Origin of the sequence: Klebsiella ornithinolytica (assembly GCF_030505655.1) — a bacterium.
GTDB classification, from domain to species: Bacteria; Pseudomonadota; Gammaproteobacteria; order Enterobacterales; family Enterobacteriaceae; genus Klebsiella; species Klebsiella ornithinolytica.
Window position 1 is genome coordinate 681,903 of the sequence record NZ_CP130153.1, and the last position, 56,436, is coordinate 738,338.

The 56,436-nt window shown below is 56.7% G+C and carries 54 protein-coding genes, 2 pseudogenes and 1 riboswitch (2 of these 57 running past the window's edge); of the genes and pseudogenes, 32 read left to right on the forward strand and 24 right to left on the reverse strand.

Features of this window, described 5'->3' with window-relative positions:
- Both Q1L34_RS03285 and plsY read right to left on the reverse strand, forming a co-directional pair.
- Positions 1–437: the start of an MFS transporter gene (locus Q1L34_RS03285; protein ID WP_015585698.1), read on the reverse strand. It extends 1,030 nt beyond the left edge of the window; 437 of the gene's 1,467 nt are visible here — the first part of the coding sequence; its start codon is at positions 435–437; the stop codon falls past the left edge of the window.
- Between the two features lie 213 nt (positions 438–650).
- A complete protein-coding gene (gene plsY, locus Q1L34_RS03290) occupies positions 651–1,271 on the reverse strand; it encodes a glycerol-3-phosphate 1-O-acyltransferase PlsY (RefSeq protein ID WP_004867810.1) in 621 nt (206 codons plus the stop codon).
- Positions 1,272–1,501: 230 nt separating this feature from the next.
- On the opposite strand from plsY, the pseudogene folB reads away from it, so the two are divergent.
- Positions 1,502–1,895: pseudogene (gene folB / locus Q1L34_RS03295) on the forward strand (bifunctional dihydroneopterin aldolase/7,8-dihydroneopterin epimerase).
- Positions 1,896–2,103: 208 nt separating this feature from the next.
- Entirely contained in the window at positions 2,104–2,925 is an 822-nt protein-coding gene (gene bacA, locus Q1L34_RS03300; RefSeq protein WP_004867807.1) for an undecaprenyl-diphosphate phosphatase, read from the forward strand.
- 27 nt (positions 2,926–2,952) lie between these two features.
- Here the strand turns inward: bacA and Q1L34_RS03305 are convergent, their stop codons facing one another.
- Together Q1L34_RS03305 and Q1L34_RS03310 are read right to left on the reverse strand one after the other, a co-directional pair.
- On the reverse strand, positions 2,953–4,194 hold the full coding sequence (locus tag Q1L34_RS03305) for a multifunctional CCA addition/repair protein (protein WP_004867806.1): 1,242 nt from the start codon (positions 4,192–4,194) through the stop codon (positions 2,953–2,955).
- A gap of 61 nt (positions 4,195–4,255) precedes the next feature.
- Entirely contained in the window at positions 4,256–4,876 is a 621-nt protein-coding gene (locus Q1L34_RS03310) for a TIGR04211 family SH3 domain-containing protein (RefSeq protein ID WP_004867804.1), read from the reverse strand.
- A 214-nt stretch (positions 4,877–5,090) separates the two neighbouring features.
- Between Q1L34_RS03310 and Q1L34_RS03315 the strand changes: the two genes are divergently transcribed.
- From Q1L34_RS03315 to glgS, 4 genes are all read left to right on the forward strand, one after another.
- Positions 5,091–6,389 carry a CYTH domain-containing protein gene (locus tag Q1L34_RS03315; RefSeq protein WP_136342677.1) on the forward strand — a complete coding sequence of 433 codons (1,299 nt, stop codon included), beginning with the start codon at positions 5,091–5,093 and terminating at the stop codon, positions 6,387–6,389.
- Between the two features lie 21 nt (positions 6,390–6,410).
- Complete coding sequence (gene glnE / locus Q1L34_RS03320; RefSeq protein ID WP_160873386.1) at positions 6,411–9,248, forward strand: bifunctional [glutamate--ammonia ligase]-adenylyl-L-tyrosine phosphorylase/[glutamate--ammonia-ligase] adenylyltransferase; 2,838 nt, start codon at positions 6,411–6,413, stop codon at positions 9,246–9,248.
- 58 nt (positions 9,249–9,306) lie between these two features.
- Positions 9,307–10,740 carry a bifunctional D-glycero-beta-D-manno-heptose-7-phosphate kinase/D-glycero-beta-D-manno-heptose 1-phosphate adenylyltransferase HldE gene (gene hldE, locus Q1L34_RS03325; RefSeq protein WP_015585701.1) on the forward strand — a complete coding sequence of 478 codons (1,434 nt, stop codon included), beginning with the start codon at positions 9,307–9,309 and terminating at the stop codon, positions 10,738–10,740.
- Between the two features lie 262 nt (positions 10,741–11,002).
- The gene (glgS, locus tag Q1L34_RS03330) at positions 11,003–11,212 is read left to right on the forward strand and encodes a cell surface composition regulator GlgS (RefSeq protein ID WP_004867793.1); all 210 of its coding nucleotides are present in this window, start codon (positions 11,003–11,005) and stop codon (positions 11,210–11,212) included.
- Between the two features lie 31 nt (positions 11,213–11,243).
- Here the strand turns inward: glgS and ubiK are convergent, their stop codons facing one another.
- Positions 11,244–11,513, reverse strand: coding sequence for a ubiquinone biosynthesis accessory factor UbiK (gene ubiK / locus Q1L34_RS03335; protein WP_004867791.1), 270 nt, complete (start codon positions 11,511–11,513; stop codon positions 11,244–11,246).
- A gap of 120 nt (positions 11,514–11,633) precedes the next feature.
- Positions 11,634–11,785: riboswitch (FMN riboswitch) on the forward strand.
- A 105-nt stretch (positions 11,786–11,890) separates the two neighbouring features.
- Here ubiK and ribB point away from each other — a divergent pair.
- A complete protein-coding gene (gene ribB / locus Q1L34_RS03340; RefSeq protein ID WP_004867787.1) occupies positions 11,891–12,544 on the forward strand; it encodes a 3,4-dihydroxy-2-butanone-4-phosphate synthase in 654 nt (217 codons plus the stop codon).
- A gap of 57 nt (positions 12,545–12,601) precedes the next feature.
- Here ribB and zupT read toward each other — a convergent pair whose 3' ends face one another.
- Positions 12,602–13,372 (reverse strand): zinc transporter ZupT, encoded by a 771-nt coding sequence (gene zupT, locus Q1L34_RS03345; RefSeq protein WP_032718261.1) that lies wholly within the window; start codon positions 13,370–13,372, stop codon positions 12,602–12,604.
- Between the two features lie 194 nt (positions 13,373–13,566).
- Here zupT and ygiD point away from each other — a divergent pair, with 194 nt between their 5' ends.
- Positions 13,567–14,358: a 4,5-DOPA-extradiol-dioxygenase gene (gene ygiD / locus Q1L34_RS03350; RefSeq protein WP_004867783.1), complete on the forward strand. Its 792-nt coding sequence runs from the start codon at positions 13,567–13,569 to the stop codon at positions 14,356–14,358.
- A gap of 48 nt (positions 14,359–14,406) precedes the next feature.
- On the opposite strand, the gene Q1L34_RS03355 is transcribed toward ygiD, so the two are convergent.
- The 3 genes from Q1L34_RS03355 to tolC all read right to left on the reverse strand — a co-directional run bounded on the left by Q1L34_RS03355 (position 14,407) and on the right by tolC (position 17,888).
- Positions 14,407–15,567, reverse strand: a complete 1,161-nt coding sequence (locus Q1L34_RS03355; RefSeq protein ID WP_004867780.1) for a glutathionylspermidine synthase family protein — start codon at positions 15,565–15,567, stop codon at positions 14,407–14,409.
- A gap of 5 nt (positions 15,568–15,572) precedes the next feature.
- Positions 15,573–16,244: a DUF1190 family protein gene (locus tag Q1L34_RS03360; RefSeq protein ID WP_004867777.1), complete on the reverse strand. Its 672-nt coding sequence runs from the start codon at positions 16,242–16,244 to the stop codon at positions 15,573–15,575.
- A 171-nt stretch (positions 16,245–16,415) separates the two neighbouring features.
- Positions 16,416–17,888 carry an outer membrane channel protein TolC gene (gene tolC, locus Q1L34_RS03365; RefSeq protein WP_004867776.1) on the reverse strand — a complete coding sequence of 491 codons (1,473 nt, stop codon included), beginning with the start codon at positions 17,886–17,888 and terminating at the stop codon, positions 16,416–16,418.
- A 195-nt stretch (positions 17,889–18,083) separates the two neighbouring features.
- Here tolC and nudF point away from each other — a divergent pair, with 195 nt between their 5' ends.
- Genes nudF through parE form a run of 5 tightly spaced genes read left to right on the forward strand, consistent with a single transcriptional unit; the run spans position 18,084 to position 22,488 of the window.
- Positions 18,084–18,716: an ADP-ribose diphosphatase gene (nudF, locus tag Q1L34_RS03370; protein WP_004867773.1), complete on the forward strand. Its 633-nt coding sequence runs from the start codon at positions 18,084–18,086 to the stop codon at positions 18,714–18,716.
- Entirely contained in the window at positions 18,713–19,135 is a 423-nt protein-coding gene (locus Q1L34_RS03375; RefSeq protein WP_004867771.1) for a DUF1249 family protein, read from the forward strand. Before nudF ends, Q1L34_RS03375 begins: the two co-directional genes overlap by 4 nt.
- A 24-nt stretch (positions 19,136–19,159) precedes the next feature.
- Positions 19,160–19,987, forward strand: coding sequence for a 3',5'-cyclic-AMP phosphodiesterase (gene cpdA, locus Q1L34_RS03380; protein ID WP_004867768.1), 828 nt, complete (start codon positions 19,160–19,162; stop codon positions 19,985–19,987).
- The gene (yqiA, locus tag Q1L34_RS03385) at positions 19,987–20,562 is read left to right on the forward strand and encodes an esterase YqiA (protein WP_004867764.1); all 576 of its coding nucleotides are present in this window, start codon (positions 19,987–19,989) and stop codon (positions 20,560–20,562) included. Before cpdA ends, yqiA begins: the two co-directional genes overlap by 1 nt.
- Before the next feature lie 30 nt (positions 20,563–20,592).
- Positions 20,593–22,488: a DNA topoisomerase IV subunit B gene (gene parE / locus Q1L34_RS03390; RefSeq protein ID WP_004867763.1), complete on the forward strand. Its 1,896-nt coding sequence runs from the start codon at positions 20,593–20,595 to the stop codon at positions 22,486–22,488.
- Between the two features lie 79 nt (positions 22,489–22,567).
- Here the strand turns inward: parE and Q1L34_RS03395 are convergent, their stop codons facing one another.
- The 4 genes from Q1L34_RS03395 to qseB all read right to left on the reverse strand — a co-directional run bounded on the left by Q1L34_RS03395 (position 22,568) and on the right by qseB (position 25,600).
- A complete protein-coding gene (locus tag Q1L34_RS03395) occupies positions 22,568–22,882 on the reverse strand; it encodes a putative quinol monooxygenase (protein WP_004867760.1) in 315 nt (104 codons plus the stop codon).
- A 35-nt stretch (positions 22,883–22,917) separates the two neighbouring features.
- Positions 22,918–23,499 (reverse strand): NAD(P)H-dependent oxidoreductase, encoded by a 582-nt coding sequence (locus tag Q1L34_RS03400; RefSeq protein ID WP_004867755.1) that lies wholly within the window; start codon positions 23,497–23,499, stop codon positions 22,918–22,920.
- Between the two features lie 104 nt (positions 23,500–23,603).
- Positions 23,604–24,944: a quorum sensing histidine kinase QseC gene (qseC, locus tag Q1L34_RS03405; RefSeq protein WP_004867753.1), complete on the reverse strand. Its 1,341-nt coding sequence runs from the start codon at positions 24,942–24,944 to the stop codon at positions 23,604–23,606.
- Positions 24,941–25,600, reverse strand: coding sequence for a quorum sensing response regulator transcription factor QseB (gene qseB, locus Q1L34_RS03410; RefSeq protein WP_044347910.1), 660 nt, complete (start codon positions 25,598–25,600; stop codon positions 24,941–24,943). Before qseB ends, qseC begins: the two co-directional genes overlap by 4 nt.
- A gap of 150 nt (positions 25,601–25,750) precedes the next feature.
- On the opposite strand from qseB, the gene Q1L34_RS03415 reads away from it, so the two are divergent.
- The 6 genes and pseudogenes from Q1L34_RS03415 to Q1L34_RS03440 form a co-directional block, all read left to right on the forward strand.
- A complete protein-coding gene (locus Q1L34_RS03415) occupies positions 25,751–26,158 on the forward strand; it encodes a YgiW/YdeI family stress tolerance OB fold protein (RefSeq protein WP_004867749.1) in 408 nt (135 codons plus the stop codon).
- A 72-nt stretch (positions 26,159–26,230) separates the two neighbouring features.
- Positions 26,231–27,100, forward strand: a complete 870-nt coding sequence (locus Q1L34_RS03420) for an AraC family transcriptional regulator (RefSeq protein ID WP_004867747.1) — start codon at positions 26,231–26,233, stop codon at positions 27,098–27,100.
- 121 nt (positions 27,101–27,221) lie between these two features.
- Positions 27,222–29,483 carry a DNA topoisomerase IV subunit A gene (gene parC, locus Q1L34_RS03425; RefSeq protein WP_327204356.1) on the forward strand — a complete coding sequence of 754 codons (2,262 nt, stop codon included), beginning with the start codon at positions 27,222–27,224 and terminating at the stop codon, positions 29,481–29,483.
- A gap of 321 nt (positions 29,484–29,804) precedes the next feature.
- Positions 29,805–30,542: a 1-acylglycerol-3-phosphate O-acyltransferase gene (gene plsC, locus Q1L34_RS03430; RefSeq protein ID WP_004867743.1), complete on the forward strand. Its 738-nt coding sequence runs from the start codon at positions 29,805–29,807 to the stop codon at positions 30,540–30,542.
- A gap of 85 nt (positions 30,543–30,627) precedes the next feature.
- Complete coding sequence (gene ftsP / locus Q1L34_RS03435; protein ID WP_015585703.1) at positions 30,628–32,040, forward strand: cell division protein FtsP; 1,413 nt, start codon at positions 30,628–30,630, stop codon at positions 32,038–32,040.
- A 33-nt stretch (positions 32,041–32,073) separates the two neighbouring features.
- Positions 32,074–34,313, forward strand: a pseudogene (locus Q1L34_RS03440) (YgiQ family radical SAM protein); the annotation flags it as partial.
- Positions 34,314–34,442: 129 nt separating this feature from the next.
- On the opposite strand, the gene dkgA reads toward Q1L34_RS03440, so the two are convergent.
- On the reverse strand, positions 34,443–35,270 hold the full coding sequence (gene dkgA / locus Q1L34_RS03445; protein ID WP_004867733.1) for a 2,5-didehydrogluconate reductase DkgA: 828 nt from the start codon (positions 35,268–35,270) through the stop codon (positions 34,443–34,445).
- 145 nt (positions 35,271–35,415) lie between these two features.
- Positions 35,416–36,579: an alcohol dehydrogenase gene (gene yqhD, locus Q1L34_RS03450; RefSeq protein WP_004867729.1), complete on the reverse strand. Its 1,164-nt coding sequence runs from the start codon at positions 36,577–36,579 to the stop codon at positions 35,416–35,418.
- A 196-nt stretch (positions 36,580–36,775) separates the two neighbouring features.
- Between yqhD and Q1L34_RS03455 the strand changes: the two genes are divergently transcribed.
- From Q1L34_RS03455 to Q1L34_RS03470, 4 genes are all read left to right on the forward strand, one after another.
- Positions 36,776–37,675, forward strand: coding sequence for an AraC family transcriptional regulator (locus Q1L34_RS03455; RefSeq protein ID WP_004867724.1), 900 nt, complete (start codon positions 36,776–36,778; stop codon positions 37,673–37,675).
- A 307-nt stretch (positions 37,676–37,982) separates the two neighbouring features.
- Positions 37,983–38,729 (forward strand): molybdate ABC transporter substrate-binding protein, encoded by a 747-nt coding sequence (modA, locus tag Q1L34_RS03460; protein WP_015585704.1) that lies wholly within the window; start codon positions 37,983–37,985, stop codon positions 38,727–38,729.
- Between the two features lie 6 nt (positions 38,730–38,735).
- Positions 38,736–39,548, forward strand: coding sequence for an ABC transporter permease (locus tag Q1L34_RS03465; protein ID WP_015585705.1), 813 nt, complete (start codon positions 38,736–38,738; stop codon positions 39,546–39,548).
- Positions 39,535–40,158 carry an ABC transporter ATP-binding protein gene (locus tag Q1L34_RS03470; protein ID WP_015585706.1) on the forward strand — a complete coding sequence of 208 codons (624 nt, stop codon included), beginning with the start codon at positions 39,535–39,537 and terminating at the stop codon, positions 40,156–40,158. The genes Q1L34_RS03465 and Q1L34_RS03470 overlap by 14 nt, the downstream gene beginning before the upstream one ends.
- A gap of 29 nt (positions 40,159–40,187) precedes the next feature.
- On the opposite strand, the gene yghB is transcribed toward Q1L34_RS03470, so the two are convergent.
- Positions 40,188–40,847, reverse strand: a complete 660-nt coding sequence (gene yghB / locus Q1L34_RS03475) for a DedA family general envelope maintenance protein YghB (RefSeq protein WP_004867712.1) — start codon at positions 40,845–40,847, stop codon at positions 40,188–40,190.
- 130 nt (positions 40,848–40,977) lie between these two features.
- Entirely contained in the window at positions 40,978–42,165 is a 1,188-nt protein-coding gene (metC, locus tag Q1L34_RS03480) for a cystathionine beta-lyase (RefSeq protein ID WP_327204357.1), read from the reverse strand.
- 250 nt (positions 42,166–42,415) lie between these two features.
- On the opposite strand from metC, the gene exbB reads away from it, so the two are divergent.
- The 3 genes from exbB (at position 42,416) to Q1L34_RS03495 (ending at position 44,210) form a co-directional block, all read left to right on the forward strand.
- Entirely contained in the window at positions 42,416–43,147 is a 732-nt protein-coding gene (gene exbB, locus Q1L34_RS03485) for a tol-pal system-associated acyl-CoA thioesterase (protein WP_004867704.1), read from the forward strand.
- Between the two features lie 6 nt (positions 43,148–43,153).
- Complete coding sequence (exbD, locus tag Q1L34_RS03490) at positions 43,154–43,579, forward strand: TonB system transport protein ExbD (protein WP_004867700.1); 426 nt, start codon at positions 43,154–43,156, stop codon at positions 43,577–43,579.
- A 136-nt stretch (positions 43,580–43,715) separates the two neighbouring features.
- Positions 43,716–44,210: a TIGR00645 family protein gene (locus Q1L34_RS03495; protein WP_004867699.1), complete on the forward strand. Its 495-nt coding sequence runs from the start codon at positions 43,716–43,718 to the stop codon at positions 44,208–44,210.
- A 39-nt stretch (positions 44,211–44,249) separates the two neighbouring features.
- Here the strand turns inward: Q1L34_RS03495 and mgrA are convergent, their stop codons facing one another.
- Complete coding sequence (gene mgrA / locus Q1L34_RS03500) at positions 44,250–45,290, reverse strand: L-glyceraldehyde 3-phosphate reductase (protein ID WP_327204358.1); 1,041 nt, start codon at positions 45,288–45,290, stop codon at positions 44,250–44,252.
- Positions 45,291–45,437: 147 nt separating this feature from the next.
- On the opposite strand from mgrA, the gene yghX reads away from it, so the two are divergent.
- Both yghX and Q1L34_RS03510 read left to right on the forward strand, forming a co-directional pair.
- Positions 45,438–46,325: a YghX family hydrolase gene (gene yghX, locus Q1L34_RS03505; protein WP_032718300.1), complete on the forward strand. Its 888-nt coding sequence runs from the start codon at positions 45,438–45,440 to the stop codon at positions 46,323–46,325.
- Positions 46,326–46,403: 78 nt separating this feature from the next.
- A complete protein-coding gene (locus Q1L34_RS03510) occupies positions 46,404–46,691 on the forward strand; it encodes a DUF2623 family protein (protein WP_004867692.1) in 288 nt (95 codons plus the stop codon).
- Positions 46,692–46,725: 34 nt separating this feature from the next.
- Here Q1L34_RS03510 and yghU read toward each other — a convergent pair whose 3' ends face one another.
- Both yghU and Q1L34_RS03520 read right to left on the reverse strand, forming a co-directional pair.
- Positions 46,726–47,592, reverse strand: coding sequence for a glutathione-dependent disulfide-bond oxidoreductase (yghU, locus tag Q1L34_RS03515; RefSeq protein ID WP_004867689.1), 867 nt, complete (start codon positions 47,590–47,592; stop codon positions 46,726–46,728).
- Positions 47,593–47,708: 116 nt separating this feature from the next.
- Positions 47,709–48,269, reverse strand: a complete 561-nt coding sequence (locus Q1L34_RS03520) for a DsbA family protein (protein WP_004867687.1) — start codon at positions 48,267–48,269, stop codon at positions 47,709–47,711.
- Positions 48,270–48,364: 95 nt separating this feature from the next.
- Between Q1L34_RS03520 and Q1L34_RS28365 the strand changes: the two genes are divergently transcribed.
- The 3 genes from Q1L34_RS28365 (at position 48,365) to Q1L34_RS03530 (ending at position 51,701) form a co-directional block, all read left to right on the forward strand.
- Positions 48,365–48,472 (forward strand): hypothetical protein, encoded by a 108-nt coding sequence (locus tag Q1L34_RS28365; RefSeq protein WP_308411950.1) that lies wholly within the window; start codon positions 48,365–48,367, stop codon positions 48,470–48,472.
- 75 nt (positions 48,473–48,547) lie between these two features.
- Entirely contained in the window at positions 48,548–50,419 is a 1,872-nt protein-coding gene (gene gss / locus Q1L34_RS03525; protein WP_004867682.1) for a bifunctional glutathionylspermidine amidase/synthase, read from the forward strand.
- Positions 50,420–50,519: 100 nt separating this feature from the next.
- Entirely contained in the window at positions 50,520–51,701 is a 1,182-nt protein-coding gene (locus Q1L34_RS03530; RefSeq protein WP_015585711.1) for an aminotransferase-like domain-containing protein, read from the forward strand.
- A gap of 163 nt (positions 51,702–51,864) precedes the next feature.
- Here the strand turns inward: Q1L34_RS03530 and Q1L34_RS03535 are convergent, their stop codons facing one another.
- From Q1L34_RS03535 to Q1L34_RS03550, 4 genes are all read right to left on the reverse strand, one after another.
- Positions 51,865–52,053 (reverse strand): hypothetical protein, encoded by a 189-nt coding sequence (locus tag Q1L34_RS03535; protein WP_004867674.1) that lies wholly within the window; start codon positions 52,051–52,053, stop codon positions 51,865–51,867.
- Between the two features lie 182 nt (positions 52,054–52,235).
- A complete protein-coding gene (locus tag Q1L34_RS03540; protein ID WP_004867671.1) occupies positions 52,236–52,568 on the reverse strand; it encodes a hypothetical protein in 333 nt (110 codons plus the stop codon).
- 134 nt (positions 52,569–52,702) lie between these two features.
- Positions 52,703–54,085 carry an aspartate aminotransferase family protein gene (locus Q1L34_RS03545; protein ID WP_118842347.1) on the reverse strand — a complete coding sequence of 461 codons (1,383 nt, stop codon included), beginning with the start codon at positions 54,083–54,085 and terminating at the stop codon, positions 52,703–52,705.
- 48 nt (positions 54,086–54,133) lie between these two features.
- Positions 54,134–55,624, reverse strand: coding sequence for an aldehyde dehydrogenase (locus tag Q1L34_RS03550; RefSeq protein WP_015585712.1), 1,491 nt, complete (start codon positions 55,622–55,624; stop codon positions 54,134–54,136).
- 538 nt (positions 55,625–56,162) lie between these two features.
- Here Q1L34_RS03550 and Q1L34_RS03555 point away from each other — a divergent pair.
- Positions 56,163–56,436, forward strand: partial view of a LysR family transcriptional regulator gene (locus Q1L34_RS03555; protein WP_032718254.1) — the start only. The gene runs 656 nt beyond the window's last position; only the first 274 of its 930 coding nucleotides appear in the window; its start codon is at positions 56,163–56,165; the stop codon falls past the right edge of the window.

Sequence of the window (56,436 nt, forward strand, 5' to 3'; positions counted from 1 at the left end):
CCGAGGCCCATGACAAAACGGGCGCCGGTCAGCACGTATTCGTTGGGGGCCAGCGCGCAGGCGATCGCAGCCACCACAAAAAACAGCATATCGGCCATGAAGACGCGGTAGCGGCCGATTTTATCCGTCAGGTAGCCGCCCAGCAGCGCGCCGACGATGGCGCCGAAGGTGATGGCTGAGGCCACCATGCCGGTGCCGGCGGGCGTCAGGTTGAATTCACGGGTAATGTCTTTCAGGCCAAAGGCCAGGGAGCCAAGATCGTAGGCATCGAGAAAGATACCGCCGAGGGCGATACCCATAACAATCCGCGCATTGGTACGCCCGCTGCTGCCCTCATTGATTAAACGCGATACGTCAGCGGCGCCGCGTATCCACTGTACTTCCCCGCCAGGCGACCCCGCCGCTGCGACCGGAGCCGCGTTGATTACGTCTGTCATGATGTTGTTCTGTGCTGTCTTATAAAGGATTCAGAGTAAACATCGCGGCAGGCAGGGATAAATTATTTTTGGTTATAAGACATAGCTAAGTGATTGTTGTGAAATGATTATCTTTTTCTGGCCGGTGAGTTCAGGAGGATTGGCTGCCAAAAAGGGTAATTCAGAGAGAATGTCGGGATAAAGGGGGCCCGGCGCGCGCCACCGGGCGCCAGATTATTTCTGCTCAGGCGTTTTTTTGTTCTTTTTCAGCCGGGCCCAGATTTTGGTTTCCTGGCGCCGCCACAGACGCTGAATATTGTCGTGATGGCGCAGCAGAATCAGGCAGGAGAGCATAGAAACCGGGAAGGTATACTGCGGTTTGAACCACCAGACGTAGAAAGGGGCAATCAGCGCGCTGACAATAGCCCCGAGCGAGGAATAGCCGCTGAGCAGGATGGTCAGCAGCCAGGTACCCGCCATGACGCCGGTCAAATCCCAGCCGATGGGCGCGATTGCGCCGAAAGCAGTCGCCACGCCCTTACCACCGCGGAAGTTAAAGAATACCGGCCAGATATGGCCTACGCAGGCCGCAATGGCGACCAGACCCAGCCAGAAAGGCGTCAGGCCGAGCGCCCAGGCACCCCAGACGGGCAGCATGCCTTTGAGCACATCAAAAATAAGAACCGTTACGGCTGCTCCCTTGCCGCCAATTCGTAGTACGTTTGTCGCCCCAGGATTGCCGGAACCGCTATCGCGAGGATCGGGCAGGCCAGCGAGACGACACACCAGAATGGCGCTGGAAATTGAGCCGCAGAGGTAGGCAAGGATAACCAGTCCAGGCGCGATTGCACTCATCAGCTGTTCCATTTTGAAAATGTCGTTTTGTCCCCGCTATCCTTCGCGTCGCTGATGCGCTGGCGCACTTCTTTCGTGCCGTCATCGGAGCGTGCATGGAGCCAGAACGCTTGCTGCGCCGCTGCTTTCCTGCAATGCGAATTATTTAGGGGATGTCTTTGCATCTGTGGATAATACGCATAATTCGCCGGAAGTGGTATCCGGTTTAGCCAAAAAGCAGGCAGGTCGTGATGGATATTGTATTTATAGAGCAACTTTCGGTAATCACCACTATCGGTGTTTACGACTGGGAACAAACCATTGAACAGAAGCTGGTGTTCGATATCGAAATGGCGTGGGACAACCGCAAAGCGGCGAGCAGCGATGATGTCAATGATTGCCTCAGCTATGCTGATATCAGCGAGCTGGTGATTGGTCACGTTGAAGGCGGACGTTTTGCGCTGGTGGAACGTGTCGCGGAAGAGATTGCCGATCTGCTGCTGGAAAAATTCCCCTCGCCGTGGGTGCGGATTAAAGTCAGCAAACCGGGCGCCGTTGCCCGGGCGGCAAACGTGGGCGTGATTATCGAGCGCAGTCGGACGTAGCCTTAATCTGAAACAAAACTTTTCAGGTCATACTCGTTAAACAAATTGCGTTTATACCGGTCACAGGATCCGGCTATCGGGATATTTAATTGCCGCTCAGGGTCAGGACAGCACTCGAAATTTACGCGTACTCCGTGTACGCTCCGATTTCCTGCGCCGTCCGTCTCCAGACTGGCCGCATCAATATCACCTGATGGAATGGTTCAGCGTATCTGGTTTTTTCATTTTACTTTTAAAGGGTTTATTGGATGAGCGATATACACTCGCTGCTGGTGGCGGCAATATTGGGTGTGGTTGAAGGGTTAACGGAATTTTTACCTGTTTCCAGTACTGGCCATATGATTATTGTCGGCCATCTGCTGGGCTTTGAAGGCGAGACGGCAAATACTTTTGAGGTGGTCATTCAGTTAGGTTCTATTCTTGCCGTTGTCGTCATGTTCTGGCGTCGTCTGTTTGGTCTGATCGGTATTCATTTCGGTAAACCACCGGAACATGAAGGTCAGGGAAGCGGCCGTTTATCGCTGATTCATATTTTATTAGGGATGGTTCCGGCGGTGGTGCTGGGTCTGTTGTTCCACGATACCATCAAATCGTTGTTCAACCCGGTCAACGTCATGTATGCGCTGATCGTGGGTGGCCTGCTGCTGATCGCGGCGGAAGTGCTGAAGCCAAAACAGCCGCGTGCCGTCGGTATTGATGATATGACCTATCGCCAGGCATTTATCATCGGCTGCTTCCAGTGCCTGGCGCTGTGGCCCGGTTTCTCTCGCTCCGGTGCGACCATTTCCGGTGGGATGCTGATGGGCGTAAGCCGCTATGCGGCGTCAGAGTTCTCCTTCCTGCTGGCGGTGCCGATGATGATGGGGGCGACCGTGCTGGATGTGTATAAGAGCATCGGTTTCCTCAACGCCAGCGATATTCCGATGTTTGCCGTCGGCTTTATTATGGCGTTCATCGTGGCGCTGATCGCGATTAAAACCTTCCTGCAGCTGATTAAACGTATTTCGTTTATCCCGTTTGCTATCTACCGTTTTGTCGTCGCGGCAGTGGTTTACGTTATCTTCTTCTGAGTTTTCAGCGCCGGTAAAACCGGGCCCTCAGTCGCAAGGCTGAGGGCAGCGCTCTTCCTTCCACTTCGCGACCGCCAGTATGCGGCGCCGCGTCAGCTCCTCACGAATCTCCGGCCCTTTAAAGCCCTGAGCAACCACCTCTTTCGTAGAGACCGATTGGGCGACCTCCCAGGCTTCAAGCAGCAGGCGTCCCTGCGGATAATCGCGGGCTTCGAATCCGGTACGTCCGCGCACATCGGCTTCGCTGGTTAAGGCGATTTGCATGACCCGCTGCGGCTTACGCCAGGCGTCGATATTATCAAACAGTTTGACCAGCGTTTTGGGCTGCAGTATTGGCAGGGTATGAATCAGGTCGTGGAATTCGGCGACCAGCTTCGCCAGATCGCGAATGTCGTTCGGTACGCGCAGACGGGCGCAGAGCTGCTCGACCAGCCTGACGCCTGCCGGACCGTGGCCGTGATGGCGCGGCCAGAGCGCTTTTGGCGTCAGCCCTTTGCCGAGATCGTGACATAGCGTTGCAAAGCGAACGTCAATCTCCGGCGACAGCATTGCCGCCATCGTCAGAGTCATCAGCGTATGTACACCGGTGTCGATTTCCGGGTGCCATTTAGCCGGTGCCGGAACGCCGTACAGCGCGTCAATTTCCGGGAACAGCACGCCGAGCGCGTGGCAGTCGCGTAAGGTCTGGAAAAAGACCTGGGGATTACGGGTGCCAAGGGCGTTTTCCGTCTCCTTCCAGACCCGTTCTGGCGTCAGATGCGCCAGTTCGCCGGCGTCGGCCATGGCGCGCATCAGCGCCATTGTTTCGTCGGCAATACGGAAGCCCAGGTGGGCATAGCGGGCGGCGAAGCGCGCCACGCGCAGAACGCGCAGCGGGTCTTCGCTGAAGGCGGGTGAGACGTGGCGCAGCAGGCGCAGACGCAAATCGGCCTGGCCGCCGTAGGGATCGATAATCAGGCCATCGGCATCCTGAGCCAGCGCATTAACCGTCAGATCGCGGCGCAGCAGATCCTGTTCCAGCGTGACGTCCGGGGCGGCATAGCAGGTAAAACCGGTGTAGCCGGAGCCTGATTTACGCTCGGTACGTGCCAGAGCATACTCTTCCCGGCTTTTCGGGTGCAGAAATACGGGGAAATCGCGGCCTACCTGCTGGTAGCCCGCCTCAAGCAACTGCTCAGGCGTGGCGCCAACCACGACCCAATCTCTGTCTTTGACCGGTAGCCCTAATAACGCATCCCGAACTGCACCACCGACCAGATAAATCTTCACGCCTGACTCTCCCGTATCCACTTTGCTCAAGATGATACGTAAGTCTGGCAGAGAAGACGAATTAGTTCATCCACCGGTCTTTACGTTTACGGCTCGGGACCAGATGCGGCAGCACCAGACCGAGCAGCAGTCCGACGCCAAGCACGCCGCCGCCGTACATAAACCACTGCATGATAATAGTGCGCTGCTTATCATCCAGCTGCAGATTCGCGGCATTCACCTTCTTCTGGGCGACAACCAGCTCATTTTTCAGCTTTTGGTTTTCATCTTTCAGCGCGTTGATGACGGTATCGCTGCCGGCGACCTTTTTCTGCATGTCGGCGGTGCGCTGATTCCAGGTGGTGTCGATGTTATTGAGTTTGTCGGTCAGGGTTTTCACCTGATTTTCCAGATCCGGCACGCGGGTGCGCAGGCTGGGCTCGGTGCTCAGCTCTTTCAGCGGAATCCACGCGGTACGGCCGTTGCCGTCGCGGATCTGGGCATAACCGGTGCTGTCATTGGTCTGCAGCAGAGAAACTTCTTCCCCGGCGTTAATGGTGCCCTGAAGACGATAATTATCGCCCGGCCCCGTGCGAACCCAGGTGTTCAGTTCATCAGAAACATAGCGTTTTTCTTCTGCATGAACCGCCGTGGCGGCGCTGAGCGCCAGCAAAGTAAAAGTGATAAGGCGTAATTTTGGCATCAGGTCATCGTTTGATCATAAAAAGTTGAACGATAGTAGTGGCATCGCCATAGCGACGCAAAGTTTTCTGCCACAATCGGAAACATCCGGGAGGTGGCCCGGCAAAATGCGCATTGCATGGAGAATCGCCGCAAAATACTATCTACTGACAAAAAATATCGGCGATAGTTCGCCGTATTTTCCCGGCAGCGCAAAGAAGCGGAAGAATTCAGTCATGGCTCAAGAAATCGAATTAAAATTTATCGTCTCCGACAGCGGCGTGGAAACACTGCGCCAGCACCTTAACGCGCTTAATGCCCAGCACACGCCTGCGGGTCAATTGCTCAATATTTACTATGAAACGGCGGATAACTGGCTGCGCCGTCACGATATGGGACTGCGCATCCGTGGCGATCGCGGTCAGTATGAAATGACCCTGAAAATCGCCGGGCGCGTGGTGGGTGGGTTGCATCAGCGTCCGGAATTCAACATCCCGCTGGCAAGCCCGGAACTGGCGCTGGAACGCCTGCCTGCCGAAGTCTGGCCGCAGGGCGAACTGCCCGCGGATCTGGCGCAAAACGTACAGCCGCTGTTCAGTACCGATTTTGAACGTGAAAAATGGGTGGTCAGCGAAGGGGAGAGCCAGATTGAAATTGCGCTCGATCGCGGGGAGGTGAAAACCCCCGAGCATCAGGAGGCGATTTGCGAGCTGGAGCTGGAACTGCTCTCTGGTAAGACGGAGGATGTGCTGGCGCTCGCCCGTCGTCTGCTGGAAACCGGCGTGCTGCGCCAGGGAAGTCTCAGCAAAGCGGCGCGCGGCTACCATCTTGCCCATGGGAACGATGCGCGCCCGGTGCAGCCATTCGGCGTTCTGCAGGTGGCGCCAAAAGCCAGCGTAGAGCAGGGTCTGGAGGCGTCGCTGGAAAACGCGCTGGCGCACTGGCTCTATCATGACGAGGTCTGGAGCCGCGGTAATCCGATGGCAAAAGGGGAAATCCTTCGCGCCATCGCCCGGATACGTCATGCGCTGGTGCTGTTTGGCGGTATCGTGCCGCGTAAGGCCACCGCGCAGCTGCGCGAACAGCTTGGGGAAGCGGAAGCTGCCCTGACGGAGGCTGGAAAGGATCCGGCGGCGCTGTTCAGCATTGCCGCAGTCAGCGCGAAGCTCGCGTTGACCGAATGGCTGGTGAGCCGTAGCTGGCGCGCCTTTTTAAATGAGAACGCGCAGAAGAAGATCGCCGGCTCTTTTAAACGTTTCGCCGATATCCAGCTTTCGCGGGCGGCGGCGGAGTTAAAAAATGCGTTCCAGCAGACGCTGGGGGACGATTACGACGGCCAGCTGCCGCGTCTGGCCCGCGACATAGACTGCATTCAGCTGCTCGCCGGCGCCTATGCCGATGCTGCGGCCTCCTGGCTGGAGAACTGGCTGGAAGTCCGTCGCGCTATTGAGCACAAAGATCGCAGCGTCATTGAATATTTCCGCCGCCAGGCGCTGGCCGCGGAGCCATTCTGGCTGCATAGTGGAAAACGATAATTTCAGGCCAGGGAGACCCCTATAATGCCGCTTTCTTCACAGTTACAGCAGCACTGGCAGACGGTTGTAGACCGACTGCCGGCGGATTTTCCATTATCCACGTTAAGTCCGCAGGCGCAGTCGGTGATGGCGTTCAGCGATTTCGTCCAGCAGAGTCTGGTGGCGCAGCCGCAGTGGCTGACCGAGCTTGAAAACTCGCCCCCCGAGGCGCAGGAGTGGCGTCACTATGCCGACTGGCTACAGGCCGCCCTGGCCGGTGTCAACGACGAAGCGACGCTGATGCGTGAGCTGCGCCTGTTTCGCCGCCGGATCATGGTGCGCATCGCCTGGGCACAAGCGCTGTCGCTGGTCAGTGAAGAGAGCAGTTTGCAGCAGCTAAGCGCGCTGGCGGAGACGCTGATTGTCGCCGCCCGCGACTGGCTTTACACCGCCTGCTGTAACGAATGGGGAACCCCTACCAGTGCCGAAGGTAAAGCGCAGCCGCTGCTGATCCTCGGGATGGGGAAACTGGGCGGAGGCGAACTCAATTTCTCGTCGGACATCGATCTGATTTTTGCCTGGCCTGAACATGGCGCAACCCGCGGCGGACGCCGCGAGCTGGATAACGGGCAGTTCTTTACCCGCCTCGGGCAGCGGCTGATTAAAGTCCTCGACCAGCCGACGCAGGATGGCTTTGTTTATCGCGTTGATATGCGCCTGCGCCCCTTCGGCGACAGCGGGCCGCTGGTGCTGAGCTTTGCCGCGCTGGAAGATTACTATCAGGAACAAGGGCGCGACTGGGAGCGCTACGCGATGGTCAAAGCGCGGATCATGGGCGATAACGAAGGCACCTATGCCAACGAACTGCGCGCCATGCTGCGGCCCTTCGTCTTCCGTCGCTACATCGACTTCAGCGTGATCCAGTCGCTGCGTAATATGAAGGGGATGATTGCCCGTGAAGTTCGTCGTCGCGGGCTGAAGGACAATATCAAGCTCGGTGCGGGCGGTATCCGCGAAATCGAATTTATCGTACAGGTCTTCCAGCTGATCCGCGGAGGACGCGAACCGGCGCTCCAGCTGCGGGCGCTGCTTCCGACGCTGGCGGCGATCGATGAGCTGCACCTGCTGCCGGAAGGCGATGCTGCCCGGTTGCGTGATGCCTACCTGTTCTTACGTCGCCTGGAAAACCTGCTGCAAAGCATCAATGACGAGCAGACGCAAACTTTACCGCAGGATGCGCTTAATCGCGCTCGCCTGGCGTGGGGGATGCATGTTGATGACTGGGAAACGCTGACCGCGCAGCTGGAAGAGAAAATGGCCAGCGTACGGCGAGTGTTCAACGACCTGATTGGCGATGATGAAGCGCAATCACCGGATGAGCAGCTGGAGGAGTACTGGCGTGAGTTGTGGCAGGATGCGCTGGAAGAGGATGACGCCAGCCCGGCGCTGGCCCATCTTGCGGATGACGACCGTCGCAGTGTGCTGGCGCTGATTGCCGATTTTCGTAAAGAGCTGGATAAACGCACTATCGGCCCGCGCGGGCGCCAGGTGCTGGATCAGCTGATGCCGCATCTGCTCAGCGAAGTGTGTTCGCGTGCCGATGCGCCGGTGCCGTTGGCGCGGATTACGCCGCTGTTGACCGGTATCGTCACCCGAACCACTTACCTGGAATTGCTCAGCGAGTTTCCCGGTGCGTTGAAACATCTGATTAGCCTCTGCGCCGCTTCGCCGATGGTTGCCAGTCAGCTGGCGCGCCATCCGCTGCTGCTGGATGAACTGCTGGATCCCAATACGCTGTATCAACCGACGGCGACCGATGCCTATCGCGATGAGCTACGTCAGTATCTGCTGCGGGTGCCGGAAGAGGACGAAGAGCAGCAGCTGGAGGCGCTGCGCCAGTTTAAGCAGGCGCAGCTGCTGCATATTGCCGCCGCCGATATTGCCGGTACGCTGCCGGTAATGAAAGTGAGCGATCACTTAACCTGGCTGGCCGAAGCGATGATTGATGCGGTGGTCCAGCAGGCGTGGATGCAGATGGTGGCGCGTTATGGCCAGCCGACGCACCTGCATGACCGCCAGGGGCGTGGTTTTGCGGTCGTCGGTTACGGGAAACTGGGGGGCTGGGAGCTGGGCTACAGTTCTGACCTTGACCTGGTGTTCCTGCATGATTGTCCGATGGAGGTGATGACCGACGGGGAGCGCGAAATCGACGGTCGCCAGTTCTATCTGCGCCTGGCCCAGCGCATTATGCACCTCTTCAGCACCCGCACCTCTTCAGGGATTCTCTACGAAGTGGATGCTCGCTTACGTCCGTCTGGTGCGGCGGGTATGCTGGTCACCACTGCCGATGCGTTTGCCGACTACCAGAAGAATGAGGCCTGGACCTGGGAACATCAGGCCCTGGTGCGTGCCCGCGTAGTCTATGGCGATCCGGCGCTGCAGGAGCGTTTTGATACCATCCGACGCGATATCCTCAGCACGCCGCGTGAAGGGGCGACGCTGCAGACCGAAGTGCGGGAAATGCGGGAGAAAATGCGCGCTCATCTCGGCAATAAGCATCGGGATCGCTTTGATATTAAAGCCGATGCCGGGGGCATTACCGACATTGAATTTATTACCCAGTATCTGGTCCTACGCTATGCGCACGATAAACCGAAGCTGACGCGCTGGTCTGATAACGTGCGTATTCTGGAACTGCTGGCGCAAAACGACATTATGGATGATGAAGAAGCGCAGGCGTTGACCCATGCGTACACCACGCTGCGCGATGCGCTGCATCATCTGGCGTTGCAGGAACAGCCGGGGAACGTCGCCCCGGACGCCTTTACCCATGAACGTCAGCAGGTGAGCGCCAGCTGGCAGAAGTGGTTGATGGCTTAACTAAAAAACCGGGTGTGCTATTATCGCGCGCAAAGTTTGTATCTCGCAGGAGAGAGTCATGAAAGTAACGCTGCCGGAGTTTGAACGTGCAGGAGTGTTGGTGGTTGGCGATGTCATGCTGGACCGCTACTGGTATGGTCCCACCAGCCGTATTTCCCCCGAAGCCCCGGTACCGGTGGTCAAGGTGGAAAATATCGAAGAGCGTCCCGGCGGTGCGGCAAACGTGGCGATGAACATCGCCTCTCTCGGTGCGACCTCTCGCCTGGTTGGCCTGACCGGGATTGATGACGCAGCGCGTGCGCTCAGTAAGGCGCTGGCGGATGTCAACGTGAAGTGCGATTTTGTCTCCGTGCCGACTCACCCGACTATCACCAAGCTGCGCGTGCTGTCGCGCAACCAGCAGCTGATCCGCCTGGATTTCGAAGAGGGATTCTCCGGCGTCGATCCGCAGCCCATGCACGACCGCATTCAGCAGGCGCTGGGTACCATCGGGGCGCTGGTATTGTCCGATTATGCAAAAGGCGCGCTGGCCAGCGTGCAGACCATGATTAAGCTGGCGCGCGATGCCGGCGTACCGGTGCTGATCGATCCGAAAGGCACCGATTTTGAACGCTATCGCGGCGCCACGCTGCTGACGCCGAACCTCTCCGAATTTGAAGCCGTAGCGGGCAAGTGCAAAGACGAAGCGGATATTGTCGAACGCGGCCTGAAAATTATTGCGGATTTCGAACTCTCTGCGCTGCTGGTGACTCGTTCCGAGCAGGGGATGACGCTGTTGCAGCCGGGCCGTCCGCCGCTGCATATGCCGACTCAGGCGCAAGAAGTGTATGACGTCACCGGTGCCGGCGATACGGTCATTGGCGTGCTGGCGGCGACGCTGGCCTCCGGCAACACTCTGGAAGAGGCGTGCTACTTTGCCAACGCGGCGGCCGGCGTCGTGGTCGGCAAGCTGGGGACATCCACCGTTTCACCTATCGAGCTGGAAAACGCCGTGCGCGGGCGCGCGGAGACCGGGTTCGGCGTGATGAACGAAGATGAACTGAAACAGGCCGTTGCGGCGGCGCGTAAGCGCGGCGAGAAAGTGGTGATGACCAACGGCGTGTTTGACATTCTGCACGCGGGCCACGTCTCTTATCTGGCTAATGCGCGCAAGCTCGGCGATCGCCTGATCGTTGCGGTCAACAGCGATGCGTCGACCAAACGTCTGAAAGGCGAGTCTCGTCCGGTTAACCCGCTGGAGCAGCGTATGATCGTGCTCGGCGCGCTGGAAGCCGTCGACTGGGTCGTCTCATTTGAAGAGGATACGCCGCAGCGCCTGATTGCCGGCATTCTGCCGGACCTGCTGGTCAAAGGCGGCGACTATAAGCCGGAAGATATCGCGGGTAGCGAGGAAGTCTGGGCGAACGGCGGCGACGTTCTGGTGCTGAACTTTGAAGATGGTTGCTCTACGACCAACATCATTAAGAAGATCCAGAAAGACAGCGGTAAGTAATTTGTCGCGCCGGGCGGGCGTCCTGGGGGAGCGGGTTGCGTATCGCGAGGCCGAAGAAACCCGGATAACGTCCGACAAAAATAGCCGACGATCGTCAGATCGCCGGCTTTTTTTTATTTATTGATGACAGAGATGATTCAGCGCAATAAACAGGCGATTTGAGCGCATTTTTCGTACAGAAAGCGTTAGCGTAAGTATAAATACTGAAGTCAGTAGAAAGCATATGACCAATCAGAACACACACGGCTGAAGGAGTATGCGGATGAATCATCACGAACTGTATTCAATGAAGAACTTTGATTTTCTGGCCCTGAGTTTCGCCAGAATGCATGCACAAGGACACTCCGTTGATCTCCAGGCTATAGTCGGCAATATGGATGAAGATCATCGTGAATGGTTTTGCCAACGGTATGAGCTCTACTGCCGTCAGGTGAGTGAAGAGGCAGCGTCGGAACCAGAGCTAGAACACTGAAACAACAACGGGCCTGAGGGCCCGTTATTTTTTACTGCTTCTCTTCGACGGTCGGGGCGGCCGCGCGGCTTTCCAGATCGCTGATTCGCTGCTCCAGCAGCGCCAGTTTTTCGCGGGTGCGCAGCAGCACCTGCGTCTGCACATCAAACTCTTCGCGACTGACCAAATCCAGGCGGGTCAGCTGTGACTGGAGTACCTGACGGATCTTTTTCTCGACATCTTCCCCAAGATCGCGAAGGCCTTTCGGCATCGATTCATGGACCTGGCGGGCGATTTGTTCAATTTTTTTCGGGTCAATCATGGTGGTTTCCTGCTCTGGTCGATTTATCGCTCATTGTAGTGCGATCGACGCTGCCTATAAACCAGAAATGTTTGAAGCTTATGCATTGCCGATGATAATCAATAGCGTTATAGTGATCTCGCTTATTCTCAGGGCGGGGCGAAATTCCCCACCGGCGGTAAATCAACCATGGCGTTGAAAGCCCGCGAGCGCTTTCTGCAACAGCAGAAAGGTCAGCAGATCCGGTGTAATTCCGGGGCCGACGGTTAAAGTCCGGATGGGAGAGAGTAACGGCTCAGTCGGGTTTCGATCCGCTTGCGTTGACTTTTGCCGCTAAACCGGCGCTCCTAAGACTGCCCTGATTCTGGTAACCATAATTTTAATGAGGTTTATTTACCATGAATCAGACGCTCCTTTCCTCTTTTGGTACCGCTTTTGAACGTGTGGAACACGCTTTAAATGCACTGCGCGAAGGCCGCGGTGTGATGGTGCTTGATGATGAAGACCGTGAAAACGAAGGCGACATGATTTTCGCCGCTGAAACCATGACCGTTGAGCAGATGGCGCTGACCATTCGCCACGGCAGCGGCATTGTCTGCCTGTGCCTGACCGATGAACGCCGTAAGCAGCTTGACCTGCCGATGATGGTGGAAAACAACACCAGCGCATACGGCACCGGTTTTACCGTGACCATCGAAGCTGCAGCAGGCGTCACCACCGGCGTTTCCGCCGCTGACCGCGTGACCACCGTGCGCGCGGCCATTGCCGACGGCGCTAAACCTTCCGATCTCAACCGTCCAGGCCATGTCTTCCCGCTGCGTGCGCAGCCGGGCGGCGTGTTGACCCGCGGTGGTCATACTGAAGCGACCATCGATCTGGTGACGCTGGCGGGCTTTAAGCCGGCTGGCGTGCTGTGTGAACTGACGAACGACGATGGCACTATGGCGCGGGCGCCAGAGTGCATTGCGTTCGCACAGAAGCAGAATATGGCCGTGGTCACCATTGAAGATCTGGTGGCCTATCGCCGCGCACATGAGCGCAAAGCCAGCTGATTCTGGCCCCGCCTCATGACAAAGCCCACCTCAGCGTGGGCTTTGTTGTTTTTGCCATCAGCCAATGCCCATTGCCTGCAGCGCAACCAGACTTAATCCCATCACCGACATGCCGCACAGTACGCCATAGCTTGGGTTGCTCTGCGGATCGATCTCTTTTGCCAGCGGCATCAGCTCATCGACCGACAGCGCCACCATGATCCCGGCAACGGCGGCCATAATGGCGCCCATTATGACCGGTGACACCAGACTTCCGAGGATCAGCCAGGCCAGCAGGCCGCCGAGAATTTCCGCCATACCGGAAAGCCCTGCCCAGAGTACCGCCTTATACCGTGAACCGGTGGCGGCATAAACCGGCCCGGCCACCGCCAGCCCCTCGGGAATATTGTGTAAAGCGACCGCCAGCGCGACGCCCATGCCCAGCTCGAGGTTATTACTGGCCGTTACAAAGGTGGCGATCCCTTCCGGAAAGTTGTGCAGGCTGATGCCCAGAGTCAACAACATGGCGGTTCGGCGGAGGTTACGCGGACGCGGCATACCCGGCGACATTAGATCCTGCGGATGCGCGTGGGGCAGCATACGGTCAAGCGCAAAGTATCCCAGCAGGCCGATGACAAACATGCCGTAACCGAGCAGCGGCGACATGCCCTCCGCGTTCAGCGCGGCGGGCAGCATCTCCATCAGCGAGATAAGCAGCATGATACCCGCGGCAAAGCCCAGGGAAAATCCCAGCAGCCGGTTGGATGGCTTCTGACCCAGGACGCCAAAAATAGCCCCGATGAATGTGGCGCTACCCGCCAGCAGCGTCAATATTAAGGGTGACGACATTATTCATTTCCTTTGATAATGATTATCATTAATGATATCCAGATTATCAGCTCACGACGAGAGGGCGATGCGACCCTTTACAGCGAATTACATTCAAATTTTCTGACGATCATCATCATGCTTATCTGAGTTTATCCTGATGCAAAAAAGCGTAATGTTGAGGCATCACAATTCCTCTGTTTAAGGATATCACCATGTCCCGTACCCGAATGCCAGCGTTGTTTTTAGGCCACGGCAGCCCGATGAACGTGCTGGAAGATAACGTCTATACCCGCGCCTGGCGGCAGCTGGGCGAAACATTGCCGCGGCCAAAAGCTATCGTTGTAGTCTCTGCGCACTGGTTTACTCGCGGTACCGGCGTCACGGCTATGGAAACGCCGAAGACGATCCACGATTTTGGCGGCTTCCCGCAGGCGCTGTACGATACGCATTACCCGGCTCCCGGTTCTCCTGAACTGGCGCAGCGTCTGGTTGAGCTGCTGGCGCCGGTGCCCGTGACCCTGGATAAAGAAGCCTGGGGCTTCGATCATGGCTCATGGGGCGTGCTGATAAAAATGTACCCCGATGCGGATATCCCGATGGTGCAGCTGAGCATCGACAGCACCAAACCGGCAGCCTGGCATATGGAAATGGGACGTAAGCTGGCGGCGCTACGCGATGAAGGTATCATGCTGGTGGCGAGCGGTAACGTGGTGCATAACCTGAGAACGGCACGCTGGCATGGCGAGAGCACGCCTTACCCGTGGGCGGAATCATTTAATGACTACGTCAAGACCAACCTGAGCTGGAAGGGACCGGTTGCAGAGCATCCGCTGGTGAACTATCTGGCGCATGAGGGCGGATCGCTTTCTAATCCGACGGCGGATCACTTCCTGCCGCTGCTCTACGTTCTGGGTACCTGGGACGGTGAAGAGCCGATAACTATTCCGGTGGAAGGGATGGAGATGGGATCGCTGAGCATGCTGTCGGTGCTGATTGGGGCGTAGAAGGTAGCGGAAAAACCCCGGCAGGCGTTAGCGCGGCCGGGGCAGATCTTATTCGACGAAAATGTGCGGGTAGAAACGCGACAGATCCTGGGTGATCAGCGCCCGATCCTCGCGTACGCCAATCCCGGCGGGCATATCGTTGATGAGCCAGCTGCCGATCAGCGTGTAGCTGTCACCAAACTTCGGCAGCGGATAGAACTCCTGCACGATAGTGCCTTCTTCTCCGTATGGACCCTCTACCGCTTCCAGTACTTTGCCGTTTTCCACGATCGACACGTTGGCCCCTTCACGGGAGAAGATCGGCTTAATGACGTACTTCTCCATCTCCGGATGCGCATCTTCGCTGAAGTAAGCCGCCAGCAGATTAGGGTGGTTCGGAAACATCTCCCACAGCAGCGGAAGCAGAGCTTTGTTCGAGATGATGCTCTTCCACGCCGGTTCGAGCCAGCGTACGCCCGCGTCTTCCAGTTTGGTAGAGAACATCTCGCGCAGCATATACTCCCACGGGTAGAGCTTGAACAGGTTGCCAATCACCTGATCCTGCAGGTCGGTAAACTGACCTTTTTCACCCAGGCCGATATCTTCGATATACAGAAACTCGGTCGCCACACCCGCTTCTGCGGCACAGTCCTGCAGATACTGCACGGTACCGCGATCTTCTTCGGTATCGCGGCAGCAGGCCATATGCAGCAGCTGGAAGCCAAACTGTTCGCGCAGCTCGGAAAAACGCTCGATCAGCTTTTCCTGCAGGCTGTTGAACTGGTCGCTGCCTGCTGGCAGCTGGCCGGCGTTGATCTGATCTTCCAGCCAAATCCACTGGAAGAAGGCGGCTTCATACAGCGAGGTTGGGGTATCGGCGTTGTTCTCCAGCAGCTTCGGTTCGCCCACGCCGTCCCATGCCAGATCGAGACGCGAGTAGAGCGACGGCTGGTTGGTTTTCCACGACTGGCGCACGAAGCCCCAGGTATGTTTCGGAATGCGGAACTTCGCCATCAGCTCATCGCTGGCGACGACTTTTTCCACTGCCTGCAGGCACATCTGGTGTAGCCCGGCGGTGACCTCTTCAAGCTTTTCAACCTGGGCCAGCGTCAGTTTGTAATAGGCCTCTTCGCTCCAGTACGGCTCGCCATACATGGTATGAAAGTTGAAGCCGTATTCGGTCGCCTTCTCACGCCAGTCCGGGCGTTCCGTGATGCTGATTCTTTCCATGTGATTTAGCCGCCCATTGAGCGTTTAGTCGAACTGGTGCCTGCAGCGCTGCGCTGCATAGCAGATTGCTTCGCGACCGACTCACCAAACCCGCCGCGAGTGACGGTGCTGGTGGTGGCGGGTTTTGGTGCCATCGCTGTTTTCGGTACATTCATCGTCCGGCCCGGCTGTGCGGCGCCGTAGCTCTTACCGCCGGCATCGGTGTACTGACCATAGGCTGGGCTGGCCGGGTTTTTCGAGCTGAACAGCGGCTGCTGTGCGCCCATGCCGCCACCCATCATACGGCCCATCATGTAGCCTGCCATCAACGGCATCCAGAAGCTGCCGCTGCTTTGTGCCTGCGCCTGGTTTTCTGGCGCGACGCCTGCCTGAGCCGGCGTTTGCTGGCACTGGCCTTCGCCGAATTCAGCGACGCAATCTTCGCGCGTGGCGTATTTCGGCGCGGTACGTACCGCTTCCTTCTGCGCGTTGTTGAAAGCGGTGGTGCATTCTGCGCTTTTGCCCGGGTTGGCTGCAGAGCAGTCATCGGCGTTTTGGTACAGAGAAACCGTCTCGTCGGTTTTTTCACAACCGGCAAGCATAAATACGGCCGTAACGGCAAGGGCGACCGGCGTCAGATGGCGCGCGCTCCAGCTTTTACGGAACGAGGCATGATTGATATTTTTTGTCCGTTTCATATTTGTCTTCCAGGACCCAGTGGTATTGCGGTTTGTTAACGCTCAGGATAGAGGATGAGTGGTGGAAAATGAAGCGAAGAGGGAGGGAAAGGAGGGGATCTTTACGTTGCCTTACGTTTAGCGCTTCGCTTAGCGGAATTCGTTAAGCGAAGCGCCATGACGCAACGACGATTACTGGCGGAAAGGATTCGCGCCGCTGGTTTTCGTGGTGCGGGTCGAAGCCGGTGTTGCCGCCGGGGCTGCATTGCTGCTGTAGCCATCAGCGTTAGCATCCTGCTGCGGGGTTTCCGGTGCGACGCTATCTGGTGATGTCGAGACCGGTTTGCCCAGCGTGTTGTTCAGCGCCAGCAGATCCTGCTCGTTCAGAGTACCGAGCGCAGATTTAATGTTCAGCTGGTTAATCAGGTAGTTATAACGTGCGCTGGAGAGCTGCTGCTTCGCGTTGTACAGAGTGGTGGTGGCATCCAGGACGTCGACGATGGTACGCGTCCCCACGGAATAGCCGGCTTCCATCGCATCAAGGGAGCTCTGCGCAGAGACCACCGCCTGTTTGTAGGCGTTGATGCTGCTGATAGAGGCGTTGATGTTATTAAAGGAAGAACGAACGGTCTGAACTACGCTGCGATGTGAGCTTTCCAGCTGTTCGCTGGCGCCAACGAAGTTGTACTGCGCCTGTTTCACCTGCGAGTTCACCATCCCGCCCTGATACAGCGGCAGCGAGAAGCTCAGGCCAATTTTGTTCTGCCCGGCATCAGTGTCGCCATAGCGCGTTGGATCGTTGGTTTTTGAACCGTTGTAGGTGGTGTTTGAGATCCCGGTCGAGGCGGTTAAATCCAGGGTCGGCAGATGGCCGTCCTGCGCCTGGCGAATCTGTTCGCGGGCGAGGTCCTGGTTCAGACGCGCCTGCAGCAGCGACAGGTTGCGGTTTTCCGCTTCCTTCAGCAGCGCATTTACCGTCTGCGGTTTGTTGGTTTTAAAGCCGTCAACGTTCAGCGATGCCAGCTCCGGATAGTAGTTGCCGGTTACCTGGCGCAGCGCTTCTACCGCGTTGTCGAGGTTGTTGCGTGCGGTCACTTCGTTTGCCAGTACTGAATCGTACTGTGAACGGGCGTTCTGCACGTCGGTGATCGCCACAAGGCCAACGTTAAAGCGCTGTGTGGTCTGATCCAACTGGCGGTAAATTGCCTGCTTCTGCGCTTCGGTATAGGAAAGCGTATCAATCGCGCTGAGGACGTTAAAGTAAGCCGTGGCGGTGTTCAGAATCAGCGTTTGCTGGTCAGTCTGATAGGTGACATCCTGAATACCGGCCGCTTTTTCCTGCAGCGTCAGGGCGCGCCACTTCGACATATCAAACAGGGTCTGCGTTAACTGCAGCGAGCCGCTGGTGACGTTCGAGTTCACGCCGTTGCTGTCGCGATAGCCATTGGTGTAAGTATAATCTGCGCCCAGACCAAGCTGAGGCAGTAACGGGCTACGTGCTTCATTGATCTTCTCGAATGCAGCATCACGATCGGCTGCTGATTTACGCAGGTCAGGGTTGCTGACGCGCGCCTGCTGATAAACCTGCATCAGGTTTTCTGCCTGGCTCATGGCGCTGAAGCCAGTCAGGCCCAGACCGATGAGGATGGGGAAAAGTTTCTTCATTTGCATTCCTTGTTGTGAAGCATAAAGCGCTGCCCAAATTCTAAATATATTTGCTGATTGTATCGAGTCTGCCGCGGTAAAAAGTTGGCGTTACGTGCCATCCGGCGGTAATTTGCACCAATCTAACATACAGGCTGTAAAACGATAGCCAAACGGCTTATAAATCCTTACTTTCGGATGCGCAGGACAGAGACAATGAGCAAGCCCAATCAGCAAGGAATCACCTTCTCTAAAAACGATGTAGAAATTATTGCACGCGAAACGCTTTATCGTGGTTTTTTTTCGCTGGATTTATACCGTTTTCGCCATCGCCTGTTTAACGGTGGAATGAGCGGCGAGGTGACGCGCGAAATTTTTGAGCGCGGGCATGCCGCAGTCTTGCTACCCTTTGACCCGGTACGTGATGAAGTGGTGCTGGTCGAGCAAATCCGCATCGCCGCGTATGATACCAGCGAGAGCCCGTGGCTGCTTGAAATGGTCGCCGGTATGATTGAGGACGGTGAGACCCCCGAGGACGTTGCCCGCCGCGAAGCGGTAGAAGAAGCCGGGCTGGTCGTCGGGCGGACAAAACCGGTCTTGAGCTACCTGGCCAGCCCAGGCGGCACCAGCGAAAGACTGTCGATTCTGGTCGGTGAAGTCGATGCCACAACGGCAAAAGGGATTCACGGTCTGGCGGATGAAAATGAAGACATCCGGGTGCATGTGGTAAGCCGGGAGCAGGCTTATCAGTGGGTTGAAGAGGGGAAAATCGACAACGCGGCCTCTGTCATCGCCTTGCAATGGCTGCAATTGCATTATCACAATTTACGTAATGAGTGGACAAAATGAAGCGTTATACACCTGACTTCCCGGAAATGATGCGCCTGTGTGAAACCAATTTTGCTCAGTTGCGCCGCTTGTTGCCTCGAACCGATGCAGCCGGCGATGTCGCGGGCTATCAGGTGGGCAATGCGCAATATCGATTAACTATCGTCGAGTCGACCCGCTACACTACATTAGTGTCAATTGAGCAGACGGTTCCGGCGGTAAGTTACTGGAGTTTACCGTCAATGACGGTACGTCTGTATCATGACGCGATGGTCGCTGAAGTGTGTTCGACTCAGCAGATCTTTCGCTTCAAAGCAAAGTATGATTATCCTAATAAAAAGTTGCATCAACGCGACGAAAAGCATCAAATTAATCAGTTCCTGGCGGACTGGCTGAGATACTGTTTAGCACATGGAGCGATGGCGATTCCGGTTTGTTAGCGTCGTGAAACCTAAGGACACCATTTGGAAAGCCTGTTGAATCTGCCTCTGGCTGGTGAGACCAGAGTCAGGATATTACAAATTACTGATACTCACCTGTTTGCTGAAAAACATGAAACGCTGTTAGGTATCAATACCTGGGAAAGCTACCAGGCCGTGCTGGATGCCATCCATGCCTCACAGCGTCCATGCGATCTTATAGTAGCAACAGGCGATCTGGCGCAGGACCATTCAGCCGCGGCCTATCAGCACTTTGCTGAAGGTATCGCGAGTTTTGCCGCGCCCTGCGTCTGGTTGCCAGGCAATCATGACTTCCAGCCGGCGATGTACAGCACGCTGCAGGAATCAGGTATTTCCCCGGCCAAAAGGGTCTTGCTGGGCGATCGTTGGCAAATATTGCTGTTGGACAGCCAGGTGTTTGGCGTTCCCCACGGCGAGCTGAGCGATTTTCAGCTTGAGTGGCTGGAGCAGAAGCTGGCGGAAGAGCCTGAGCGTTATACGCTGCTGCTGTTGCATCATCATCCGCTCCCTTCGGGTTGTAGCTGGTTGGATCAACACAGCCTGCGGAACGCCGGGGCTCTGGATCGTGCGCTGGCCGCTTTCCCGCGCGTAAAACATTTACTATGCGGCCATATTCACCAGGAACTGGACCTCAACTGGAACGGGCGGCGGATGATGGCCACTCCCTCGACCTGCGTACAGTTTAAGCCGCATTGCGCCAATTTTACCCTGGACACCATTTCTCCCGGCTGGCGCTGGCTGGAACTGCACGCCGACGGTACCTTGACCACGGAAGTTTGCCGCCTTAACGGCGTGAAGTTTCACCCGGATATTGCTTCAGAAGGATACTGATGGCTACGCTCCTTTATCTGCATGGTTTTAACAGTTCACCGCGGTCGGCAAAAGCGACGGCGTTGAAGGACTGGCTGACGCAGACCTTTCCCGAGATTACGATGGTGGTGCCTGAGCTACCCGCCTACCCGGCAGAAGCGGCGGAGATGCTGGAAGCCATTGTGCTGGAACGCGGCGGGGAACCGCTGGGGGTGGTGGGGTCTTCGCTGGGAGGCTACTATGCCACCTGGCTATCGCAGTGTTTTATGCTGCCGACGGTGGTGGTTAACCCGGCGGTACGCCCGTTTGAACTGCTGAACAATTTCCTTGGCCCCAATGAGAATCCGTACACGGGGCAGCAATATGTGCTAGAGTCACGCCATATTTACGATCTCAAAGTCATGCAAATCGACCCGCTGGAAGCGCCTGATTTAATCTGGCTGCTGCAGCAAACGGGCGATGAAGTGCTTGATTACCGCCAGGCCGTTGCTTACTACGCCTCATGCCGGCAGACGGTAGAGGAGGGCGGCAATCACGCATTTGTCGGCTTTGAAGATCATTTCACTCAGATTATCGATTTTCTGGGTCTGCGTTAAGCGGCCCTGGATGACCTACGAATACACACCATGACGCAATCTTCATATAACGCTGATGCCATTGAGGTACTCACCGGGCTAGAGCCGGTTCGCCGCCGTCCGGGGATGTACACTGACACAACACGTCCTAACCATCTCGGCCAGGAAGTTATTGATAACAGTGTGGATGAAGCACTGGCTGGCCATGCGAAACGCGTGGAGGTCATTCTTCATGCCGATCAATCGCTGGAAGTGATCGACGATGGACGCGGGATGCCGGTTGATATCCACCCGGAAGAAGGGGTTCCGGCGGTTGAGCTGATCCTGTGCCGGCTGCATGCGGGCGGCAAATTCTCCAGCAAGAACTACCAGTTCTCGGGTGGCCTGCACGGGGTGGGTATTTCGGTGGTCAACGCCCTGTCGAAGCGTGTGGAAGTGAACGTCCGCCGCGATGGCCAGATCTACAGCATCGCCTTCGAGAACGGCGATAAAGTTGAAGATCTTCATGTCACCGGTACCTGCGGTAAACGCAATACCGGAACCAGCGTGCATTTCTGGCCGGATGAGAGCTTCTTTGACAGTCCGCGTTTTTCCGTCTCGCGTCTGACGCATGTACTCAAAGCTAAAGCCGTGCTTTGCCCCGGGGTCGAGATTGTCTTCCGTGACCAGGTAAACAACAGCGAACAGCGCTGGTGTTACCAGGACGGCCTGACTGATTACCTGTGCGAAGCGGTGAACGGCCTGCCGCTGCTGCCGGAAAAACCGTTCGTCGGCAACTTCTCCGGCGAAACCGAAGCGGTCGACTGGGCGCTGCTGTGGCTACCGGAAGGCGGGGAGCTGCTGACCGAAAGCTACGTTAACCTGATCCCGACCATGCAGGGCGGTACCCATGTTAACGGCCTGCGCCAGGGGCTGCTCGAAGCGATGCGCGAGTTCTGTGAATATCGCAATATCCTGCCGCGCGGCGTGAAGCTGTCTGCGGAAGATATCTGGGATCGCTGTGCCTACGTGCTGTCGGTGAAAATGCAGGATCCGCAGTTTGCCGGTCAGACCAAAGAGCGCCTCTCTTCGCGTCAGTGCGCGGCGTTTGTCTCCGGGGTGGTGAAAGATGCCTTCAGCCTGTGGTTGAACCAGAACGTTCAGGCCGCGGAGCTGCTTGCCGAGATGGCCATCTCCAGCGCTCAGCGCCGGATGCGCGCTGCCAAAAAGGTGGTTCGTAAAAAGCTGACCAGCGGCCCCGCGCTGCCGGGCAAGCTGGCGGACTGTACCGCCCAGGATCTGAACCGTACCGAGCTGTTTCTGGTGGAAGGGGACTCGGCAGGCGGTTCTGCCAAGCAGGCGCGCGACCGGGAATATCAGGCGATTATGCCGCTGAAGGGTAAAATCCTTAATACCTGGGAAGTCTCATCTGATGAAGTGCTGGCCTCGCAAGAGGTGCACGACATTTCGGTGGCGATCGGTATCGATCCGGACAGCGACGACTTAAGTCAGCTCCGCTACGGCAAGATTTGTATCCTCGCGGATGCGGACTCCGATGGCCTGCACATTGCCACGCTGCTGTGTGCGCTGTTTGTGAAGCACTTCCGCACGCTGGTGAAGCACGGGCACGTCCACGTTGCGCTGCCGCCTTTGTACCGTATCGATCTCGGCAAAGAGGTTTACTACGCGCTGACGGAAGAAGAGAAAGCCGGCGTGCTGGAGCAGCTCAAACGTAAGAAGGGCAAACCGAACGTACAGCGCTTTAAAGGGCTGGGTGAGATGAACCCGATGCAGCTGCGTGAAACCACGCTTGACCCGAATACCCGCCGCCTGGTTCAGCTGATTATCAGTGATGAGGATGAGCAGCAGACTACCGCGATGATGGATATGCTGTTAGCCAAGAAACGTTCGGAAGACCGTCGTAACTGGCTGCAGGAGAAAGGGGATATGGCGGATCTGGAAGCCTGACCTGCTGTTTAAGCAGAACTGGCGCTCCGCCAGTTCTGACTCACTTCTGGTTTTTTCTTTGTGCGCAGGGTGCGCAGGCTTAAATGCCGGACTGCAGGATACGGATACTGGTCTCCAGCACGTCGCCTTTCACCGCTTCAGCGTATGCTTTCATATGCGGAGTTTGCAGATGCGCTTCAAGATGGGCAACGCTTTCCCACTGTTCAACCATGACGATCGAATCCGGAGAGGTGCTCTGGAAACTCACGCCGGCAGCGTGGTCCACCAGCGGCGCATAGCCGTGGCAGCCCTCTTCCTGTAAAACCACCGGAACAAGTTTTGCAAACTGATCAAGTACCGCCTGGCGATGATGTTGGCCCGGGCGTGTACGAATTTCTGCGATCACTGTCAACATGATTAACTCAACTCCTTCTGTATGTAGACCTTTAGTTAACCAAAAATCTGCGCCAGATGCTTGCGATATTCTGCTATGTCACGTGGAACATCCGGCATTTTAATGACGTCGTTGGCGATAAAGGTCGGCAGAGGGGTCATGCCGAGGAACTGGTTGGCTTTATGGAACGGCAGATAAACACCGTCAACGCCCACGCCGTGGAAGAACTGATCCTTATCGGTGAAGGCATCCATCGGTGCGTTCCAGGTCAGGGAGAGCATGTATTGCTTGCCCTGAATCAAGCCGCCGGAACCATATTTCTTGCTGGCGTCGGAGCGGGTGCGTCCGTCGCTGGCATACAGCGAGCCATGCCCTTCGGTGAAGACGTCATCAATATATTTCTTCACGGTCCACGGCGCGCCCATCCACCAGCCCGGCATTTGCCAGATAACCACGTCGGCCCAGAGGAAATTCTGTACTTCTTGCCGGACGTCGTAATCGCTTTCCGCACGAACGATTTTAACATCATGCCCGGCGTCGCGCAGATAACCATCCGCGACCTCGGTCAGGGTGTCATTCAACTGGCCGTTTGAATGGGCGAATTTCTTCGCGCCGTTGATAATCAGGATGTTGCTCATTTTTTACCCTTCAGGTTTCGAGTTTGTCACTGATTTTACCCCGCGAGGCGGGGCGGTAAAATGAGCAAAATGTGCAAAGTCTTTTGCGTTAATTGCAATAATTGCTACCAGCGCACGCGCGCCGCGAAACCGCCTTCGGGCGCGTTGCTGAAGTCTACCGTCATCCGGTGCAGCGCGGCAATGCGGCGGACGATAGATAATCCCAGCCCGCTACCGGGCTCATCCTGGCCGGGAGGGCGATAGAAGCGCTCGCCGATACGCGCCAGCGCCTCGGGGCTGACGCCCGGGCCATTATCGCGAACGGAAAACTCACGGGCATCAAGAGTGATATCGACCTGGCTGCCGCGCGGGCTGTAACGTACGGCGTTATCCAGCAGATTGCGCACCAGCAGACTCAGCAGCAGCGGCTGGCCCGGCTGCATGACCTGAGTTGCGTTCAGGTGCAGGCGAAGCTCAATGCCCGCCTGCTGCGCAGAGTGGTACATCTCCATGACCGACGATTGCAGCAGCTCATCGATGGCTATCGTATGCACATCATCAAGCTGCGCCAGAGAATCGAGGCGCGACAACGTTAAAAGCTGGTCTACCAGCCGGGTTGCGCGGTCAATTCCTTCATGCAGCTGCGCCAGCGCTTTCTCCCGCCCCTGCGGGTCGTCCATTGATAGCTGAGCGACTTCAGTCTGCACTTTCAGGGCTGCAAGCGGGCTGCGCAGCTCGTGTGCGGCATCGGAGGTAAACCGGCGCTCGCGTATCATGGTGTCATGCGTACGAGCAAACAGCTGATTCAGGGCATCGACCAGCGGCCGGACTTCACTGGGCACCTTGTCGACGTTAAGCGATTCCGCCGAGTCCGGCGCGCGCAGACGCAGCGTTCTGGCCAGCTGTTTTAACGGCGCCAGCTCCCGGCTCAATAGCACAATCAGCAGCAGGAACATCAGCGGCAGCGCCACCAGCCAGGGAGTCAGCTGGGAGGTGACGATATCCAGCGCCATTTCCCGCCGGTAGTCCCACTCCTGACCCACGACAATACGGTAGCGGCCATCGCCGGTGGTTAGCTGCAGGAAGCGCCATTCATCATCATCGTTATTCAGATAGCCATCGCTGAAGCCTTCCCGACGATTTTGCCACGGGATGTCCTGACCATTCTCGCCGTCGTGAAGCAGGCGCTTGCCGTCGGCCGTGAAAATCGCGAACGCCAGCGCGTCGTCATCGAGGTGGCCGTGCTTGATCTTCTTTTTTGTCCGCACCGGCGCCGTGAGCGTATGCAGCTCGTCGAAATTCATGGCGCTCAGTCGGCGGGCAAACAGCAGCTGTTGGGTATCAAAGAGCTTATCCAGTTTTTCCGTGGTTTGTTGCCAGGCAAAAAAGCAGGCGATGCCCCAGGCCGCGCTGGTCAACAGGAAAAACAGGAGCGTCAGGCGGACGCGCAGGCTAAGTCGTTTCATGCATCACCGAGGGTATAGCCGATACCGTGAACGGTACGAATAAATTCACTGCCGAGCTTGCGGCGCAGGTGATGAACGTGCACCTCGACCGCATTGCTGGAGACATCGTCATCCCAGGTATAGAGTTTCTCTTCAATGAGCTTGCGCGGCAGCACACGTCCGGCATTGCGCATCAGCAGCTCCAGCAAGGCGAACTCTTTTGGCTTCAGCGCCAGGTTGTCGCCGTTCACCGTTACGGTCAGACCAATGGGATCGAGCGCAACGTGGCCATGGCGCAGCTCGCTGCTGCTCTGGCCGTGGGTGCGACGAATCAGGGCCTCCAGACGGGCGGCAACTTCAATCAGCGCGAAAGGTTTACACAGATAGTCATCGGCGCCGAGGCGCAGCCCTTCAACCCGCTGGCTGAGCGCATCGCGGGCCGTGAGGATCAGTACCGGCTCGTGGCGGCCCTGATTACGCCATTCGCGCAGGATATCCAGCCCGTCGATGCCGGGCAGCGTCAGGTCGAGGATCGCCGCGTCATAGGGCGCCGTATAGAGCGCGGTTTTGCCCTCTTCGCCGCGGGTAAACCAGTCGATGCTGAAGCCCATTTTTGTCAGCCCGACTTTAATGCCATCGCCGATGAGCTTGTCGTCTTCCACCAGTAAAATGCGCATTGGCCGCTCCTGTGGCTGTCATGAGTACGCGCAGTAAACCGCGTTGCGGCAGGCGCTGTACAGTAATAAAATTTCTTTTTTCTGCTTAAGAAGTCGTTAAGTTTTGCCTGATGTAATCATGGTCATATAACCAGACAAGGAGAACATCTTATGAAGAAAATGGCTGCAATGACCGCGATCGTCGCTTTAATTTCGATGCCGGTGCTGGCTGCTGAACAAGGTGGTTTTAACGGACCGGGTGCGACGCAAACCAGCCAGACGTCTACGCAAAAAGGCGGTTTTATTGGCCCGAGCGGGAGCGTAACGACGGTGGAAAACGCCAAATCCTTGCGGGATGACACCTGGGTGACCCTGCGCGGTAAAATCGTGCAGCGGATTTCCGACGATCTGTATAAATTCCAGGACGCTTCCGGGACGGTGAATGTGGATATTGACCATAAACGCTGGAACGGCCTGACCGTCACACCGCAGGACACCGTTGAGATCCAGGGGGAGGTCGACAAAGACTGGAACTCGGTCGAAATCGATGTGAAGCAGATTACTAAAGTCACCCCGTAAGCGCGACATCGCGCAAGATCGGTCAGGAATCGCTATCCTCGCTCTGCCAGAGTATGTCCGGAGGAGGAGACGATGAACGAGACCAGAACCAGCCCGGCGTACGCCGGGCGTTTTCAGCGCGTGTGTTTATACATTGAGCGTCATCTGGATGAACCCCTGTCGCTGGAGACGCTGAGCGCGATCGCGCACAGCTCGCCGTATCACTTTCACCGGCAATTCACTGCCTGTAGCGGCGTACCGCTATATCGCTATATCCAGTGGCTGCGTCTGCGCCGCGCCTGCTGGCGTCTGGCGTTCAGGCCGCAGGATAAAATCATCGATATTGCCCTTGATGCCGGGTTTCAGAATCCGGAATCGTTCAGTCGTGCCTTCCGTGCCGCGTTCGCTCAAAGCCCCAGCCAGTTCCGTCAACAGCCGGACTGGCAGGAGTGGCATCGACGCGTTCCGAAACATACGTTACAGGAGCAACATCCGATGGTGGTTAAAATAGTCCAGTTCCCTGAGACGCAGGTGGCGATGTTGCGCCACCGCGGCAGTCCTGATTTGGTCAATGCTACGGCGGCGCAGTTTATCGCCTGGCGCAAGGCGAGCGGGTTATCGCCGGTCGCCACCAGCGCGACCTGGGGCGTGTCGTGGGACGATCCCGCGGCCACCCCCGCTGACGATTTCCGTTTTGATATCTGCGGGTCGGTCAGCGAACCGATCGCGGAAAACGCCTTTGGCGTGGTGAATGGCACCATTCCGGGCGGGCGATGCGCAGTGGCGCGCCATCACGGCTCGCTGGATACGCTCGCGCAAAGTATCTGGTCTCTCTACCGCGACTGGCTACCGACGTCGGGCGAAACGCCACGCGATTTTCCGCTGTTTTTTCGTTACCTCAACTTCGTGCATGAAGTCGGCGAACACGAGCTACAGACCGATATTTATCTGCCGTTACGCTGATTAGCGCCAGCGGAATCCTCAGCCGATCTCACGGCCTGTGACTCAGGGCGTGAGATCGGGTATTATCGCGGGTAGTTTTGCCGCCCGCACGGTCGGTACGCAGATTGAGGATTCACGATTAATGAGCGATATGGCAGAGCGCCTTGCGCTGCATGAATTTACGGAAAATGCTTACCTGAACTATTCCATGTACGTCATCATGGACAGGGCGTTGCCGTTTATTGGCGATGGTCTGAAGCCGGTCCAGCGTCGCATCGTTTACGCGATGTCTGAGCTGGGGCTGAACGCCAGCGCGAAGTTCAAAAAGTCCGCCCGCACCGTGGGTGATGTGCTGGGTAAATATCACCCGCACGGCGATAGCGCATGCTATGAAGCTATGGTGCTGATGGCGCAGCCATTCTCCTACCGCTACCCGCTGGTGGATGGGCAGGGGAACTGGGGGGCGCCGGACGATCCTAAATCCTTCGCCGCGATGCGTTATACCGAATCCCGTTTGTCGAAGTATGCGGAACTGCTGCTGGGCGAACTGGGGCAGGGAACCGTCGACTGGGTGCCGAACTTCGACGGGACGATGCAGGAGCCGAAAATGCTGCCTGCGCGTCTGCCGAATATCCTGCTGAACGGCACTACCGGCATCGCCGTCGGTATGGCAACCGATATTCCTCCGCACAACCTGCGTGAAGTGGCGCAGGCTGCCATTACGCTGCTCGAAAAACCGCAGACCTCGCTCGACGAACTGCTGGATATCGTTCACGGGCCAGACTACCCGACCGAAGCCGAAATCATTACTCCACGCGCGGAGATCCGCAAAATCTACCAGAACGGTCGCGGTTCGGTTCGGATGCGTGCGGTATGGAAAAAAGAGGACGGCGCGGTAGTGATTACGGCGTTGCCGCATCAGGTTTCCGGCGCCCGCGTGCTGGAACAGATTGCCGCTCAGATGCGCAACAAAAAGCTGCCGATGGTTGACGATCTGCGCGATGAGTCGGACCACGAAAACCCGACGCGCCTGGTGATCGTCCCGCGTTCGAATCGCGTGGATATGGAACAGGTGATGAATCATCTGTTTGCGACCACCGATCTTGAAAAAAGCTATCGCATCAACCTGAACATGATCGGCCTCGACAATCGTCCGGCGGTAAAAAACCTGCTGGAGATCCTCGCGGAATGGCTGACCTTCCGCCGCGATACCGTGCGTCGTCGTCTGAACTACCGGCTGGAGAAAGTGCTCAAGCGTCTGCACATCCTCGAAGGTTTGCTGGTCGCGTTCCTCAACATTGATGAAGTGATTGAAATTATCCGCCACGAGGATGAACCGAAGCCGGCCCTGATGTCGCGTTTTGGCATCAGCGAAACCCAGGCGGAAGCGATCCTTGAGCTGAAACTGCGTCACCTCGCCCGACTGGAAGAGATGAAGATCCGCGGCGAGCAGAGCGATCTGGAAAAAGAGCGCGATCAGCTGCAGGCGATTCTGGCCTCTGAACGGAAGATGAACAACCTGCTGAAGAAAGAGCTGCAGGCCGACGCCGAAACCTTCGGCGACGATCGTCGTTCACCGCTGCGCGAGCGCGAAGAAGCAAAAGCGATGAGCGAGCATGACATGCTGCCGTCTGAACCGGTGACCATCGTGCTGTCGCAAATGGGCTGGGTGCGGAGCGCCAAAGGCCACGATATTGACGCGCAGGGCCTGAGTTATAAAGCCGGCGATAGCTGGAAGGCGTCGTCGAAAGGCAAGAGCAACCAGCCGGTGGTGTTTATTGATACCACCGGGCGTAGCTACGCCATCGATCCCATTACGCTGCCGTCGGCACGCGGTCAGGGTGAGCCGATTACCGGCAAACTGACGCTACCGCCGGGCGCCAGCATTGAACATATGCTGATGGAAAGCGACGATCGCAAGCTGCTGATGGCCTCCGACGCCGGCTACGGTTTCGTCTGTACCTTCAACGATCTGGTGGCGCGCAACCGCGCAGGCAAGGCGCTGATTACGTTGCCGGATAACGCGCGCGTCATGGCGCCGCTGGTGATTGAGGATGATTCAGACATGCTGCTGGCGATCACCGCTGCCGGACGCATGCTGATGTTCCCGGTCAGCGACTTACCGCAGCTGTCGAAAGGTAAGGGGAATAAGATTATCAATATTCCGTCGGCGGAAGCGGCTTCCGGTCAGGATGGCCTGGCGCACTTGTTCGTGCTGCCGCCGCAGAGCACGCTGACTATCCACGTCGGGAAACGCAAAATTAAACTGCGTCCCGAAGAGCTGCAAAAAGTCACCGGTGAACGCGGTCGTCGCGGCTCGCTGATGCGCGGACTGCAGAAAATCGATCGTGTGGAAATCGATTCGCCGCGTCGGGCATCGTCGGCGGGCGATAGCGAAGAGTAAGATGAGCCTCCCCTGCTATCCGGTAGGGGAGGCTAAAATTTGCCGCAAAATCGTTGTTTATTCAGGTGTTGCGATTAACAATAGGCGCAAAATCATTCAAGATACGTCGGGGCGGCCAGCAAATGACACCCGACGCCTGCAATCTGCTAAACAGCGAGTCAGTACCCTTTACACGTGAGTTGCGCTGAAATGCAACGACGAGCGTGTCAGGCGTGTCGTGCACGTGCGGTCACGATGTACCGGGCGATATCGCCGTTCGCGCGCATACGAGCTGAAGTTTAACGGGTATCATTCTAAGCGGTTTGGGTTTTAGAGGTAGCTATGCTATTTATTTTTCGACTAATTGTTGTTGTTATTTATTGTCTCTTTGTGTGCATATTTGGCTGTATTTACTGCTTGTTCAGCCCGCGTAATCCTAAACACGTGGCCACCTTCGGGCATCTGTTTGGCCGGCTCTCTCCGCTGTTCGGCCTGAAGGTCGAAACGCGTAAGCCTGCTGATGCAGAGAGCTATGGCAATGCGATCTACATCGCTAACCATCAGAACAACTATGATATGGTGACGGCATCAAATATCGTACAGCCGCCGACCGTGACCGTGGGTAAAAAGAGCCTGGTGTGGATCCCGTTTTTTGGTCTGCTCTACTGGTTGACGGGGAACCTGCTGATTGACCGTAATAACCGGGCGAAAGCGCATGGCACTATCTCGCAGGTCGTCAATACGTTTAAAAAACGCAAAATCTCTTTCTGGATGTTCCCGGAAGGTACGCGCAGCCGCGGTCGCGGTTTGCTCCCCTTTAAAACCGGCGCTTTCCACGCGGCGATTGCCGCTGGCGTACCGATTATTCCGGTGTGCGTTTCCAATACTTCGAATAAAATTAACCTCAATCGCCTGAACAATGGTCTGGTGATTGTCGAAATGCTGCCGCCGGTCGATACCAGCCAGTTTGGTAAAGAGGGCGTACGTGCGCTGGCAACGCACTGCCGCGAGCTGATGGCGGCGAAGATTGAAGAGCTGGATCGCGAGGTTGCTGAACGCGAAGCGGCGGCAAAGAAATAAACCAGGAACTGCCGCGATAATGCGAGCACAGGGCTAGCGGGAAACGAATTCCCTTTTTGATGAGTTAGTATTCCATGGAGTTAATATGTCACTCAGTCGGCGTCAGTTTATTAAGGCTTCAGGCGTAGCGCTGTGCGCGGGAGCCGTGCCGCTGAACGCACATGCCGCCGGCCAGCAGCCAGCCTTGCCGGTTCCACCGCTGCTGGAATCCCGCCGCGGCCAGCCGCTGTTTTTAACTCTGCAGCGGGCGCACTGGTCATTTACCCCGGGAACGCGCGCCTCGGTATGGGGCGTGAACGGTCGCTATCTCGGGCCGACGATCCGCGTGTGGAATGGCGATGATGTTAAGCTCATTTACAGCAACCGCCTGACGGAAAACGTCGCCATGACCATTCGGGGCCTGCAGGTTCCCGGTCCGCTGATTGGCGGCGCGGCGCGAATGATGTCGCCGAACGCCGACTGGGCGCCGGTGCTGCCGATTCGCCAGAGTGCCGCCACGCTGTGGTATCAGGCGAATACCCCGAACCATATGGCCAGACAGGTCTATAACGGTCTGGCGGGCATGTGGCTGGTGGAAGATGAAATCAGCAAAAATCTCCCGGTACCTAATCACTATGGCGTGGATGACTTCCCGGTGATTATTCAGGACAAGCGGCTGGATAATTTCGGTACCCCGGAATACAGCGAACCCGGCAGCGGCGGTTTTGTCGGCGATACGCTGCTGGTGAACGGCGTACAGAGTCCGTATGTCGAAGTGTCGCGCGGCTGGGTGCGCCTGCGTCTGCTGAACGCCTCTAACTCCCGCCGCTATCAGCTGCAGATGAGCGATGGCCGGCTGATACACGTTATCTCCGGCGATCAGGGCTTTTTACCTGCGCCGGTGTCACTGAAACAGCTGTCGTTGGCCCCCGGCGAACGGCGAGAAATTCTGGTGGATATGACCAACGGCGATGAGGTGTCGATTACCTGCGGCGAAGCGGCGAGCATCGTTGATCGTATCCGTGGCTTCTTCGAACCGTCGAGCATCCTGATTTCTACGCTGCTATTAACGTTGCGTCCGACGGGCCTGCTGCCGCTGGTTACCGATAGTCTGCCGGTGCGTTTGCTGCCGACGGAGTTCCTGTCCGGTACGCCGCTTCGCTCACGGGATATCTCTCTGGGCGACGATCCGGGCATTAACGGTAATCTGTGGGATCCGCAGCGCATTGATATCACCGCCCAGCAGGGCACCTGGGAGCGCTGGACCGTGCGCGCCGATCGGCCGCAGTCGTTCCATATAGAAGGGGTGATGTTCCAGGTGCGTAACGTGAACGGGTCCGCGCCGTTCCCGGAGGATCGCGGCTGGAAAGATACCGTCTGGGTCGACGGGCAGGTGGAGCTGCTGGTGTACTACGCGCAGCCTTCCTGGCCGCATTTCCCGTTCCAGTTCCTGAGCCAGACGCTGGAGCTTGCCGACCGTGGTTCCATTGGCCAGATGCTGGTCAATCCCGCACCGTAATGCCTTATACCCTGACCGGATCGCGGTCAGGGTATAAGAAAATCTCCCTTCATTTCCATCATCGATCCGGCTTATAATCCCCGCCCTTTGATTATTTTTTTATCATTTTTTCCGGAAGCAATATGAGCGCAATATCCCTGATCCAACCGGATCGTGACCTTTTTTCCTGGCCGCAGTATTGGGCCGCCTGCTTTGGCCCGGCGCCATTTTTACCAATGTCACGCGAAGAGATGGATCAACTTGGCTGGGATAGCTGCGACATTATCCTGGTCACCGGCGATGCGTATGTCGACCATCCGAGCTTCGGAATGGCGATCTGCGGACGCATGCTGGAAGCGCAGGGATTCCGCGTCGGGATTATTTCCCAGCCTGACTGGAACAATAAAAATGACTTTATGCGCCTCGGCAAACCGAACCTGTTCTTCGGGGTCACCGCCGGCAATATGGACTCGATGATCAACCGCTACACCGCTGACCGTAAGCTGCGCCACGATGATGCTTATACCGCGGGCAATGTTGCCGGTAAACGTCCTGACCGCGCCACGCTGGTCTATACCCAGCGCTGTAAAGAAGCGTGGAAGGATGTCCCGGTTATCCTCGGGGGAATCGAGGCCAGCCTGCGTCGTACCGCGCATTATGATTACTGGTCTGATACCGTGCGCCGTTCGGTGCTGGTGGACTCGAAAGCCGATATGCTGATGTTCGGCAACGGCGAGCGTCCGCTGGTGGAAGTGGCGCATCGTCTGGCTGCCGGTGAGCCGATTGGCCAAATTCGCGACGTGCGTAATACCGCCATTATGGTCAAAGAGGCGCTGCCGGGCTGGAGCGGTGTGGACTCTACCCGTCTGGATACGCCGGGTAAAATTGACCCGATCCCGCACCCGTATGGCGAAGACCTGCCGTGCGCGGATAACAAAACCGTCGCGCCGCCAAAACAAGAAGCCAAACGTGTTACCGTTCAACCGCCGCGTCCGAAGCCGTGGGAAAAAACCTACGTCCTGCTGCCTTCCTTTGAGAAGGTGAAAGGGGACAAGGTGCTGTACGCGCACGCGTCACGTATTCTGCATCATGAGACCAACCCGGGCTGCGCGCGCGCGTTAATGCAAAAGCACGGCGAGCGTTATATCTGGGTTAACCCACCGGCAATCCCGCTGTCGACGGAAGAGATGGACAGCGTGTTTGCGCTGCCGTATAAGCGCGTCCCGCACCCGGCATATGGCGACAGCCGTATTCCGGCTTACGAGATGATTCGTTTCTCGATAAACATTATGCGCGGCTGTTTCGGCGGCTGTTCTTTCTGCTCCATCACCGAGCATGAAGGGCGCATCATTCAGAGCCGTTCCGAAGATTCGATCATCAACGAGATCGAAGCAATTCGCGACACAGTTCCCGGCTTTACCGGTGTTATCTCCGATCTTGGCGGCCCGACAGCCAACATGTATATGCTGCGCTGCAAGTCGCCGCGTGCGGAACAAACCTGTCGCCGTTTATCCTGCGTCTATCCGGATATCTGTCCGCACATGGATACCAACCATGAGCCAACGATCAATCTGTATCGTCGCGCCCGCGATCTGAAAGGGATTAAAAAAATCCTCATCGCCTCTGGCGTGCGCTATGACATCGCCGTCGAGGATCCGCGCTACATCAAAGAGCTGGCGACTCACCACGTTGGCGGCTATCTGAAGATTGCCCCGGAACATACGGAAGAAGGCCCGCTGTCAAAAATGATGAAGCCGGGTATGGGAAGCTATGACCGCTTTAAAGAGCTGTTCGATACCTATTCGAAGCAGGCGGGCAAAGAGCAGTACCTGATCCCATACTTTATCTCTGCGCACCCGGGGACTCGTGATGAAGATATGGTGAACCTGGCCCTGTGGCTGAAAAAACACCGTTTCCGTCTCGACCAGGTCCAGAACTTCTATCCGTCGCCGCTGGCCAACTCGACCACCATGTATTACACCGGCAAGAACCCGCTGGGTAAGATTGGCTATAAGAGTGAAGACGTTGTGGTGCCGAGAGGCGACAAACAGCGCCGTCTGCATAAAGCGCTGTTGCGTTACCACGATCCGGCGAACTGGCCGCTGATTCGTCAGGCGCTGGAGAGCATGGGCAAGAAGCATCTGATTGGATCGCGCCGCGACTGTCTGGTTCCTGCACCAACGCTGGATGAGATGCGTGAGGCGCGTCGTCAGAACCGCAATACCCGCCCGGCGTTAACCAAACATACGCCCATTGTGCATCAGCGTTCGAACGGTGGGGAGACGGCGAAGAAGCCCGTAAAACGCGGCAAGGTCGCCAGCCGTTAAGTCTGTTGTATGGCCCGGTGGCGCAGCGCTTTCCGGGCCGGTAAACGGTGAATCACAGGCCGGATCGGCGTCAGCGCCATCCGGCCTGTTTGCGCTCTATCCGCCGAACTGATCCGGATCCGGTCCCAGACGTTTGTTCTGGTCCAGTTTTGCCATCTCACCCAGCTCGTCTTTATCGAGACGGAAATCCCAGACGTTGAAGTTCTCCGCAATACGCGCCGGCGTTACGGATTTCGGAATCACCACCAGCCCATTGTCCAGGTGCCAGCGGATAACAATCTGCGCGGGCGTTTTACCGTATTTATCCGCGAGATGGTGAACAATTTTCCGATCGAAAACGCCTTCTCCCCCCTGCGCCAGCGGGCTCCAGGATTCCGTCTGAATTTTATGCGTGGCGTTCCAGGCATGAAGCTGACGTTGCTGTAGCAAAGGGTGAAGCTCTACCTGGTTTATCACCGGCACGATGCCGGTTTCATCGAGCAGCCGCTGGAGATGGTGTACCTGGAAGTTACAAACGCCGATGCTTTTGACCAGCCCCTCTTTTTGCAGCTCAACCATGCCTTTCCAGGCGTCAACATAGTGGTCAATCGCCGGAACCGGCCAGTGCATAAGATAGAGATCGACATAATCGAGCTGCAGCTTGCTCAGGCTCTCTTGCAGCGCTTCACGAGGCCGTTTTTGGTCGTCGTTCCACAGTTTCGTGGTGATAAACAGCTCATCGCGGGGGACGCCTGCGCTGCGCAACGCATTGCCGACACCGGTCTCATTTTGGTATGCGGCGGCGGTGTCAAAAGAGCGATAACCGACTTCCAGCGCCTTATGAATGGCGGAGACGACTTCCTCGTTGCCTGCTTTCCACACGCCGAGACCCAGTTGTGGCATCAGGTTGCCGTCGTGCAGTTTTATAACGGTTGGATGTGTCATGCCTTCCTCCTGTTAATGAAACTCAGCGGTATACATTCCGCTAAGGGGTAGCATTAAGTCTGGACGAAATAGCTAAAAACGGTAGTAAAACTCTTCTCCTTCCCACAAGTTCACGGGAAGGAGAGGAGGGGGAGAAAGGGAAAACTTAGCGTGCAGCCTCGTAAATCCGGCGGCTGACCTCAAGGGTGATATCCTGATTTTCACCCAGCGCCGTCATGCCGTGTTCTTCCAGTTTAGCCAGTAATGCCGGGATGGAGCTACCGTCCAGACCGTAGTCGGAAAGACGGGTCGGTACGCCAAGCTGTTCGAAGAAGTTACGCGTCGCGGCGATAGCGGCATCGATACGTTCGTCTTCAGAGCCCTCGGTAATATTCCAGACGCGAGCGGCATACTGCAGCAGCTTCGCGCGTTTAGTCTCGCGTTTTTCATTCCACAATACTGGCAGCACGATGGCCAGCGTCTGGGCATGATCGAGGCCATGCATCGCGGTCAGCTCATGACCCAGCATGTGCGTTGCCCAGTCCTGGGGAACGCCGGCGCCGATCAGGCCGTTTAGCGCCTGGGTCGCGGCCCACATAATATTGGCGCGAACGTCGTAATTTTCCGGCTCCTTCAGCGCTTTCGGACCCTCTTCAATCAGGGTCAGCAGAATGCCTTCGGCGAAGCGATCCTGAATTTTGCCATCAACCGGGTAGGTAACGTACTGCTCAACGGTATGGACAAATGCGTCAACCACGCCGTTGGCCACCTGACGCGGTGGCAGGGTATAGGTATAAACCGGATCGAGGATCGCAAACACCGGCTGCACATGAGAAGACATGAAGGCGCGTTTGTCGCCGGTCGTTTTACGTGAAACCACGGCACCTTTATTGGATTCGGAACCGGTTGCCGGCAGCGTCAGCACGGAGCCCATCGGGATCGCACTTTTCACGTGGCTGCCGTAGGTTTCGAGAATTTCCCACGGATCGACGTTCTCGTCATAGTGCGCCGCCGCGGCGATGAATTTGGTGCCATCCAGTACCGAACCACCGCCGACGGCGAGCAGGAAGGTGACGTTTTGTTCACGGGCGATTTTCACCGCGTTCATCAGCGTTTCGTAAGAGGGGTTTGGTTCAATCCCGCCAAACTCCAGAACGTCGAAGCCGTTCAGAGCGTTGAGGACCTGATCGAGCACGCCGGTTTTTTTCACGCTGCCGCCGCCGTAGGTCACCAGAATCCGGGCATCCGCCGGGATTTGGTCCCGCAGGTTAGCGATGGCGCCTTTACCAAACAGGATGCGGGTTGGGGTATGTAGATCGAAATTGTTCATTATTCGTGCCCTCAAAAAAAGAAAACTGCCGACTGAGAGGATGCCTCGGCCAGATGACGGTCATTGTGGTCCTGTCGCCGGTTCCTCTCAATGCACATTCCTGCCGTTGTCTTGCCCATTTCTCCACCGGGCTGGAGAAAAGGCAGAAATATGCGCACAATGCAGAGGTGAGAAAACGTCTGGAGAAGCACCGAAAATGAACCGCGCCGAGATATGCCAGCTGTTGACGGAAAAGGTTAATGCACTGAAAGATAACGAAGAAAACCTCAGCTTGCTGCTGCCAGATATTCGTCTGTTGTACGGCACGCAGCCGGGGACTCGCACGCCGGTGATGTACCAGCCAGGCATTGTTTTTCTCTTTTCAGGTCATAAAATTGGCTACATCAATGAGCGGACTTTTCGCTATGACACCAATGAATACCTGCTGTTGACGGTCCCCCTGCCGTTTGAGTGCGAGACCTTCGCAACGCCAGAGGTGCCGCTTGCGGGATTGCGCCTGAATGTGGATATTCTTCAGCTGCAGGAGCTGCTGATGGACATTGGCGAGGACGCGCTGTTTCAGCCCTCGATGGCCTCCAGCGGCATCAACTCGGCGGCGTTATCGGACGAGATCCTGTGTGCCGCGGAGAGGCTGCTGGATGTGATGGAGCGGCCGCTGGATGCGCGTATCCTTGGCAAACAGATCATCCGCGAGATCCTCTATCACGTGCTTACCGGGCCATGCGGCGGGGCGCTGCTGGCGCTGGTCAGCCGACAAACCCACTTCAGCCTGATTAGCCGTGTTCTGAAGCGCATTGAAAGCCAGTACACCGAAAACCTCAGCGTCGATCAGCTGGCGGCGGAAGCCAATATGAGCGTCTCGGCGTTTCATCATAATTTCAAATCGGTGACCAGCACCTCGCCGCTGCAGTATCTCAAAAGCTATCGCTTACATAAGGCGCGGATGCTGATGATTCATGACGGGATGAAAGCCAGCGCCGCGGCGATGCGCGTCGGTTACGAGAGCGCGTCGCAGTTCAGCCGTGAGTTTAAACGCTACTTTGGCATGACGCCGGGAGAAGATGCGGCGCGAGTGCGCAGCATGCAGGGGGCCTGATTTGGTTGCCGCGGGCGCGAAGCCGGTTCCGGCCGCGGCTGGTTTTATTTGTTTCCTGCCGCCGGCGAGGCAAATTTCGTCCTTTTTTTAACGCCTGCGCTCTTTTTTTAACCTCTCTTTTGATTTTGGCCAACTCCCTTATCGATATATACATGATTATATAGCGAATGATTTTTGCCCAGCCGATCGTCCCAGCCGGGGAATATCATCGGCAGGCGCTTCGGCGCCGTATTGCGCCAGCGTTTGGCGGATAACGCCATGCAATCGTTACTCAATTAACGCTATCAATACGCAGGGAAAATGGGATATGAAAATAATAAAGTGGATCGTTATCGCCCTGGCGGCGCTCGGTAGCCCGCTCGCCTTTGCCGCTGAGCTGCATCTGTACGCGGGTGCCGGACTGCGTGTCCCGGTCGATCAAATTGTCGCCAGGTATGAAAAAGAGAGCGGCAACACGGTGATCGTCGAGTATGGCGGCTCCGGCCAGATCCTGACGCGTTATCAGCTTACGCAGCAGGGCGATCTTTTCCTCCCCGGTTCGGCCGATTACGTCGAAAAACTCCGGCAGCAGGGGAAAGTGGCGGCCGCCTTCCCCCTCGTGCACCACACCCCGGTAATGGCCGTGCGTAAAGATAAGGCGGCGGGTATCGACTCCTATGCCGCGCTGGCCGATAGCTCGCTGAAAATTGGCATGGGCGATCCCCAAAGCATCGCGTTAGGCAAAAGCGGTGAGAAGCTGCTGGAGGCCACGGGATATGGCGAAGCGCTGCGTCAAAAGGTGGTGGTTCGCACCGCGACGATCAAACAGCTGGTGCTCTATTTGCTGAACGGCGACGTTGACGCCGCGGTGATCGGCCGAACGGATGCGGTAAAAAACCGGCAGCAGCTGGTTCTGCTGCCGGTGCCGGCGAATACGCCGGATGAGGTGGCAACGCTTGCGGTGCTGCGGACCAGTCAGCACCCCGAGGAGGCCCGTCAGCTGGCGAACGCTTTTACCTCCGCGCAGGGGATAAAAACGTTTACCGACCTCGGCTATCTGCCGCTGGAAAAGTAAACCCAGATGGCTAATCGTCAGGCAAATTCTCTGGCCGGGCTGATGTTTGCGCCGCTCTGTCTGCTGCTGATGCTGGTTGTCGGCTCGCTGCTGTCGCTGGTATTCGAACTGGACTTGGCCACCCTCATGCAGGTCTTGCAGGAGCCGGAGCTGCACTTTGCCATCGCGATGTCGGTGGGCACCGCCTTGCTGTCGCTTCTGCTGGCGCTGCTGATCGGGATACCCGCCGCGTGGGTGATGGCGAGAACCGCCTTCCGCGGGAAAGGTATTATCGACGCGCTGCTGGATATTCCGCTGGTGACGCCGCCGCTGATCGTCGGCATTGGGCTACTGCTGTTGCTGGGTCAGCGCGGGCCGCTGAACGGTATCTTTCCGCAGCTCTCCGCGCTGCTCTTCTCTCCGCTGGGCGTGATTATCGCCCAGACCTACGTTGCCAGCGCGATAGTGGTCCGGGCGGCGAGCGCCGCATTCTCATCGCTCGACCCGGCATTTATCGCCACGGCGCATAACCTTGGGCTGACGCCAGTCCGCACGCTGCTGCTGGTTGAAATCCCGCTGTGCTGGCCCTCCCTGCTGAGCGGCGGCGTGCTGGCGCTGGCCAGGGCACTGGGGGAGTTTGGTGCGACCCTCATGCTGGCAGGGGCGATCCGCTTTAAAACGGAAACCCTGCCCATGGCGGTGTACCTGAATATTGCCAGCGGCGATTTTTCACTGGCGATAGGCTGCTCGCTGCTGCTGATTGCGCTGGCAGGGCTGTTGCTGGTGATTCTGCACTGGATCCAACGACTCTATAAAGCGAGAGAGTATGTTGCGCGTTGAAAATGTCACCACGCGGATTTTGCAGGGGATAAGCTTCCGCGTGCCGGAGGGACGCTGTGTGGCGATCGCCGGGCCGTCCGGGAGCGGCAAGACCACCATGCTGAACGCGATTGCCGGAGCGCTTCCTTATCAGGGAACGATTTATCTTGCCGGCCAGCGCCTTGACGACCTGCCGCCATGGCAAAGGCCGTGCCGCTATCTCAACCAGCGTCTTTACCTTTTTCCTTACCTGACGGTTCGCGGCAACCTCGCGCTGGCGCAGTACGCGGCGGGCCTTCCACGGGTCAAGAAGGAGCAGATGGATCTGCTGGAAGAGATGGGCATCGCTCACCTGGCGGAGCGCTATCCACGGCAGATTTCCGGCGGGGAGCAGCAGCGGGCGGCGCTCTCCAGGGCGCTGATCTCCCGCCCCAGGCTGCTGCTGCTGGACGAGCCTTTCTCAAGCCTCGATCGCGGGACCCGTGTCCGGCTATGGGAAGCGGTGCGTTCTCTGCGACGCCATGCGGTGACGGTAGTGCTGGTGACGCACGAACCGGAAGAAGCGGCGGCGCTGGCTGACAGGCGGCTGGTGTTACTCAACGGCAGGCTGGTTAGCGAGGGGGGAGAATAAGGGAGGGCCCCTCCCTTATTTATGCTTTATTACGCGCTGCAGAACTTTTTCTTAATGACCACTACCAGGGTACCCACCAGCCCGGCCACCAGCAGCGCGATTGGCAGAATCATCAGGCAGGTCATGACCTGGTCTTCATGTCGCTTCACAAACGGGATCATGCTGAGCGCATAGCCCAGACCGGTAACCACGCCGACCCACAGCAGCGCGCTGAGCCAGTTGAAGAACTGAAAGCGGCGGTTGGAGAGCCCGGAAATGCCGGCCATCGTTGGCAGCAGGGTGCGCACGAAGGCGAGGAAACGACCGGCCAGCAGCGCCAGAAGACCATGTTTATCAAACATACAGGTCGCACGTTGATGGTACTTCTGCGGCAGATGGGCGAGCCAGCCTTTAACGGTTTCGGTATTGCCAAGCCAGCGTCCCTGCAGATAGCTCAGCCAGCAGCCGAGGCTGGCAGCGGCGGTAAGGATGGCAAGAGTCGGCACAAAGTCCATGACGCCTTTGGCTATGAGCGCACCGGCGAGCAGCAGCAGGCTGTCCCCGGGTAAAAATGACGCGGGCAGCAGACCGTTTTCCAGAAACAATGTCATGAACATGACCAGATATACAACGCCCACGACCTGGGGGTTTGCCAGCGCGGCAAAATCATGTTGCCACAGGGCGGCGACAATCTCTTGAATGACAACCATGGACTTTCCTAAGTGGTACCGTATTTTTGACTAGTGTACTCCTGAAGAGCCCCGAACACCTTGATCTCGGGCGCAACAAAAGCGGCCGCCTTACGCAGAACGTCCGCTATTGTTGCCACTCGCTGCCACTTTACACGATACGGGAGAAGCCTGCCGCTAAATCCGCCAGCAGATCGTCAACATTTTCTAAACCGATATGGACGCGAATCAGCGTGCCGCTGAAATCGACTTCAGCTTCCGGACGAATTGAGGCGATTTGTTCCGGCTGGTTAGCCAGAATCAGCGATTCAAAACCGCCCCAGGAGTAGGCCATGCTGAACAAGCTGAAGTTGTCGAGGTATGCAGCAAGCTCGGCGTCGGTCAGACGTTTATTGAGGACAAAAGAGAACAGGCCGCTGCTGCCGGTAAAATCGCGCTGCCAGAACTCGTGGCCTTTGCTGCCCGGTAGCGCAGGGTGATTGACGCGCGCGACCTGCGGATGTTGCGCCAGCCATTCGGCGATACGCAGGCTGCTTTCATGATGCTGACGCAGGCGCACGCCAAGGGTGCGCAGGCCGCGGCTGGTCATATAGGCGGTATCCGCATCGACCATTTGCCCCATCAGGTAGGCGTTTTCCCGCAGCTGATCCCAACAGCGTGCGTTGGATACCGCGGTACCGACCATCGCATCAGAGTGGCCTATCAGGTATTTCGTCCCGGCCTGGATGGAGATATCGACGCCAAAATCCAGCGCTTTAAACAGCACGCCGGCAGCCCAGGTGTTGTCGATCATGATAATCGCCTGTGGGGCAACGCGGCGTACGGCGGCAACGATTGCCGGAACGTCGTGAACTTCCATGGTGATAGAGCCGGGAGACTCGAGGAACACCACCCGGGTGTTTGGCTGAATCTGGCGGGCGATATCGGCGCCAGTCAGCGGATCGAACCAGCTGGTGGTGACGCCGAGCTTCGCGAGGATTTTAGTGCAAAAGTCCTGGCTGGGCTCATACGCGGTGTTGGTCATCAGGACATGGTCGCCCTGTTCAACGAAGGCCAGAATAGTATTGGCAACGGCTGCGGCGCCGCAGGGAAACAGCGCGCACCCGGCGCCACCTTCCAGTTCACACATGGCTTCCTGTAACGAAAAGTGGGTCAATGTCCCGCGACGGCCGTAAAACAGCTCGCCTTTTGCCCGGTTGCGGGTGGCGTGCTTTTTGGCTTCGACAGTCTCGAACACCAGCGATGAAGCACGCTGAATCACGCTGTTGACCGAGCCATGAGTATATTTTTTACTGCGCCCGGCATTGACCAGCGCGGTATCAAGATGTTTATCAGCCATGTTTTTTTACCTGGTTTTATACGTCTGGACGTCTAAACTAACATGAATGGCCCAACCTGTACCGGGGAATGGCCGATACGGGCAAAAATTTTGCGAAATCCGCGGTCGGCCACTTTTTTACTGCGTAAGCGCAAGGAATCTAAACGTGATTTGCTGCACAGTGTAAATACTAATGAGAACCACTATCAATTCGATGCTTTTTTGATATTATTGTGCTCAGATTTTGTGATTGACGTCCTGGAGATTCAGCGTGGGTAATAATTTGATGCAGGCGGACCTGTCCGTTTGGGGTATGTATCATCATGCCGATATTGTCGTTAAGGTCGTGATGATTGGCCTGATTTTGGCGTCGATAGTCACTTGGGCTATCTTTTTCGGCAAAGGTGCTGAAATGCTCTCCAGTAAGCGCCGTCTCAAGCGCGAACAGCAGTTGCTCGGCGAGGCTCGTTCTCTCGATCAGGCCAGCGATATCGCCAGCAGTTTCCACCCGAAAAGCTTAAGCACCCAGCTTATCAACGAAGCACAGAACGAGCTGGCGCTCTCTGAAGGCGTCGAAGATAACGAAGGGATTAAAGAGCGTACCGGTTTCCGCCTTGAGCGTCGCGTGGCGTTCGTCGGCCGTTACATGGGCCGCGGCAACGGTTATCTGGCGACCATCGGGGCGATTTCCCCGTTCGTCGGCCTGTTTGGTACCGTCTGGGGTATCATGAACAGCTTCATCGGCATTGCGCAGACGCAGACTACCAACCTTGCAGTCGTTGCACCGGGCATCGCTGAAGCGCTGCTGGCAACGGCTATCGGCCTGTTTGCGGCGATTCCTGCCGTGGTTATCTATAACATTTTTGCCCGCATGATCGGTAGCTACAAAGCGTCGCTCGGCGATGTTGCCGCGCAGGTGCTGCTGCTGCAAAGCCGTGACCTGGATCTGAGCGCCAGCGGCGTAAAACCGGTCCGTACCGCGCAAAAATTACGAGTAGGTTAATGCTTTATGGCAATGCATTTTAACGAAAACCTCGATGATAACGGCGAAATGCATGACATCAACGTCACGCCGTTTATCGACGTCATGCTGGTGCTGTTGATCATCTTTATGGTGGCGGCACCGCTGGCGACCGTGGATGTGAAGGTCAACCTTCCGGCCTCCTCAAGTCAGCCGCAGCCGCGTCCGGAAAAGCCGATTTATCTGTCGGTGAAAGCGGATAAAACGATGTTCCTCGGCAACGATCCCATTACCGAAGAGAGCATGATCGGCGCGCTGGATTCGCTGACTGAAGGGAAGAAAGATACCACCGTCTTCTTCCGCGCGGACAAAACCGTGGATTATGAGACGATGATGAAGGTCATGGATACCCTGCACCAGGCGGGTTATCTGAAGATTGGTCTGGTGGGTGAAGAAACCGTAAAAGCGAAATAACCCCCCCGACGACGCTTCTCAGGCTGGCCATGCGCCAGCCTTTTTTTATGCCTGACGCTCAGCGGCGGGAGGTTGCAATCGCCACGGCGGGTTGCGATATAATGCCGAACGTTTTTTTGTTAACTCACAGGATCTTATGGAACGCTTTCTGGAAAATGCTATGTATGCCTCACGCTGGTTGTTGGCGCCGGTTTATTTTGGTCTTTCGCTCGGGCTGATTGCGCTGTCGATCAAATTTTTTCAGGAGATTTTCCACATACTGCCGCACATCTTCAGCGTGGGCGAGTCGGAGCTGATTCTGACGCTGCTGTCGCTGGTCGATATGACGCTGGTAGGCGGTCTGCTGGTGATGGTGATGTTCTCCGGCTACGAAAATTTTGTCTCCCAGCTGGATATCAATGAAGGTAAAGAAAAGCTCAGCTGGCTGGGCAAAATGGATGCCACCTCCCTGAAAAATAAAGTGGCGGCGTCGATTGTTGCAATCTCCTCTATCCATCTGCTGCGGGTGTTTATGGACGCGAAAAACGTACCGGACAACAAGCTGATGTGGTACGTCATTATCCACCTGACCTTTGTGCTGTCGGCGTTTGTGATGGGCTATCTCGATCGTCTGACCAAGGGCAAGCACTAATACACTAGCCCGCCGGCGCAGAGCCGCCGGGCAGGTGACTTATTTATCCGACGAGGTTTGCCATAAATTGAGCTGACCATCCGCGACGTGCTGGTCAATCTGCGACAGCTCTTCTGCGCTAAACGTCAGATTTTTTAGCGCCTGTACGTTCTCCTCCAGCTGCTGTGGGCGGCTGGTGCCAATCAGCACCGACGTGACCCGACGATCCTTCAGCAGCCAGCTCAGCGCCATTTGCGCCATACTCTGCCCGCGGCTGTGGGCCATCTCCTGCAGTAAGCGCAGGCTGTTCAGATTTGACTCACTGAGCATATTTTCCGTCAGCCCGCGCGCTCTTTTCCCTTCGTAGAACATCCGCGAACCCTCCGGGATCTGCTGTAGATATTTACCGGTCAGCAGGCCCTGCGCCAGCGGCGTAAAGGCGATACAGCCGACGCCGTTCTCCTCCAGCGTATCCAGCAGTCCGCTGGTATCGACCCAGCGGTTGAGCAGGTTATAAGACGGCTGGTGAATAAGCAGCGGGATCTTCCAGTCGCGCAAAAGTGCGGCCATTTGCTGCGTTCGTTCCGGCGAATAGGAGGAGATACCGACATACAAGGCTTTACCGCTCTGTACCGCCTGCGCCAGGGCTGCGGCAGTCTCTTCCATCGGCGTATTTTCATCGACGCGATGCGAATAGAAAATATCGACGTAATCCAGTCCCATCCGCTGCAGGCTCTGGTCGAGGCTGGCGAGCAGATATTTTCGCGAACTACCGTTGCCATAGGGGCCTGGCCACATGGAATAGCCTGCTTTCGTCGCCACAATCAGCTCGTCGCGGTAGGCGGCAAAATCCTCGCGCAGCAGGCGGCCAAAGTTTTCCTCCGCGCTGCCGGGCGGCGGCCCGTAGTTATTCGCCAGATCGAAATGGGTAATGCCCAGGTCAAAGGCCTTGCGTAGCAGGGCGCGTTGGTCATCCAGCGCGTGACCGTGACTAAAGTTGTGCCACAGTCCCAACGACAAAAGGGGCAACTGCAGGCCGCTTTTACCGCAGTAGCGGTACTGCATGCAATCGTAGCGGGTGGCGTCAGCTAACCAGGACATGATCTCTCCTTATAAATTAAAACGTCGTTTCCATTTTAACTGGTATGGCACGCCGGCAGCGTTTGCTGGATCACAATGCGTAAGATTGCTGGCGTCACCGCGCGCTTATGCTTTGCTTAAAGGGGGTTAATTTCCGGAGAAGAGATGATGACGCGACTGACGGCGAAAGATTTTCCGCAAGAGCTGCTGGAGTACTACGACTATTATGCGCACGGCAAAATCAGCAAGAGGGAGTTTTTACAACTGGCCGGGAAGTACGCCGTCGGTGGCATGACCGCCCTGGCGCTGTTTAATTTGCTGAAACCCAACTATGCGCTTGCCGGGCAGGTCTCGTTTACCGACCCGGATATTCATGCGGAATATATTCGCTATCCTTCTCCCGAGGGGCACGGAGAGGTGCGCGGGTATCTGGTGGTGCCGACGAAATCAAGCGTAAAACCGGCGTCGGTGATCGTCGTGCATGAGAATCGCGGGCTGAATCCCTATATCGAAGATGTCGCCCGGCGAGTGGCCAAAGCCGGTTACATCGCGCTGGCACCGGATGGCCTGAGTTCGGTGGGCGGCTATCCCGGCAATGACGACGAAGGGAGAGAGCTTCAGCAGAAAGTCGATCCGCAGAAACTGATGAACGACTTTTTTGCCGCCGTCGCCTTTATGGAAAAACATCCGCAGGCGAGCGGCAAAGTGGGAATAACCGGTTTTTGTTACGGCGGCGGTGTGTGTAATGCTGCCGCCGTGGCGATCCCGGAACTGGCCTGCGCAGTGCCGTTTTATGGCCGCCAGCCGCCGATCGCGGATGTCGATAAAATCCATGCGCCGCTGCTGCTGCACTATGCGGAGCTGGATAAGCCCATCACGGACGGCTGGCCCGCCTATGAACAGGCGCTGAAGGCGCAGCATAAAGTGTTCGAGGCCTATATCTATCCTCAGGTGAACCACGGTTTTCACAACGACTCCACGCCGCGTTATGACCGCGCCGCCGCTGAGCTCGCCTGGCAGCGAACGCTGGCGTGGTTTGCCAAATATCTCGGCTAAAAAGGGCGGAAATAGCGCTGGCACTCGCTCAAAAAATCGCTATATAATTTTGTATATAGCGATTGAGGGGGGAAAGCGATGGATAACCATTTTGGCAAAGGTTTAATGGCGGGACTGAAGGCTTCTCAGGCTGAAAGCGCCAGCAACGCAGCCGGTTTTTGCGCGGATTATAAACGTGGGTTCGTCCTCGGTTATTCTCAGCGTATGTTTGAAAAAACCGGCGATCGTCAGCTTAGCGCCTGGGAGGCCGGGATCCTCACCCGCCGCTATGGCCTGGACAGAAACATGGTCATGGATTTCTTCAGGGAAGGGCATTCCTGTACCGCCATGCGTTACTTTATGGCGGGATACCGGCTGGAAAGTTAACTACCGAAGGCCGAAGCCTCCGGTAGGCGAGGCGTTATGCCTGGCGTTTGTCTTCGGTCAGGGTATCGAAGTCGCTGGCGCTGTGGCGTTCATGCAGCTGCTCGTTAAGCGGGCCGTTGGTCCGGTTGACGATACGCCCGCGTTTGACTGCCGGACGATTGGCGATGTCCTGCGCCCAGCGCAGGACGTTTTTATAGCTGCCGGCGTCAAGGAATTCCGCGGCGTTATACACCCCACCCAGCACCACATTGCCGTACCACGGCCAGATAGCCATATCGGCGATAGTGTACTCTTCCCCGGAAACATAGCGATTGCGGGCGAGCTGTTTATCCAGCACGTCGAGCTGACGTTTGGCCTCCATCGTGAAGCGGTCAATCGCATACTCGATTTTCACCGGCGCATAGTTAAAGAAGTGGCCAAAACCGCCGCCGAGGAACGGGGCTGCGCCCTGTAACCAGAACAGCCAGTTAAGGGTTTCGGTCCGCCCGGCGGGATCTTTAGGCAGGAAGAAACCAAACTTCTCAGCGAGGTACAGCAGGATGCTGCCGGACTCAAATACGCGCGTCGGCGGGGTGGTGGAGTGGTCGCTCAGTGCGGGAATTTTTGAGTTGGGGTTTACCTCAACAAAACCGCTGGAGAACTGATCGCCTTCACCAATGCGAATCAGCCAGGCATCGTATTCCGCGCCGCTCACGCCGAGCGCCAGCAGCTCTTCCAGCAGGATGGTCACCTTCTGGCCGTTGGGCGTGCCCAGGGAGTAGAGCTGCAGCGGATGTGAGCCGACCGGTAGCGTTTTTTCATGGGTTGCGCCGGAGACGGGACGGTTGATGTTGGCGAACGCGCCGCCGTTGTTTTGCTTCCACTCCCACACTTTAGGTGGTTGGTAGTTATTCTCTGACATGAGGACCTGCCTTTTTAGTGAGCCGTTGAGGGAGTGTAGCAGGAGATACTAAGCAGGTTTAACAGTGTGAGGCTTATTGGCCCCGGCCAGCGTCGCGCAACCGGGGCGAGGAGGACTCAGGCCATAATCCGCGCGGCCCATACGCTGATATCGTCGCTGCTGCCAAGGTCCGGCTGCACCAGACCGTTGACCATAAAGGTAGGCGAGACATGAATACCGTTCTGTCGCGCGTATTTGCAATGCCATTTAATTTCAGCCTGCAGCTCAGGGCGGGCGAAGGCCGTCGAGAGCAGAACCTGGCTATAGCGCTCAATGCGCTGGATTATCTGCTGCGGCGTGGTCTCCATATTCGGCCCGCTGCAATGGTCGGTAAATTCAAACTCTTCGCGATGGTCGGCGACGGCTTTTAACACCCTGTGCGCCTGCTCTCTGCCGTGCGGAAGCGTCGAGGCGGCAAGAATGCAGCGCACGATGACGCCGGAGAAAAGATGCCACGGCTGCGACTGCAGGCGAATCTTGATGGTCACATTATCCGCGCCGACTTCGTCCAGTAGCTCGTCGAGCTTATTGAACGCCCGGACGGAAAACGGGCAGGTTGGCTCAAGGAACACCTCAAAAGTGCGTGGGCCGTGGCCCCAGACCAGCGGTTGAGCCTGCAGATGCGGTTGTGCGCTCATAATCAACTCCTGACGTTGTCTCATTCTTCGTTATGATTCCCTGAATCACCCGGCTGTTGTCGACGGCAAAGCAACCTGAACTATTTCGGGGAGATATTACAAATAACGATATCACTTTTACCCAAAGGCGCCGGGTTATTTTCCTGCCGGGCACGATCGCTGAATCCAATGAGTGGTATCATCATTTCACCTCTGTCTGGTAAGTGCCTGTGGCAGGATAAGAAGAGGGAGTTTTGTTCCGCCAACTGCCCGGGCTGCATTAATTTGAGGTCAGGCTAATGAGCAAAGGATCGACAAGTAGTGATGCCCCTTTTGGTACATTGTTGGGCTACGCGCCGGGGGGCGTAGCAATTTATTCATCGAATTACAGCAGTTTAAATCCGCGCGACTATCCGGATGACGCGACGTTCCGCAGTTATATCGGCAATGAGTATATGGGGCACAAATGGCAGTGCGTTGAATTTGCGCGCCGCTTTTTGTTTCTCACCTACGGCTTTGTCTTTACCGATGTCGGCATGGCCTATGAAATCTTCTCCCTGCGTTTTCTGCGTGAAGTGGTCAATGACAATATTCTGCCGCTGCAGGCTTTCGCAAACGGCGCCCGCCGTCCGCCGATGGCTGGCTCGCTGCTGATTTGGCAGAAAGGCGGTGAGTTCAAGCATACCGGCCATGTTGCGGTGATTACGCAGCTGGTAGGCAATAAGGTTCGCATCGCCGAGCAAAACGTGATTCACGCTCCGCTGCCGCAGGGCCAGCAATGGACTCGCGAATTAACGCTGGAAGTGAAAGACGGTTTCTACACTATCAAAGATACCTTTGCCGATACGGAAATATTAGGCTGGATGATTCAGACCGCCGATACCGAGCACAGCCTGCCGCAGCCGGTGCTGCCGGGTGAAGCGATGGCGATTCAGGGCGCGAGATTGCCGAATAAAGGTCAGTTCCGCGGTAACTGGCTGAACGAGAAAGATTCGCTGCAGAAAGCCTACGTGGCCGCCAACGGTCACTTCATCAATCAAGATCCCTATCAATACTTCACCATTACCGAAAGCGCCGAGCAGGAGCTGATCAAAGCGACCAACGAGCTGCATTTGATGTACCTGCACGCCACCGATAAGGTGATGAAAGATGACAATCTGCTGGCGCTGTTTGATATCCCTAAAATTCTCTGGCCGCGCCTGCGCCTGTCGTGGCAGCGACGCCGTCATCATATGATTACCGGCCGCATGGATTTCTGTATGGATGAGCGTGGGCTGAAGGTCTATGAATACAACGCCGACTCCGCCTCTTGTCATACCGAAGGCGGGCTGATCCTCGAACAGTGGTTGAAACAGGGCTACTACGGCAGCGGACACAACCCGGCGGAGAATCTGCTTGATGAGCTGGCGGGTGCCTGGAAACACAGCCGCGCCCGTCCTTTCGTGCATATCATGCAGGACAAGGATCTGGAGGAGAACTACCACGCGCTGTTCATCCAGCGCTCGCTCACGCAGGCGGGATTTGAAAGTAAGATCCTCTTTGGCCTTGATGAATTGCACTGGGATGCCGCCGGGCAGCTGATCGACGGCGACGGGCGTCTGGTGAACTGCGTCTGGAAAACCTGGGCCTGGGAAACCGCCATCGAGCAGGTGCGTGAAGTCAGCGCCGATGAGTACGCCGCCGTGCCGATCCGTACCGGACATCCGCAAAACGAGGTGCGGCTGATCGACGTACTGCTGCGTCCGGAAGTGCTGGTCTTCGAACCGCTGTGGACGGTGATCCCCGGTAACAAGGCCATTCTGCCGGTACTGTGGTCGCTGTTCCCGAACCACCGCTATTTGCTGGATACCGATTTTGTGGTCAACGAGGAGCTGGCGAAAACCGGTTACGCGGTGAAACCTATCTCTGGCCGCTGCGGCAACAACATCGATTTGATTGGTCCGAAAGACGAAGTGCTGGATAAAACCAGCGGGCAGTTTGTCGATCGTAAAAATATTTACCAGCAGCTCTGGTGCCTGCCGAAAGTGGATGGTAAATACATTCAGGTATGTACGTTTACCGTCGGCGGCAACTACGGCGGTACTTGTCTGCGCGGCGATGATTCGCTGGTGGTCAAAAAAGAGAGTGATATCGAACCGTTAATTGTGCTGAAAGACAGCGACGGCCGGTAGCCGGCAGCCCGGGCAGCGCCGTAAACGGCCTGTCCGGGCAACAAATCCTGCAAACACGATAAGTCACAAAGACAACAACAAGACAGAAAAGGAAAATAATATGCACGACAGGCGACTCGCCGTCCGCGCGGGTGAACTCAAGCCCTCCGCCGTCCGCGAACTTCTGAAGCACAGTAAACTGCCCGGCGTTATCTCTCTGGGCGGCGGGATCCCGGCTCCGGAGCTGTTTGATACCGAAGGTCTGAATCTGGCTGTGCAACAGGTGATGAGCGGGCGCTTCAACGATGCATTTCAGTATGGTTTGACCGAAGGCTACCCGCCGCTGCGTCAGGCCGTGAGCGAACTGTGTCAGGCGCGCGGCGTTGACTGCCAGGCCAGCCATGTTTATATCACCTCCGGTTCTCAGCAATCGTTAGATATTGTAGCCCGTACGCTGCTCGATCCGGGCGATGCGATTGTGGTTGAGCGCCCGACCTACCTGGCGGCGCTGCAGGTATTCCAGTTGGCGCAGGCCAATATTCTCAGCGTGGATACCGACGATAACGGGATGCTGGTCGAACAGCTGGCCGACCTGCTGGAAACGACCCGCGTCAAAGCGGTTTATCTGGTGCCCACCTTCGGCAACCCCGGCGGAAAAACCCTGAGCGAAGATCGCCGTCGCCGCCTGGTGGCGCTGGCGAAACAGCATGATTTTGTCATCATCGAAGATGACCCCTATGGCGAAATCAGCTTTACCGATGAAGTTCGCCGTCCGCTGTATCAGCACGCGGTTGAGCTGGGCTGTGAAGATCAGGTGGTCTACACCTCCACCTTCTCCAAAATTCTTGCGCCGGGGATGCGTATCGGCTGGATTGTGATGCCGGACTGGCTGGCGCAGCAGACGGTGATCGTTAAGCAGGCGGCGGATCTGCATACCAACATGCTGTCGCAGGTGATCACGGCGGAATATCTGGCGATGAATCGCCTGGATAACCAGATCGCGTTGATCCGTGAGGATTATCGTAAGAAGTGTGTGGCGCTGGCGGATGCGCTGGAGTCGCGACTCGGGGAGCACATTGCATTCAGCCGACCAAAAGGCGGGATGTTCCTGTGGGCTCACTTCCGCTATTCGTTCGATACCATGGAATGGATGAAGAAAACGCTGGCAAACGGCGTGGTGTTTGTCCCTGGCGAAGCGTTCTATCACGATAATCCGGATACCCGTACGCTGCGTCTGTCCTACTCTACGGTCTCGGAAGAGGGGCTGATGACGGCGGTGGAGCGTCTGGCGAAATCGCTGTAGCGATATAAATAACTCCGCGCCGCCGGGCGGCACGGAGTGTTAATCTGGTTTAGTCGCTTTCGGCGATGCGGTCATCGAGCCAAATCAGCATCAGTGAGGAGAGAAATGCAACGCCGAGTGTGCCAATAAATAGCCACATAAAGAATACCTCAGAGGTTTTTTATTATTTTTCTGCTTTGACCGGTGAGTGCTTGTTTCTGTTGATCATCGTGACTTTAGTCGCGGACTGGGAGGTGGCGAGCGTGAAGAAATCATCAGCATCAATATCAAAATTCAGCACGATTTCCCTGTATTTCCCGCAGTGAATTAACTCTTTCGCTTCTTGCATACTACTTGCTGTTATTGTCGGCATCGTCTTATCTCGTGTGAAAACTGGTTAGCAAAGTAAGAGCTTGTGCATATCAGATCAACTCTTTTTTATCGCCGCCGGTAAGATCTGTTTTCCTTATTTTTAAAAGGGAAAAGCGCGGGCAGAATACCATTGCGGGACAGGGCCTCGCCATTGCCGTGCGGCCGGTGAATTCAAAAGAAGCGTTAACGCTGTTTTTCGCTCATCAGCTGGCGGCAGCGCTGCTGATCCTGAGCAATGCTCTCTTGTTCTTGTTGGCTGAGCTGCAGCCAGGTCTGACGCATACGTTCGCCAAGCGCCGGGATATAGTGGTTTTTGTGCAGCGCGTAATCGGCATTGCCGCCTTCGACAATATTTTCCATATCGCGCAGAAACGCCTGGCTATCCCGGTGGTCGATGACACAGAAAACCGAACGGTACCAGGCAATCTCTTCTTCGGAGTAGCGGGGCGTGAACCACCAGACAAGCAGCGCAATGAGCGCCAGCAGCGGAATGACAAAAGGTAATTTCTTCAGCATGGCGTGGTCAGGGAGAGGAAACAGGGGCGTAGTGTACCTGCTGCACAAACGGAATGTCATCCCGGAGGTTATTTTTACCTCCGGGCGAGCGGGTCAGGTGCCGTTAGCGCGGTTATTCGCTAACGGCAAAAGAGCTACAGCAGACCCACCTCTTTTGCGGTCCGGTCGATAGCGCGTTTGGTCTTCTCGACCAGTTCATCCAGTTCGCTGTGGCTGGCAATCAGCGCGGGAGCCATAATCATACGCCCCAGGGTTGAGCGGATAATGACCCCCTCTTCAAAGCCGATAGTCCGGCAGCGCCAGGCCAGATCGTTTTCATTGGCAAAGCGTTTGCGGGTCGACTTATCTTCGGCGAACTGCAGAGCGGCCACGAGGCCTGCGCCCTGGATTTCACCAATCATCGGGTGGTGGCTAAACACCTCACGCAGCGTTTTTTGCAGATACGGGCCGGTGTCGTCACATACGGTGGTGACCCGATTTTCATCGCGCAGCGCTTTCAGGTTAGCAATGGCAACGGCCGCAGCGACGGGGTGGCCGGAATAGGTCAAACCGTGGGCAAATACGCCGCCTTTCTCAACCAGCACCTCGGCCATCCGTTTGCTCAGCACCAGGCCGCCCATCGGAACATAGCCGGAGGTCAGCCCTTTAGCGATGGAGAGCGTATCCGGTTCAAAGCCAAAATACTGGTGCGCAAACCATTCGCCGGTTCTGCCAAAGCCGCCAATCACCTCATCGGCGCACAGCAGCACGTCGTATTGGCGACAAATACGCTGAATCTCCGGCCAGTAGCTCTCCGGCGGGAAGATCATCCCGCCGGCGCCCTGGAACGGTTCGGCGATAAAGCCCGCGACGTTCTCCGCGCCGAGCTCGAGGATCTTCTCTTCCAGCTGGCGGGCGCAGCGCAGGCCAAACTCCTGCGGCGTCAGGTTGCCGCCGTGCATATACCAGTAGGGCTCATCAATATGCGCCACGTCGGGGATCATCCCCCCCATGGCGTGCATAGCTTTCATGCCCCCGAGCGCGCTGGCGGCGAGGGTAGAGCCGTGGTAGCCGTTCCAGCGGCCAATCATCACCTTTTTCTGCGGTTTACCGAGTATCTGCCAGTAGCGACGCACGGTGCGGATCAGCACTTCATTCGATTCAGAACCGGAGTTGGTGTAAATGGCGTGGCTGTAGTGCCCGGGCAGCAGGCTGAAAAGCAGTTCGGACAGCTCAATCACCGTCGGGTGCGTGGTGTGGAAGAACATATTGTAATAGGGCAGCTTCGCGAACTGCGCTGCCGCGGCATCGGCCAGATCCTGGCGGCTGTAGCCCAGCTGGGTACACCACAGCCCTGACATACCGTCCAGATACTTGTTGCCGTCATTGTCCCAGAGGTACAGGCCTTCGCCGCGTACCATGACGCGCGGTCCTTCAGCGTTCAGCGCTTTCTGGTCGAGAAACGCGTGGATATGGTGTGCGGCATCCCCGCTTTGATACTCGGTGGTGGATCGCGTCGGGTGAATAGGGTAGGTCATGTTATCTCTCCTGTAAGCGGAATCAGTGCAAGGCGAGGCCGTTGCCTGCTAGCGAAACTGGAACCAGGTCGTTTTAAGGGTGGTGAATTTGTCGAAGGCATGCAGCGACAAATCCCGACCAAAACCAGACTGTTTATTGCCGCCAAACGGCACGGTGACGTCCAGCGCATCCACGGTATTGACCGACACCGTGCCGGCGTTAAGCCGTCCGGCAACGCGGTGCGCGCGGTGCAGGTCGTCTGTCCAGATCGACGCGGCGAGGGCATAAATATGGTTATTAGCCAGCTGGATGGCCTGCTGTTCATCATCAAAGGGGATAGCGGCAAGCACCGGGCCGAAAATTTCATCTTTCCACAGCGACATCTCTTCGTTCACCCCATCCAGCAGCGTGGGCTGAACGTAGTTGGCGATCCCTTCAATCTCGACCTCACGGCCGCCGGTCAGCACGCGTGCACCTTCCTGTTGGGCCGAACGGATCGCGCGTATGACCTTTTGCGCATGCGCTGCGCTGACCATCGCGCCCATTTTGGCCGTCGGATCAAAGGGGTGAGACGGCGCCCAGGCTTCCATTTTGGCCTGTACCCGGGTGATAAAGTCGGCATAAATCGCGCGTTCTACCAGCAGCCGTGAGTTGGCGGAGCACACTTCGCCCTGGTTAAAACAGATACCGAAAGCGGCTTTCTCCGCCGCCAGGTCGAGATCCTGGCAGTCAGCAAAGACGATGTTGGCGCTTTTACCGCCGCACTCCAGCCAGACCTGTTTCAGGTTTGACTGCGCGGAGTAGGTCATGAAGGCCTTGCCGACCGCGGTCGAACCGGTAAAGGTGATGACATCAATATCGTTATGCAGCCCAAGCGCGGCGCCCGTTTCTGTGCCGAGACCGGTGACGACGTTCAGTACGCCTGGCGGGAGACCCGCCTCGAGCGCCAGTTCACCCAGACGCAGCGCCGAAAAAGGCGAATTTTCTGAGGGTTTGAGGATCACGCTGTTCCCGGCGGCCAGCGCCGGCCCGAGTTTCCAGCAGGCGAGATCGAGCGGAAAGTTCCACGGTACGATTGCCGCCACCACGCCGACCGCTTCACGAGTGAGGGTGGCGAGCGACCCTTTACGCGTGGGGGCGACCTCGGCGTAAATTTTATCGACGCTTTCGGCGTACCAGGCCATGACGTGCGCCGCGCCGGGAATATCCATATTCAGCGCATCGTTGACCGGTTTCCCCATGCTCGCACTTTCAAGCAGCGCCAGCTCTTCACGGTGTTCGAGAATCAGCGCGGAGAGCCTGAGCAGCACGGTTTTACGTTCCTGCGGCGGCAGACCGGACCAGACGCCGGAGGCGAAGCTGGCGCGGGATGATTTTACTGCAATATCAATATCGTCAGCTTGCAGCGCCGTCACCGCGGCGAGCACGCTATTGGTCGCCGGGTTGATGGCCGGGCAGACTTTACGGCTGATGGCGAGGTAGGGACGACCATCGACGATCGCGTGGCTGATAAAGCGTTGCTCCCGCAGTTTGTCCTGCCAGAAATTTCTATCACACATACCAGACATGCGCCTCTCCCTTGATATGTTGCTTGTTTGTTATTGATTTGTTGCTATTGATTCATGATGCAGGAGGAGGCAGCGACGAGAAAGGACTAAAAATCTAGGTAACCTCTATAAAAAACGTAGCTAGTCCCGGGGAGGGGATAATTCTCAGGGGCGCGCGGGGCGGTTATTTCTGTGACGGCATTCATAAAAATCACGCGGGTTATTTTTTAATGGTTTGTATTTAAAAGGATATTATTTTTATGCTTCGGTTTTTTGAGCACAGCTGCTGCTGTCTTTTAAATATATTAAATATTGTTTGATTTAATAACAGGTAATGAAAAAAAGATGAATGACCCTTATTCCTTGCGATCTGAGGCCGCGGGCCTGTCGTTGGCTCGCAGCTTTCCTGCGCTTTGTCTGTTAATTTTCTGTAAAAATACGACCCGCGTCGGATTGTTGATCTTTTTCCGCTGGCGGGGTTGCGGGCGACGGGGAGCATCGTTTAAAGCTATTTAGCTTATCTCTCTGAGAATAAAAAATAAGGTGTCCCATGCCCCATTTCACCCTGAAGCAGCTCAAATACTTTGTTGCCGTTGTCGAAGCAGAGAGTATTGCGGAAGCCTCCAGACAGTTACATATCGCCCAGCCGTCAATTTCCATTGCGGTGAAAACCCTGGAAGATATGTTTGAACAGCAGTTTTTTATTCGCCACCACGCGCAAGGGGTGTCGATGACCCCCAGCGGGCAACGCTTTTATGAAAAGGCGAAGGAGCTGCTGCGGCTTTCGTATCAGTTTGAGCAAAATTCAAAAGCGGATAATGAAC

Coding starts and splice junctions, on each gene's coding strand:
- plsY (WP_004867810.1), bottom strand. CDS start 1,271: ATGAGTGCAATCGCGCCTGGACTGGTTATCCTTGCCTACCTCTGCGGC.
- bacA (WP_004867807.1), top strand. CDS start 2,104: ATGAGCGATATACACTCGCTGCTGGTGGCGGCAATATTGGGTGTGGTT.
- Q1L34_RS03310 (WP_004867804.1), bottom strand. CDS start 4,876: ATGCCAAAATTACGCCTTATCACTTTTACTTTGCTGGCGCTCAGCGCC.
- Q1L34_RS03315 (WP_136342677.1), top strand. CDS start 5,091: ATGGCTCAAGAAATCGAATTAAAATTTATCGTCTCCGACAGCGGCGTG.
- hldE (WP_015585701.1), top strand. CDS start 9,307: ATGAAAGTAACGCTGCCGGAGTTTGAACGTGCAGGAGTGTTGGTGGTT.
- glgS (WP_004867793.1), top strand. CDS start 11,003: ATGAATCATCACGAACTGTATTCAATGAAGAACTTTGATTTTCTGGCC.
- ubiK (WP_004867791.1), bottom strand. CDS start 11,513: ATGATTGACCCGAAAAAAATTGAACAAATCGCCCGCCAGGTCCATGAA.
- ribB (WP_004867787.1), top strand. CDS start 11,891: ATGAATCAGACGCTCCTTTCCTCTTTTGGTACCGCTTTTGAACGTGTG.
- zupT (WP_032718261.1), bottom strand. CDS start 13,372: ATGTCGTCACCCTTAATATTGACGCTGCTGGCGGGTAGCGCCACATTC.
- ygiD (WP_004867783.1), top strand. CDS start 13,567: ATGTCCCGTACCCGAATGCCAGCGTTGTTTTTAGGCCACGGCAGCCCG.
- Q1L34_RS03355 (WP_004867780.1), bottom strand. CDS start 15,567: ATGGAAAGAATCAGCATCACGGAACGCCCGGACTGGCGTGAGAAGGCG.
- Q1L34_RS03360 (WP_004867777.1), bottom strand. CDS start 16,244: ATGAAACGGACAAAAAATATCAATCATGCCTCGTTCCGTAAAAGCTGG.
- tolC (WP_004867776.1), bottom strand. CDS start 17,888: ATGAAGAAACTTTTCCCCATCCTCATCGGTCTGGGCCTGACTGGCTTC.
- nudF (WP_004867773.1), top strand. CDS start 18,084: ATGAGCAAGCCCAATCAGCAAGGAATCACCTTCTCTAAAAACGATGTA.
- Q1L34_RS03375 (WP_004867771.1), top strand. CDS start 18,713: ATGAAGCGTTATACACCTGACTTCCCGGAAATGATGCGCCTGTGTGAA.
- yqiA (WP_004867764.1), top strand. CDS start 19,987: ATGGCTACGCTCCTTTATCTGCATGGTTTTAACAGTTCACCGCGGTCG.
- parE (WP_004867763.1), top strand. CDS start 20,593: ATGACGCAATCTTCATATAACGCTGATGCCATTGAGGTACTCACCGGG.
- Q1L34_RS03395 (WP_004867760.1), bottom strand. CDS start 22,882: ATGTTGACAGTGATCGCAGAAATTCGTACACGCCCGGGCCAACATCAT.
- Q1L34_RS03400 (WP_004867755.1), bottom strand. CDS start 23,499: ATGAGCAACATCCTGATTATCAACGGCGCGAAGAAATTCGCCCATTCA.
- qseC (WP_004867753.1), bottom strand. CDS start 24,944: ATGAAACGACTTAGCCTGCGCGTCCGCCTGACGCTCCTGTTTTTCCTG.
- qseB (WP_044347910.1), bottom strand. CDS start 25,600: ATGCGCATTTTACTGGTGGAAGACGACAAGCTCATCGGCGATGGCATT.
- Q1L34_RS03415 (WP_004867749.1), top strand. CDS start 25,751: ATGAAGAAAATGGCTGCAATGACCGCGATCGTCGCTTTAATTTCGATG.
- Q1L34_RS03420 (WP_004867747.1), top strand. CDS start 26,231: ATGAACGAGACCAGAACCAGCCCGGCGTACGCCGGGCGTTTTCAGCGC.
- parC (WP_327204356.1), top strand. CDS start 27,222: ATGAGCGATATGGCAGAGCGCCTTGCGCTGCATGAATTTACGGAAAAT.
- plsC (WP_004867743.1), top strand. CDS start 29,805: ATGCTATTTATTTTTCGACTAATTGTTGTTGTTATTTATTGTCTCTTT.
- ftsP (WP_015585703.1), top strand. CDS start 30,628: ATGTCACTCAGTCGGCGTCAGTTTATTAAGGCTTCAGGCGTAGCGCTG.
- dkgA (WP_004867733.1), bottom strand. CDS start 35,270: ATGACACATCCAACCGTTATAAAACTGCACGACGGCAACCTGATGCCA.
- yqhD (WP_004867729.1), bottom strand. CDS start 36,579: ATGAACAATTTCGATCTACATACCCCAACCCGCATCCTGTTTGGTAAA.
- Q1L34_RS03455 (WP_004867724.1), top strand. CDS start 36,776: ATGAACCGCGCCGAGATATGCCAGCTGTTGACGGAAAAGGTTAATGCA.
- modA (WP_015585704.1), top strand. CDS start 37,983: ATGAAAATAATAAAGTGGATCGTTATCGCCCTGGCGGCGCTCGGTAGC.
- Q1L34_RS03465 (WP_015585705.1), top strand. CDS start 38,736: ATGGCTAATCGTCAGGCAAATTCTCTGGCCGGGCTGATGTTTGCGCCG.
- Q1L34_RS03470 (WP_015585706.1), top strand. CDS start 39,535: ATGTTGCGCGTTGAAAATGTCACCACGCGGATTTTGCAGGGGATAAGC.
- yghB (WP_004867712.1), bottom strand. CDS start 40,847: ATGGTTGTCATTCAAGAGATTGTCGCCGCCCTGTGGCAACATGATTTT.
- metC (WP_327204357.1), bottom strand. CDS start 42,165: ATGGCTGATAAACATCTTGATACCGCGCTGGTCAATGCCGGGCGCAGT.
- exbD (WP_004867700.1), top strand. CDS start 43,154: ATGGCAATGCATTTTAACGAAAACCTCGATGATAACGGCGAAATGCAT.
- Q1L34_RS03495 (WP_004867699.1), top strand. CDS start 43,716: ATGGAACGCTTTCTGGAAAATGCTATGTATGCCTCACGCTGGTTGTTG.
- mgrA (WP_327204358.1), bottom strand. CDS start 45,290: ATGTCCTGGTTAGCTGACGCCACCCGCTACGATTGCATGCAGTACCGC.
- yghX (WP_032718300.1), top strand. CDS start 45,438: ATGACGCGACTGACGGCGAAAGATTTTCCGCAAGAGCTGCTGGAGTAC.
- Q1L34_RS03510 (WP_004867692.1), top strand. CDS start 46,404: ATGGATAACCATTTTGGCAAAGGTTTAATGGCGGGACTGAAGGCTTCT.
- yghU (WP_004867689.1), bottom strand. CDS start 47,592: ATGTCAGAGAATAACTACCAACCACCTAAAGTGTGGGAGTGGAAGCAA.
- Q1L34_RS03520 (WP_004867687.1), bottom strand. CDS start 48,269: ATGAGCGCACAACCGCATCTGCAGGCTCAACCGCTGGTCTGGGGCCAC.
- gss (WP_004867682.1), top strand. CDS start 48,548: ATGAGCAAAGGATCGACAAGTAGTGATGCCCCTTTTGGTACATTGTTG.
- Q1L34_RS03530 (WP_015585711.1), top strand. CDS start 50,520: ATGCACGACAGGCGACTCGCCGTCCGCGCGGGTGAACTCAAGCCCTCC.
- Q1L34_RS03535 (WP_004867674.1), bottom strand. CDS start 52,053: ATGCCGACAATAACAGCAAGTAGTATGCAAGAAGCGAAAGAGTTAATT.
- Q1L34_RS03540 (WP_004867671.1), bottom strand. CDS start 52,568: ATGCTGAAGAAATTACCTTTTGTCATTCCGCTGCTGGCGCTCATTGCG.
- Q1L34_RS03545 (WP_118842347.1), bottom strand. CDS start 54,085: ATGACCTACCCTATTCACCCGACGCGATCCACCACCGAGTATCAAAGC.
- Q1L34_RS03550 (WP_015585712.1), bottom strand. CDS start 55,624: ATGTGTGATAGAAATTTCTGGCAGGACAAACTGCGGGAGCAACGCTTT.